Raw genomic sequence first — 57,671 nt, 5'->3', positions numbered from 1 at the left:
CTTGCGTTGATCGTGCTTCTCACCACAATGAATATGCAGGAAGCGCTTCAGTTTTCGATTTTTCCGTCACTGCTGCTGCTTTTAACCCTATTTCGTTTGGGCTTGAACGTCTCAACTACCCGTTCAATTCTTTCACACGGTGAGGGAGGAAAAGTCGTCGAGACATTCGGAAATTTCGTTGTCGGTGGAAATGTATTAGTTGGACTCGTTGTATTTATCATCTTGATTATTATTCAGTTCATCGTCATTACAAAAGGTGCTGAACGTGTTTCTGAGGTTGCAGCAAGGTTTACGCTGGACGCAATGCCCGGGAAGCAGATGAGTATTGATGCTGATTTAAACGCAGGGATGATTACCGAACAGGAAGCGAAGCATCGCCGCGAAAAAGTGGCAAGAGAAGCAGACTTTTATGGAGCAATGGACGGTGCCAGTAAATTTGTAAAAGGTGACGCCATTGCCGGAATCATCATTGTGATGATCAATATTATTTTCGGAATCGTGATCGGAATGCTTCAGCAGGGCATGTCCATTCAAGAGGCCGCTTCACACTTTACGATGCTGACTGTAGGGGATGGAATTGTTTCGCAAATCCCGGCACTGTTAATTTCTACAGCTACGGGTATTGTGGTTACAAGAGCTGCCTCTGAAGGAAACTTAGGGCATGACATTACAGGCCAGCTGTTTGCGTATCCAAAGCTTTTATACGTCGCCGCAGCTACGATCATGCTTTTAGGTATTTTCACTCCGATCGGCATTTTTCTGACGGGGCCGCTTGCGGGGTTGCTTGCTTTTGGCGCTTATACGCTATCTAAATCTGGTAAGGAAAAAGAAGAAGTGGATGAGATTCTTGAGGAAGAGGCTGAGGTTGATGAGCTTAAAAGTCCTGAAAGCGTTGTTCAGCTTCTGCATATAGATCCGATAGAATTTGAGTTTGGCTATGGACTGATACCGCTTGCTGATGCCAATCAAGGCGGTGATTTATTAGACCGCATTGTTATGATACGCCGTCAGTTGGCTTTGGAACTCGGGCTTGTCATTCCTGTCGTGCGGATCAGAGATAATATAGCGTTGCAGCCTAATGAATACCGATTGAAAATTAAAGGAAACGAAGTAGCAAAAGGTGAGCTGTTGCTTGATCATTATTTAGCAATGTCGCCTACACCTGAAGACGATCTGATTGAAGGGATAGAAACAGTGGAACCTTCATTCGGACTGCCGGCCAAATGGATTAGCGAAGCGGTAAAGGATGAAGCCGACATGCTTGGTTATACAGTAGTTGATCCTGCATCAGTCGTTTCAACGCATATTACGGAGAAAATAAAGCAGTATGCTCACGAATTGATCGGAAGGCAGGAGACAAAGCAGCTGATTGATCACTTGAAAGAATCGTATCCAGTCCTGGTTGAAGAGGTTACGCCAAATCCATTGTCTGTCGGTGATATTCAGAAGGTGCTTGCTAAGCTTTTAAAAGAAAAAGTTTCAATTCGAAACTTAGTAACGATCTTTGAAACACTTGCTGACTATGGGAAATTAACAACAGATTCTGATCTTTTGACAGAGTATACAAGACAAGCACTTGCTAAACAAATTACAGCCCAATTTGCCAAAGATAATGAAGTGTTGAAAGTTGTTACTTGCTCGGGCCGGGTAGAGAAGGCTATAGCAGACGGTGTGCAGCAAACGGAACATGGGAATTATTTATCGCTCGAACCAGATATTTCAGAAAGCATTGTGCGTTCTGTCGCTAAAGAAGCTGAACAGCTGTCATTACGTCAGGAAACCGCGATTCTTCTATGCTCGCCGCCTGTCAGAATGTATGTGAAACAGCTTCTGGAACGATACTTCCCTGATCTTCCGGTACTCTCTTATAACGAACTTGAGGCGAATGTTGAGGTACAAAGCATTGGAGTGGTGGATATTTAATGAAAATAAAAAAATTTACTGCTGCTTCAATGCAAGAAGCGGCACTTCTCATCAGAAAAGAATTGGGCAATGAAGCGGTCATATTAAATTCGAAAAAAATTAAAAAGCGAAAATGGTTTGGCCTCATCAACAAGCCTGCTGTTGAAGTGATCGCCGTATTGGATCAGGACTTTCTTGAGAAAAAAACGTCTCAGAAGGCAACTGAACCGAAACAAACATTAAAAACTCCGGTCAGCAGTACGAAAATAGAGGAGAGGACATCCCCTCAAATTTCGGTGCAACAGGAGCAAGGTGATTTTTCAGCATATCAATCTGTACTTCCTGAGCCACTGCGAAAAGCAGAGAAGCTTTTGCAAGAAACGGGAATTAAAGAGTCAACGAAAACGAGCACTCTGAAAAAATTGCTTCGCTTCTCTGTGGAATCAGGCGGCCTTAATGAAGAAAATGTGGTCGGCAAACTTCAGGAATTACTATGCAATACGCTGCCCTCAGCAGACAAGTGGCAGGAACCAATCCATTCAAAGTATATCGTTCTCTTTGGTTCAACAGGGGCTGGTAAAACAACTACACTGGCTAAACTCGCAGCCATATCTATGCTTGAAAAACAGAAAAAAATCGCTTTTATTACTACAGATACGTATCGAATTGCAGCTGTTGAACAGTTGAAAACATACGCTGAGCTGCTGCAGGCTCCTCTGGAAGTTTGTTATACAAAAGAAGAATTTGAGCAGGCGAAGGAGTTATTTTCTGAGTATGATCATGTGTTTGTTGATACAGCAGGAAGAAACTTCAAGGACCAGCAATACATTGATGAACTGAAAGAAACGATTCCTTTTGAGAGCAGCATTCAGTCATTTCTTGTTTTATCCGCGACTGCAAAATATGAAGATATAAAACATATTGTCAAACGGTTTTCATCCGTCCCTGTCAATCAGTTTATTTTTACGAAAATAGATGAAACGACTTCCTTAGGTTCTGTGTTTAATATACTGGCAGAATCAAAAATAGGTGTCGGATTTATGACAAACGGCCAGAATGTGCCTGAGGATATACAGACTGTATCTCCACTTGATTTTGTAAGGATGCTGTGCAGATGAACCGATATGATCAAGCAGCAACTTTACGGGCGAAAATGGAAAAGCGTCAGCGCGTTCTGCCAATGGTTTATTCACAAAAAGCGAAGACACTTGCTGTCATCAGCGGCAAGGGCGGTGTCGGAAAATCTAATATTACCTTAAATATGGCACTTGCGTTACAGGATAAAGGTAAAAAGGTGCTTCTCATCGACCTTGATATTGGGATGGGGAACATTGATATATTAATGGGAAATTCATCGTCTGCCACGATAATCGATGTTTTAACCGATCAGAAGCCGTTGTTACAGTCATTATCCGTTGGCCCAAAGGGTTTGCGGTATATATCAGGTGGAACCGGCCTGGATGTGATGTTTCAACTGGATCAGAGAAAATGGACGTTTTTTGCCAATGAACTTTCTCATGCATTAAGCCAGTTCGATTATGTGCTGTTTGACATGGGAGCAGGATTATCAAAAGATCAACTGCCCTTTATTTTATCAGCAGAAGATATTTTGATCATAACAACTCCCGAGCCGACGGCCATCATGGACGCATACAGTGCTGTCAAGCACTTGGTTTTGACAGGAAATAAGCTTTCGATGAAGGTGGCTGTCAATCGGTGCCGTGACCAAAAAGAAGGGCTTGACGCTTTTGCCCGCCTTTCTCGCACAATTCAAATGTTTTTGGATGTTCAGGTTCAGTTTGCCGGTTCCGTTTCTGACGATGTGATCGTGAGCAAAGCGGTTGTCGAACAGGTTCCTTTTTTCATAAAAAGCCCTCAGGCAAAAGCCAGCCGGTCAGTCCGCCTTTTAGCGGACGCCTTGTTTGAAAGAGAAGAAACGAGACACAAAGAAGACAAACAGACATTTATTGAGAAGTTATCTTCTTTTTTAATGAGGAGGGCTTAATTTGATTCGTGTGCTTGTAGTTGATGATTCAGCTTTCATGAGAAAAATGATAAGTGATTTTCTGACCGAGGAAAAGCAGATAGAAGTAATCGGAACTGCCAGAAACGGAGAAGAAGCGCTTAAGAAGATTGAATTATTAAAACCGGATGTTATTACTCTTGATGTTGAAATGCCGGTCATGAATGGAACAGATACGCTTCGCAAAATTATTGAGATTTATAACTTGCCGGTCATCATGGTATCGAGCCAGACCGAAAAAGGTAAAGAGTGCACAATTAATTGTTTGGAGATCGGTGCCTTTGATTTTATCACAAAGCCATCAGGCTCAATATCTTTAGATTTGTACAAAATTAAAGAACAATTAGTTGAGCGTGTTGTCGCGGCAGGACTTTCCGGCAAGCGGAACCGTCCTGTTTCCCAAACGGTTCGGCCCGAACCTATTGTGCGAGCTGTTAAACCTGAATTGAGCAAACCGAAACCCGGCACAGGCAGACAAATTGTGTGTATCGGCACATCAACAGGCGGTCCAAGGGCGTTACAAAAGGTGATACCGAAGCTTCCTAAGGACTTGAACGCACCAGTGGTTGTCGTTCAGCACATGCCTGAAGGATTTACTGCTTCTTTGGCTGATCGGCTGAATCATTTATCTGACATTCAGGTGAAAGAAGCAAAAGATGGTGAAGCAGCTCTTAACGGCTGTGTTTACATAGCACCGGGCGGAAAAAACATTTCCGTTATTAAAAGCAGCGGAGGACTCCAGATTGTGCTCGATAATCTCGATACCCCGAGCCGTCATAAACCATCTGCTGATTATTTATTCCGTTCTGTCGGTAAACTGACAGATTATGGAAAAGTAGCGGTTATCATGACCGGAATGGGCAGTGACGGCACTGCAGGGCTAAAGGACATGCTAACAGCCGGCAATGTGAAAACCATTGCTGAGTCTGAAGAATCTTGTGTCGTATACGGGATGCCAAAAGCTGCTGTTAAAGCGGGTCTCATTCATGAGATTAAACATGTAGAAGATATCGCAGCATCCATCACAAGCTGTGTGAAAAAAGAGAGGGTGTGATTCAAATGGATATGAATCAGTATTTAGATGTCTTTATTGATGAGAGTAAAGAACATTTACAAACATGTAATGAAAAGCTTCTCCTTTTAGAGAAAGACCCGACCGACCTTCAGCTCGTACATGATATATTCAGGGCTGCCCATACATTAAAAGGAATGAGCGCAACGATGGGCTACACGGATTTAGCGCATCTTACCCACCTGCTTGAAAACGTGCTGGATGCAATCCGAAACGGAGACATGGCAGTTACCTCAGAATGGCTGGATATTTTGTTTGAAGCTCTGGATCACCTGGAAGCTATGGTTCAGTCTATTATTGATGGCGGGGATGGTAAAAGAGATATCTCAGAAGTGAGTGCCAAGCTTGATGTAAATGGTGCACACACTGAATCTGCTGCATCTGCGGAACCTGCAGAAGCACCGAGTTCAGCATCTGATTGGGAATATGATGAATTTGAACGTACAGTTATACAAGAAGCGGAGGAGCAAGGCTTCAAACGATATGAAATCAAGATTTCTCTGAACGAAAACTGTATGTTAAAAGCAGTTCGTGTCTATATGGTGTTTGAAAAACTAAATGAAGTCGGAGAAGTAGCCAAAACAATTCCAAGTGCTGAAGTGCTTGAAACAGAAGATTTTGGAACTGACTTTCAAGTTTGTTTCTTAACACATCAATCAGCAGAAGACATTGAACAATTAATCAATGGCGTGTCGGAAATTGAGCATGTTGAAGTCAGTCAAGGGGCTCCTTTAACATCAGCTGAAAAGCCTGAGGAATCTAAGCCTGTGGATTCGCCGGCAGCTGTACCTGAGAAGCAGGAGAAACAAAAACAGCCTGCTAAAAACGATGAACAGGCGAAGCACTCAGCCGGCGGATCCAAAACAATTCGTGTCAACATTGACAGGCTTGATTCTTTAATGAACTTATTTGAAGAGCTTGTCATTGACCGCGGACGTCTTGAGCAGATTGCGAAAGAGCTTGAGCACAATGAACTGACTGAAACGGTTGAACGGATGACGAGAATTTCCGGAGATTTGCAATCGATTATTCTGAATATGAGAATGGTCCCGGTTGAAACCGTTTTTAACAGATTCCCGAGAATGATTCGCCAGCTTCAGAAAGAGCTGAATAAAAAAATTGAACTCTCGATCATCGGCGCGGAAACTGAGCTGGATCGTACAGTGATTGATGAAATCGGAGATCCTCTCGTTCATTTGATCAGGAACAGCATTGACCATGGTATCGAGGCGCCGGAAACGCGTTTGCAAAAGGGAAAACCGGAATCAGGAAAAGTTGTGCTTAAAGCTTATCACAGCGGTAACCATGTCTTTATCGAAGTAGAAGATGACGGTGCAGGCCTTAATCGCAAGAAAATCATGGAAAAAGCGCTTGAGCGCGGGGTCATAACGGAAAAAGAAGCTGAAACCTTAGAAGACAACGAAATTTACGAATTGATTTTTGCTCCGGGGTTCTCAACCGCTGACCAAATTTCTGATATCTCCGGCCGCGGCGTCGGACTTGACGTTGTAAAAAACAAACTGGAGTCTCTAGGCGGTTCAGTCAGTGTGAAATCAGCCGAAGGTCAGGGCTCTCTATTCAGTATACAGCTGCCGCTTACCTTATCTATTATTTCAGTCCTGCTGATTAAGTTGGAAGAAGAGACATTTGCCATTCCGATTTCTTCAATCATTGAAACAGCAGTCATTGACAGAAAAGACATTTTGCAAACGCATGACCGTGAAGTGATTGACTTTAGAGGGCATATTGTCCCTGTCGTTTATTTAAAAGAAGAGTTTAAAATAGAAGATACAAGAAAAGATGCGGAACAGCTCCATATCATTGTCGTGAAAAAAGGCGACAAACCTACTGCATTTGTGGTGGACTCCTTTATTGGCCAGCAGGAAGTTGTGCTTAAATCACTCGGAGATTATTTAACAAACGTCTTTGCAATTTCCGGAGCTACTATTTTAGGAGACGGAGAAGTAGCGCTCATTATTGATTGTAATGCACTGATTATTTAACCATTCGAGGAGGTGTCTCACATGACTGCAGAAATTAAAACAGGCGAAAAAATGATTGTCTTTATGGTAAATGGAAAAGAATATGCCATTTCCGTCACTCAGGTGAAATCAATTGAAAAATGGCAAAAGCCAACGAGGGTACCTGGCGTCGAACCATATATTTGCGGGGTAATCAATTTGCGCGGGGTGGTGACTCCGGTTATTGATTTAAGAAAGCGCCTGAATTTGCCAGAGTATGAAATTACCGATGAAACACGAATTATCATTATTGCTTATCGTGATATTGAAGTCGGCTGGATTGTGGATGAAGCGAATGATGTGATAACCGTACACGAAAGTGAAATAGAATCCGCTCCAGAAGGCGTTCAGAAAGATACTGATGTGTCGATCGAACAGATTGTGAAACAAGAGAACAGACTCTTAAATATTATTGATGCGAACGCGGTTTTGGATAAAGAATCATCTCAGTCCGCTGTGCCCGATCAAGCTTAATCTTAAAGGGGTTATGACATGAGTATTTTTAATGGAATCAAAGAAGAGCAGATGGACATTTTGCGGGAAGTCGGCAATATAGGCGCCGGCCACTCCGCCTCTGCAATGGCCCAGCTGTTAAATAGAAAGATAGATATGGAAGTCCCATTTGCAAAGTTGCTGTCTTTTGATGAGCTTGTCGATTTTTTCGGCGGTGCTGATGTCCCGGTTGCCAGCATCTTTTTAAGAATGGAAGGCGATTTAACGGGTTCGATGTTCTTTATAATGCCTTTTTTTCAGGCGGAGCAATTTATCAGAGAGCTGATTGGAAACCCTGATTTTGATATAGAGGACTTAGGTGAAGATCATATGAGCTCATCCGCTTTGCATGAACTGGGCAATATTTTAGCGGGATCATATTTAACAGCTTTGGCAGATTTGACGAAACTCCAGCTTTATCCAAGTGTTCCTGAAGTTTCATTGGACATGTTCGGAGCTGTGATCAGCGAAGGGCTGATGGAGCTCAGTCAGGTTGGAGAACACGCCATTGTGGTCGACACGTCAATTTTTGACCAGAGCCATCAGCAAGAGCTGAAAGCGCATATGTTTATGCTGCCGGACTATGATTCATTTGAAAAGCTCTTTGTCGCTTTAGGTGCATCATTATGAGTACAACTGAGGCTGTTGTTATAAAGGTTGGGATTGCTGATGTGAAGATCGCCCGCTTCCCGGATACCATTCGGACCTCTGGTTTAGGGTCATGTGTGGGGCTGGTGCTTTATGATAAAGAAAAGCAAACGGCGGGTCTTGTTCATGTCATGCTGCCGGATTCGACGTTATCGAAAACTGCAGAGCTTAACCGGGCTAAGTACGCTGACACTGCCGTAAAGACCACGATTGATATGCTGATAGGAGCGGGATGTAGGAAATTTGCATTAAAAGCAAAGCTGGCCGGCGGATCAGAGATGTTTAAATTTAAATCGACAAATGATTTGATGAAGATCGGACCGAGAAATGTATTAGCGATAAAAGAACAGCTGTCTTTATTTAATATTCCTATTATTAGTGAAGATACGGGCGGCTCAAGCGGCCGGACGATAGAATTTGAACCGAAGTCCTGCATGCTGCATATTCGAACTGTTAAACAAGGTGAAAAAACGATTTAATTAAGGTATTAGGGGGATAACAATGCAATCCTTGAATTATGAAGATCAGGTGCTTTGGACGCGCTGGAAAGAGTGGAAAGATCCTAAAGCCGGTGACGACTTAATGCGCCGTTACATGCCGCTTGTCACATATCATGTAGGCAGAATTTCTGTCGGACTGCCGAAATCAGTGCATAAAGACGATCTAATGAGCCTTGGTATGCTTGGTTTATATGATGCCCTTGAAAAATTTGACCCTAGCCGGGACTTAAAATTTGATACCTACGCCTCGTTTAGAATTCGCGGCGCAATCATAGACGGGCTTCGTAAAGAAGATTGGCTGCCCAGAACCTCACGCGAAAAAACAAAGAAGGTTGAAGCAGCAATTGAAAAGCTTGAACAGCGTTATCTTCGGAATGTATCGCCCGCGGAAATTGCAGAGGAACTCGGAATGACGGTACAGGATGTCGTGTCAACAATGAATGAAGGTTTTTTTGCAAATCTGCTGTCAATTGATGAAAAGCTCCATGATCAAGATGACGGGGAAAACATTCAAGTCATGATCAGAGATGACAAAAATGTTCCGCCTGAAGAAAAGATTATGAAGGATGAACTGATTGCACAGCTTGCTGAAAAAATTCACGAACTCTCTGAAAAAGAACAGCTGGTTGTCAGTTTGTTCTACAAAGAAGAGCTGACACTGACAGAAATCGGACAAGTATTAAATCTTTCTACGTCCCGCATATCACAGATCCATTCAAAGGCATTATTTAAACTAAAGAATCTGCTGGAAAAAGTGATTCAATAATGAATTTCATGGTTAGCGAGTGAAAAACATGTCAACACTATTATGGCTTTTAAGCTTTACGCTCCACGGCGTTCTTCTGTACGCTGTCATTATCCTGTATACGAGGCTCGCTGCAGTGAAAGAAACAGAAAAACAGCAAAAGCAGATACTTGAAGAGACGGAAAACACCTTGGCCGCCTTTCTCCTTGAATTAAAAGAAGAAAATGAGAAACTGATAGAAAACGCCGCTCCATCTTCAAGTCAATCTGACGCAGAATCTCAAAAGACAGATCTTCAGCACTTTGAAAAACATCCAGAGCGGGATGAAGTTCAAGAAATAGAGAACCTTCCTGAACATATTGAAGGTCTGATTACTGAGGTTGACCGTCGGGAAGAGATCGTAAACAGTGATGTCCCATCATTTGAAGACCAGGTCATAGAATTATATGAACAGGGGTATTCGGCAAGTCAAATTGCTCAGAAACTGAAGAGCGGAAAGACAGAAATCGAGCTATTTTTAAAATTTCGCTCCAAAGGTGTAAAGGATTCTTGATTGTCGGATAAAGCTGTGTTATATTATGTCTTGGTGTTAAATACACACGCTTAACGATTTATGCAGAGGGTGCTGCAGGCGGCAGTTCTGCACAAAAATGACCTAAGCGGAGGAAAAAAACCATTATACTAGGAGGAAATAACATGTCAGTCATTTCTATGAAGCAATTGCTTGAAGCTGGTGTTCACTTCGGTCACCAAACACGCCGTTGGAACCCAAAAATGAAGCGTTACATTTTCACGGAGCGTAACGGAATCTACATCATTGACCTTCAAAAAACAGTCAAAAAAGTAGAGGAAGCTTACAACTTCACTAAAAATCTTGCTGCTGAAGGCGGAAAAATCCTTTTCGTTGGAACAAAAAAACAAGCTCAAGATTCTGTTAAAGAAGAAGCTCAACGCTCTGGCATGTACTATGTCAACCAACGCTGGTTGGGCGGTACATTAACAAACTTTGAAACAATCCAAAAACGTATTAAACGTCTTAAAGACATTGAAAAAATGCAAGAAAACGGTACGTTTGATGTACTTCCTAAAAAAGAAGTCGTTCAATTGAAAAAAGAATTAGAGCGTCTTGAAAAATTCCTAGGCGGAATTAAAGATATGAAGGATCTTCCTGATGCATTATTCATCATCGATCCTCGCAAAGAGCGCATCGCTGTTGCGGAAGCTCGCACATTAAACATCCCTATCATCGGTATCGTAGATACTAACTGTGATCCAGATGAAATCGATGTTGTAATCCCAGCGAACGATGACGCTATCCGCGCTGTTAAACTTCTAACTTCTAAAATGGCAGATGCAATCTTAGAAGCGAAGCAAGGCGAAGAAGAAGCGGAAGTTGCTGAAGAAACTGCACCAGAAACAGAAACAACAACTGCGTAACCTATTCAAAAGGTGATAAGAGGGACTGCCTTTTATCACCTTTTTTCAAGAAAAATGTGTAATATACATACTCTTGTTTAAACATATAAGGAGGAATACAAATGGCAATTACTGCACAGCAAGTAAAAGAACTGCGTGAAAAAACTGGCGCGGGCATGATGGATTGTAAAAAAGCGTTAACTGAAACTGACGGAGATATGGACAAAGCAATTGACCTTTTAAGAGAAAAAGGGATTGCAAAAGCAGCGAAAAAAGCTGACCGTATCGCAGCAGAAGGTTCTACTCTTATTAAAACTGACGGCAACAAAGGTGTTATCCTAGAAGTAAACTCTGAAACTGACTTCGTTGCGAAAAACGAAGGCTTCAAAGAGCTTCTTAACACTTTAGCTGACCACCTTCTTGCAAATGCACCTGCAGATGTTGAAGAAGCAATGGGTCAAAAAATGGAAAATGGCTCTACTGTTGAAGAGTACATCACAAGCGCAGTTGCTAAAATCGGTGAGAAAATCACTCTTCGCCGCTTTACAGTTCTTACAAAAGACGACAGCTCTGCATTCGGTGCTTACCTTCACATGGGCGGCCGCATCGGTGTATTAACTGTTCTTAACGGTACAACTGACGAAGAAATTGCGAAAGATATCGCAATGCACGTTGCTGCGGTTAACCCTCGTTACATTTCTCGTGATCAAGTTTCTGAAGAAGAAGCTAACCATGAGCGTCAAATCCTAACTCAGCAAGCCCTTCAAGAAGGCAAACCTGAAAACATCGTAGCGAAAATGGTTGAAGGCCGTCTGAACAAATTCTTCGAAGAAATTTGTCTTTTAGACCAAGCGTTCGTTAAAAACCCAGATGAAAAAGTGAAACAAGTTGTTGCAGCGAAAAACGCAACTGTTCAAACTTATGTCCGCTATGAAGTTGGAGAAGGCATCGAAAAACGTCAAGAAAACTTTGCTGAAGAAGTAATGAACCAAGTGAAAAAATAATGGCGAAAAGATTTCGCGGCCAAGTCGCGACTTTTCAGGCAGTATAGGGGACACAATTTGTGTTCCCTATTTTTAAAACTATATTTACAAACCTTTTTTTCTCTTGCATAATAGAAAACGGCAATGTTTACACTTGGAGGTTATCATGGAAAAACCAAAATACAAACGTATCGTATTAAAGCTTAGCGGGGAAGCATTGGCAGGAAAACAGGGAAACGGAATTAACCCAACTGTCATTCAATCCATTGCAAAGCAAGTGAAAGAAATCGCTGAGCTTGAAGTCGAAGTGGCTGTTGTAGTAGGCGGCGGCAACCTATGGCGCGGAAAAACAGGAAGTGACCTGGGCATGGACCGTGCGACTGCTGACTATATGGGGATGCTGGCGACAGTTATGAATTCGCTTGCTCTTCAAGACAGCTTGGAAACACTCGGAATCCAGTCCAGAGTGCAAACATCCATTGAAATGAGACAAGTTGCTGAACCGTACATAAGAAGAAAAGCGATACGCCACTTAGAGAAAAAACGTGTTGTTATTTTCGCTGCGGGCACAGGAAACCCATATTTCTCAACTGATACAACAGCTGCACTGCGGGCTGCTGAAATTGAGGCAGACGTTATTTTGATGGCTAAAAATAATGTTGACGGTGTGTATAATGCTGATCCTAGAAAAGATGAATCAGCTGTTAAGTATGAATCACTTTCTTATCTTGACGTTCTTAAAGACGGCCTGGAAGTCATGGATTCAACAGCATCATCTTTATGCATGGATAATGACATTCCGCTTATCGTCTTTTCTATTATGGAAGAAGGAAATATCAAACGTGCCGTTATCGGTGAATCAATCGGAACGATCGTGAGGGGGAAATAACGTGTCAAAAGAAGTATTAACTCAAACAAAAGAAAAAATGGAAAAAGCAATTGCTGCTTATCAGCGCGAATTGGCTACTGTACGCGCAGGCCGTGCAAATCCATCTTTATTAGATAAAGTAACGGTTGAATATTACGGGGCACAGACACCTTTAAATCAGTTGTCTTCTATTAATGTGCCTGAAGCTCGTATGCTCGTTATCACGCCATACGACAAAACAGCAATCGGCGATATCGAAAAAGCGATTTTAAAAGCTGATTTAGGTCTTACACCGACAAGTGACGGCAATATGATTCGAATTGCAATTCCGGCACTAACGGAAGAGAGACGGAAAGAATTAGTGAAAGTTGTAAAAAAATATGCTGAAGAAGCAAAAGTAGCTGTCCGTAACGTTCGTCGTGATGCTAACGATGATCTCAAAAAACTTGAGAAAAACGGAGACATTACTGAGGATGAATTGCGTGCTTCCACTGAAGACGTTCAAAAACTGACAGATGAATATGTGTCAAAAATTGACAGTGTCACAAAAGACAAAGAAAAAGAAATCATGGAAGTTTAATGAAAAACTATGTACAATAGATAATAGTGAAAAGACCCTCTCATGTTTACAGGGGGTTTTTTTGTTAATACTGTTGATTACATTGATGATCAGCAGGGAATGTAACCTTTTTGGGTGACGGAGGAATCTCATGCTCAACATACTCAAAAATTGGAAGAATCAGCAAACTGCGGCTTCCAACTTAGAACGCTATACAAAAGAAGACATACTTAAGGGAGAAATTCCCGAACACATCGCCATTATCATGGATGGAAATGGCCGTTGGGCTAAAAAACGCTCTCTTCCCAGAATTGCAGGCCACCATGAAGGGATGAAGGTGGTAAAAAGGACAACGAAGCTCGCAAACGAATTAGGTGTCAAAGTGCTGACTTTGTATGCATTTTCAACAGAAAACTGGAAAAGACCGAAAATGGAAGTCGATTTTTTAATGAAGCTTCCGGAAGAATTTTTGAATACGTATCTTCCAGAGCTTGTTGAGGAAAATGTACAGGTTCGGATCATTGGGGATGAAACGGCTTTGCCGGCGCACACATTGCGTGCGATTGAAAAGGCTGTTCAGGATACGGCGCAAAATGATGGAATGATCCTTAATTTTGCCCTTAACTATGGAGGCCGTACTGAAATTGTCACTGCTGCAAAATCACTCGCGGAAAAAGTGAAGGAAGGCTCTTTGAATATTGAAGACATTGATGAATCGCTTTTTTCTACTTATTTAATGACTGAATCTTTGCAGGATCCTGAACTTTTAATTCGAACGAGCGGCGAGATAAGACTGAGTAACTTTATGCTATGGCAGGTGGCCTACAGTGAATTTGTCTTTACTGACGTCTTGTGGCCTGATTTCAAAGAAGATCACTTCTTACAGGCGTTAGGAGAGTTTCAGCAGAGAGGCCGGAGGTTTGGCGGAATTTAGAGGATGGTGGACATGAAACAAAGAATTTTGACAGGTGTTCTGGCAGCAATTGTATTTTTATTTTTGGTTATTGTCGGGAAATTGCCGTTCACCATATTAATTTATGCTATGGGCAGTGTGGCGCTCTTTGAACTTTTACGGATGAAAAAGCTGAAGATGATTTCACTGCCGGGTTTGATCGGTCTTTTATTATTGTGGATGTTCTTATTGCCAAGCCAGTATTCGTTTTTCGAAGCGGATGGAATTTCCAAAATGGAAATCGCTTTGTTTGCGGTATTGCTATTGCTGACTTACACAGTGTTGGTCAAGAACACCTTTACTTTTGATGAAGTCGGATTTATTACGCTTGCCGCAATCTACATCGGAATGTGTTTTCATTATTTTATCGAAATTAGAAATCTTGACCAATACGGATTAACATACATTTTTTATGCATGTGTTGTCATTTGGTCCACTGATTCCGGTGCATATTTTGTCGGTAAAGCGCTTGGGAAGCGAAAACTGTGGCCTGAAATCAGTCCGAATAAAACAGTGGAGGGTTTTGTAGGCGGAATTGTCATCGCACTTGTATTGGCGACGATTTTTCAGCTTGTGGCACAACTTCCGATCCCGTATATCTATCTGCTGTTGATCACGCTGTTTTTGTCTGTTTTCGGACAACTTGGAGATTTAGTGGAATCCGCCTTGAAAAGACATTACGATGTAAAGGATTCTGGGAATATTCTTCCCGGGCATGGCGGTATATTAGACCGTTTTGACAGTTTCTTGTTTGTCATGCCTTTCTTGTACTTTCTGCTTGCCCTTTTTTCATAAAAAAGTCTAATATGAATATGAGACTGATCATGCAGCAATAAGAATAGGAGTAGTGGCAACTTTGAAAAATATTTGTCTTTTAGGAGCAACAGGATCAATCGGCGAACAGACTCTTGACGTACTGCGTGCGCATCAAGATCAATTTCAGCTGGTATCTATGTCGTTTGGCAGAAATATTGATAAGGCCGTTCCGATGATTGAGGCCTTTCAGCCGAAATTTGTCTCTGTCGGTGATCTGGATACATATCATAAACTAAAACAAATGTCTTTTTCTTTTGAATGCCAAATCGGGCTGGGAGAAGAAGGACTGATAGAAGCAGCAGCAATGGAGGAGGTTGACATTGTTGTCAACGCTTTGCTCGGCAGCGTTGGCCTAATCCCGACATTAAAGGCGATTGAACAGAAAAAAACAATTGCGCTTGCAAATAAGGAAACTCTTGTCACTGCAGGGCATATAGTAAAAGAACATGCTAAGAAATATGATGTTCCGCTGCTGCCTGTTGACAGTGAGCATTCAGCCATTTTTCAAGCCCTCCAAGGCGAACAGGCCAAAAACATTGAACGCCTCATCATTACGGCATCAGGCGGAAGCTTTCGGGACAAGACGCGGGAGGAGCTCGAATCAGTAACTGTTGAGGATGCATTAAAACATCCGAATTGGTCAATGGGTGCAAAAATTACAATTGATTCGGCTACAATGATGAATAAGGGATTAGAGGTGATCGAGGCACATTGGCTTTTCGATATACCTTATGAACAAATTGATGTGGTTTTACATAAGGAGAGCATCATCCATTCAATGGTTGAGTTTCATGATAAAAGTGTGATTGCGCAGCTTGGAACTCCGGATATGAGAGTCCCAATTCAATATGCGCTCACATATCCTGACCGGTTGCCATTACCAGATGCGAAAAGGCTTGAATTATGGGAAATCGGCAGCCTTCATTTTGAGAAAGCTGATTTTGACAGGTTCCGATGCTTACAATTTGCATTTGAATCAGGTAAAATAGGAGGAACAATGCCGACAGTGCTAAATGCGGCAAATGAAGTAGCTGTCGCTGCCTTTTTAGCCGGCAAGATACCGTTTTTGGCTATTGAAGACTGTATCGAAAAGGCACTAACCCGCCATCAATTACTGAAAAAACCGAGCCTGGCGGACATTCAAGAAGTGGACAAAGATACCCGGGGATACGTCAATTCAATACTCACATAAGGTGGTATGTTCGTGAATACAGTTATAGCGTTTATCATTATTTTCGGAACGCTCGTTTTCTTCCATGAACTGGGCCATTTATTGCTAGCCCAAAGAGCGGGAATTCTCTGCCGTGAATTTGCGATCGGCTTCGGTCCAAAGATTTTTTCTTTCAAAAAAAATGAAACAGTTTATACGATCAGGCTGCTTCCGGTCGGCGGATTTGTTCGTATGGCCGGCGAAGATCCGGAAATGATTGAGGTGAAACCCGGTTACACGGTTGGGCTTCTGTTTAATAAAGAAGATCAAGTTGAGAAAGTCATCATCAATCAAAAGGAAAAATATCCGGATGCTTTAGTCATTGAAGTGGAAACAGCGGATTTAGAGCATGACATGAAGATTACCGGTTATGAACAAGGGAAAGAGGACGAACTTTCCAGCTTTACGGTCAGCGAAACATCCTTTTTCATTGTAGACGGAGAAGAAGTGCAGATTGCGCCGTATAATCGCCAATTTGGTTCCAAACCTGTGTGGAAGCGGATCAAAGCCATTGCTGCAGGACCGATTATGAACTTTATTTTAGCTTACGTCATTTTAGTGATGCTTGGGCTGATTCAAGGTGTACCGTCAAATGAGCCTATGCTCGGACAGCTGACAGACAATGGACGGGCGGCCGAAGCAGGGCTAAAAGAAGGGGATTACATCCAAAGCATCAACGGAGAAAAAATGAGGTCTTGGACTGACATTGTCTCCGCTGTAAAAGAAAACCCGGAAAAAGAAATGGACGTTGCAGTAAAAAGAGATAACAAAACGCTTCATATTTCAGTGACTCCGGAAGCTGTTAAAGATGAGAATAAAAAAACAATCGGACGTTTCGGCTCCTATGCGCCGACTGAAAAAGGCGTTCTTTCAGCGGTGGCTTATGGCGCGACATCAACCGTTGATGTCACCAAAGCCATTTTAACCAATCTGAGCAAATTAGTAACAGGCCAATTTAAACTTGATATGCTGTCAGGTCCTGTCGGCATATATGACATGACAGACCAAGTGGCGAAAACAGGGATAGTGAACTTATTTCAGTTTGCAGCGTTTTTAAGCATTAACCTTGGGATTGTCAACTTGCTTCCGATTCCGGCACTTGACGGGGGAAGACTGTTATTTCTATTTATTGAAGCGATTCGGGGCAAACCGATTAACAGGGAAAAAGAAGCATTTGTTGTGTTTATCGGAGTAGCCTTCTTAATGCTTCTTATGCTGGTCGTCACATGGAACGATATCCAGCGGCTGTTTTTGTAAACGAAAAGTAAATCAATCAGAGGTGCGAAGAAATGAGACAAAGCTTGACGCTTATTCCTACGCTCCGTGAAGTTCCAGCTGATGCCGAAGCAAAAAGTCATCAGCTTCTTCTGAGAGCAGGATTTATCAGACAGAATACGAGCGGGGTATACAGCTATATGCCTCTTGCGTATAAGGTGATTCAAAACATTCAGCAGATTGTTCGAGAAGAAATGGAGAAAGTTGATGCCGTAGAAATGCTCATGCCCGCATTGCAGCAGGCTGAGACATGGCAGGAATCAGGCAGATGGTATACGTATGGTCCCGAACTGATGAGACTAAAAGACCGTCATGGCCGTGAATTTGCTTTAGGGGCAACGCATGAAGAAGTTATCACTTCGCTTGTTCGCGATGAGGTTAAATCTTATAAGCGTCTCCCTCTGACTCTGTATCAAATTCAGTCTAAGTTCAGAGATGAAAAACGTCCTCGCTTCGGTTTGTTAAGAGGCCGCGAATTTATTATGAAGGATGCGTACTCATTCCATGCATCTGCAGAGAGCCTGGATGAAACGTATCAAAAAATGTATGAGGCTTATTCAAATATTTTTGCCCGCTGCGGCATTAATGTAAGACCTGTTATTGCTGATTCAGGCGCAATGGGAGGAAAGGATACGCACGAATTTATGGCGCTTTCTGCGATCGGAGAGGATACGATTGCGTATTCTGATGAATCACAGTACGCGGCTAATATCGAAATGGCTGAAGTTCTTTACCAGGAAGTCCCTTCAAATGAAGAACCAAAAGCTCTAGAGAAGGTTCATACGCCTAACGTGAAAACAATTGAAGAACTGACTGCGTTCCTACAGGTTTCTGCTGAAGCATGCATTAAGTCAGTATTGTTTAAAGCCGATGACCGTTTTGTCCTAGTGCTTGTTAGAGGGGACCATGAAGTGAACGATATTAAAGTGAAAAATTTGCTTCATGCAGAGGTTGTAGAGCTTGCCACACATGAAGAGGTCATTCAGCAGCTCGGAACAGAACCAGGGTTTATAGGCCCTATCGGTATTCATCAGGATGTGGAAGTATATGCCGATCAAGCTGTGAAGACAATGGTCAATGCTGTTGCCGGAGCAAATGAAGGAGATCATCATTATCAAAATGTCAATGTGAACCGTGACGCCCAAATTAAAGAGTTTGCAGATCTTCGTTTTATTAAGGAAGGCGATCCTTCACCAGACGGCAAGGGAACGATCCGTTTTGCTGAGGGGATCGAGGTCGGACAAGTCTTTAAGCTTGGAACACGCTATTCAGAAGCGATGAATGCGACATATCTAGATGAAAATGGACGCGCGCAGCCAATGATGATGGGCTGTTACGGAATCGGCGTGTCAAGAACGCTTTCTGCTATTGCTGAACAGCATCACGATGAAAAAGGCTTAATATGGCCAAAAAGCGTTGCACCGTACGATCTTCATATTCTTGCTTTGAACATGAAAAACGATGGGCAAAGAGAGCTTGCTGAAAAGCTGTATGCCGATTTAAAAGCTGAAGGCTATGAGGTGCTCTATGACGACCGTGCTGAGCGTCGGCGTAAAATTCGCTGATTCAGATCTAATCGGCCTTCCAATTCGCATCACTGTTGGAAAACGGGCTGACGAAGGCATTGTCGAAGTGAAAATCCGCCAAACAGGTGAGTCAACTGAGATTTCAGTAGACGAATTATCCGCATTTATCAGCAAGCAGTAATCACCATAACGATTTATCAAAAAAACATGTTAAAATAGAAATAATAGAAGGTACCTCATTGCCTGAGGTACCTTCACTTATGATGTTTTTAGGGAGGGATACTGTCTTAATGGAACAGTTATCAGTAAACAGAAGGCAGTTTCAAATTCTTCTGCAGCAGATTAATATGACAGATGATACCTTCATGACATACTTTGAAGATGGCGAGATTAAAAAGCTGACAATACACAAAGCTTCTAAATCTTGGCATTTTCATTTTCAATTTAAATCTTTGCTGCCTTTTCAAATATATGAAACATTAACAACGAGGCTGACCCAATCGTTTGCCCACATAGCAAAAGTGACATCTTCAATTGAAGTTCAGGATAACGAGGTCAGTGAAAGTATTGTTCAAGACTACTGGTCACGCTGCATTGAAGAACTGCAGGGCATTTCGCCGCCGATTATCAGTCTTTTAAACCAGCAAAAACCGAAGCTGAAGGGCAATAAACTGATTGTCAAAACCAAAACGGATACAGAAGCGGCTGCGCTAAAGAACAAATACAGTTCCATGATTCAAGCAGGCTACCGTCAATTTGGCTTTCCGGATCTTCAGCTTGATGCTGAAATATTTGTATCCGAGCAGGAAGTTCAAAAGTTTCGGGAGCAAAAGCTTGCAGAAGACCAAGAGCGGGCTATGCAGGCCTTGATTGAAATGGAGAAGAAAGATAAAGAAAGTGATGAAGACCAAGCTCCATCTGGTCCTCTAGTCATCGGTTATCAGATTAAAGATAACGAGGAAATCCGGACACTTGACAGCATCATGGACGAGGAACGGAGAATTACGGTCCAAGGTTATGTGTTTGATGTGGAGACGCGCGAGCTGAAGAGCGGGCGCACGCTGTGCATCTTTAAAATTACAGACTATACAAATAGTATTTTAATCAAGATGTTTGCACGTGAAAAAGAAGATGCGGCACTGATGAAGTCTCTGAAAAAAGGAATGTGGGTAAAAGCACGCGGAAGCATTCAAAATGATACATTTGTCAGAGATCTTGTCATGATCGCAAATGACGTAAACGAAATAAAAGCAAAAACCCGTGAAGATTCAGCACCTGAAGGAGAAAAAAGAGTGGAATTGCATCTGCATTCCCCAATGAGCCAAATGGATGCTGTTACGGGGATTGGAAAGCTTGTCGAACAGGCGAAAAAATGGGGGCATGAGGCCATCGCTTTGACTGACCATGCTGTCGTTCAATCCTTCCCTGATGCGTATTCTGCGGCCAAAAAGCATGGAATTAAAATGATGTACGGGATGGAAGCGAATCTCGTGGATGATGGCGTGCCAATTGCTTATAATGCCGCACATCGTCTGCTCGAGGAAGAAACATATGTTGTTTTTGACGTTGAGACGACAGGATTGTCTGCTGTATACGATACCATTATTGAGCTGGCTGCAGTAAAAGTAAAAGGCGGAGAAATTATTGATAAATTTGAGGCGTTTGCGAACCCGCATCGTCCGCTTTCCGCCACAATTATAGAGCTGACAGGCATCACCGATGATATGCTGCGCGACGCTCCGGATGTCGTAGATGTCATAAGAGATTTTAGGGAATGGATTGGCGATGATATCCTTGTCGCTCATAATGCAAGCTTTGATATGGGGTTCTTAAATGTAGCCTACAAAAAGCTTCTTGAAGTCGATAAAGCTAAAAACCCGGTCATTGATACCCTTGAGCTTGGCCGTTTTCTCTATCCGGAATTTAAGAACCACCGGCTGAACACGCTTTGTAAAAAGTTCGATATCGAACTCACACAGCACCACCGTGCGATCTATGATACTGAGGCGACTGCTTATTTGCTTCTGAAAATGCTGAAAGACGCAGCTGAAAAAGGCATTCAGTACCATGATGAGCTGAATGAAAATATGGGTCAGTCCAATGCTTATCAAAGATCAAGACCGTATCATGCTACATTGCTTGCTGTGAACAGCACGGGACTCAAAAATTTATTTAAGCTTGTGTCACTTTCTCATATTCATTATTTTTACAGAGTGCCGCGTATTCCGAGATCTCAGCTTGAGAAATACAGGGAAGGGCTTCTGATCGGTTCAGCCTGTGACAGGGGAGAGGTTTTTGAAGGAATGATGCAAAAATCGCCTGAAGAGGTGGAAGACATCGCGTCATTCTATGATTATCTTGAGGTTCAGCCGCCTGAAGTGTACCGTCACTTGCTGGAGCTTGAATTGGTCCGTGATGAAAAAGCGCTGAAAGAAATCATCGCGAATATCACCAAACTGGGGGAAAAGCTTAATAAACCGGTTGTTGCTACGGGAAATGTTCATTACTTGAATGATGAGGATAAAATCTACAGAAAGATTTTAATATCCTCACAAGGCGGGGCAAATCCGCTGAACAGGCACGAGCTGCCAAAAGTGCATTTCAGAACGACAGACGAAATGCTTGAAGCTTTTTCTTTCTTAGGCGAAGAAAAAGCGAAGGAAATCGTAGTCACCAATACCCAAAAGGTTGCATCTTTAGTTGATGACATCAAGCCGATTAAAGATGATTTATATACGCCGAAAATCGAAGGCGCCGATGAAGAGATCAGAGAAATGAGCTATCAGCGTGCAAGAAGCATTTACGGGGAAGAGCTGCCTGAAATTGTCGAAGCACGGATTGAAAAAGAATTAAAGAGTATCATTGGCCACGGCTTTGCTGTTATTTACTTGATCTCTCACAAACTTGTAAAACGTTCACTAGATGACGGGTATCTCGTTGGTTCCCGTGGTTCCGTAGGATCTTCATTAGTTGCGACACTTACTGAGATTACCGAGGTAAACCCGCTGCCGCCGCACTATGTTTGTCCTGAGTGCCAGCATTCTGAGTTCTTTAATGACGGTTCTGTCGGTTCTGGTTTTGACCTGCCTGACAAAACATGTCCTCATTGCGGAACACCTTTGAAAAAAGACGGCCATGATATTCCATTTGAAACGTTCTTAGGATTTAAAGGGGACAAAGTACCTGATATCGATTTGAACTTCTCGGGAGAATATCAGCCGCAGGCACACAATTACACAAAAGTGCTGTTCGGAGAAGACAATGTATATCGTGCGGGTACAATAGGCACGGTGGCAGAAAAAACAGCCTACGGTTATGTAAAAGGCTATGCCGGAGACAATGATCTTCATATGCGCGGTGCCGAAATAGATAGGCTCGTACAGGGATGCACAGGTGTAAAACGTACAACTGGACAGCACCCCGGCGGTATTATCGTAGTTCCGGATTATATGGATATTTATGATTTTTCACCGATTCAGTTCCCGGCAGATGCCACAGGTTCAGAGTGGAAAACGACTCATTTTGATTTCCACTCCATCCATGACAACCTGTTAAAACTGGATATTCTCGGACACGATGATCCGACTGTCATTCGGATGCTTCAAGACTTAAGCGGAATAGATCCAAAAACAATCCCGACGGATGATCCTGAAGTGATGAAGATCTTCCAGGGAACCGAATCACTCGGTGTGACGGAAGAACAGATTGGCTGTAAAACGGGCACGCTTGGAATTCCTGAATTCGGAACCCGATTTGTCCGGCAGATGCTTGAAGATACTAAGCCGACAACTTTTTCAGAGCTCGTTCAGATTTCAGGCTTGTCTCATGGAACTGATGTATGGCTAGGCAATGCGCAGGAGCTCATCCACAATAATATTTGTGAGCTGAGTGAGGTTATCGGCTGCCGTGATGACATCATGGTGTATTTAATCTATCAAGGCCTTGAGCCGTCCCTTGCCTTTAAAATCATGGAATTTGTGCGTAAAGGAAAAGGATTGACGCCTGAATGGGAAGAAGAAATGAAAAATAACAATGTCCCAGACTGGTATATTGATTCTTGTAAAAAGATTAAATACATGTTCCCGAAAGCCCACGCCGCGGCATATGTCTTAATGGCAGTCCGAATTGCTTACTTTAAAGTGCACCATGCTCTTTTATATTATGCGGCTTATTTTACCGTTCGTGCGGACGACTTTGATATCGATACAATGATCAAGGGTTCTACAGCAATCAGAGCGGTTATGGAGGATATAAACGCTAAAGGACTGGATGCTTCACCGAAGGAAAAGAACCTTCTGACTGTTTTAGAATTAGCGCTTGAAATGTGTGAGAGAGGCTATTCATTCCAAAAAGTCGATTTATATCGCTCCAGCGCTACAGAGTTTATTATTGACGGCAACAGTCTTATCCCGCCGTTTAACTCTATCCCTGGATTAGGAACGAACGCTGCTTTGAACATTGTAAAAGCTCGCGAAGAAGGCGAATTCCTCTCAAAAGAAGATTTGCAAAAGAGAGGGAAAGTATCTAAAACGATTTTGGAGTATTTAGATCGCCATGGCTGTCTGGAATCACTGCCTGATCAAAACCAATTGTCACTGTTTTAACATGGAAAGCAGAATTTCTCGGAAATTCTGCTTCTATGCATACATATGCGCAAAAAGTGTCATCGTATTATTAGAGTTTCTGTCACTTGCTTAGGTATGAAGGTAAGCGTATATCCATTTGCAATAAAAATATGGTTATGGTATAGTTTTATTGGAAATGCTAACGATTACCGAGGCAAAGAGTGGGGAAACCCGCTCTTTTGTATTGAACAAGAGAATTTTGTCTCGACATGTTCATCGTTTACTTTTTAGCCCCTGCTCTTTTGAAGCAGGGTTTTTATGCAGAGTGACGAGACGAATATGAGATCGACAGCACAAGGAGGAAGAACATGAGCAAAAAAGTGACTGACACCGTTCAAGAAATGGCTCAGCCAATCGTAGACAGCCTTCAGCTGGAACTCGTTGACATTGAATTTGTCAAAGAGGGCCAAAGCTGGTTCCTTCGCGTGTTTATTGATTCCGATGACGGTGTGGATATTGAGGAATGTGCCAAAGTAAGCGAAGCTTTAAGCGAAAAGCTTGATGAGGCAGACCCAATTAGCCAAAATTACTTTCTTGAAGTCTCATCTCCAGGAGCTGAGCGTCCGCTAAAGAAAAAAGCCGATTTCGAAAAATCACTTGGAAAAAATGTATACATTAAGACGTACGAGCCTATTGAAGGCGTAAAAGTGTTTGAAGGTGAACTGGCTGAATTTGATGGACAAACAGTGACAGTTGAGATCACGATCAAAACAAGAAAGAAACGGGTCAATATTCCGTATGAAAAGATAGCTAATGCAAGATTAGCTGTTACATTCTAATGAATACAAATGTTTTAAGGGGGGAGACCGTTAAATGAGCAGTGAATTATTAGATGCTCTCACGATTCTTGAAAAAGAAAAAGGCATCAGTAAAGAAATTATCATTGAAGCAATCGAAGCTGCGTTAATTTCTGCTTATAAGCGGAATTTTAATCAAGCGCAAAATGTACGGGTGGATCTAAACCGTGAAACTGGCTCCATCCGTGTATTTGCAAGAAAAGATGTCGTTGACGAAGTATACGACCAGAGATTAGAGATCTCGATCGAAGAAGCGCAGGGCATCCATCCGGAATATATGGTCGGCGATGTCGTCGAAATCGAAGTAACTCCTAAGGATTTCGGGCGTATAGCTGCTCAAACAGCAAAGCAGGTCGTCACACAGCGTGTGCGCGAAGCTGAGCGCGGTGTGATTTATTCTGAATTTATCGACCGTGAAGAAGACATCATGACAGGTATCGTCCAGCGTCTGGACAATAAATTTATCTACGTGTCTTTAGGCAAAATAGAAGCCTTGCTGCCGGTTAATGAGCAAATGCCGAATGAAAGCTACAAGCCTCATGACCGCATTAAGGTATTTATCACAAAAGTAGAAAAAACAACGAAGGGCCCGCAGATCTATGTGTCAAGAACACATCCAGGCCTGTTAAAGCGTTTGTTTGAAATTGAAGTGCCTGAAATTTATGATGGAACTGTCGAGCTAAAATCTGTTGCCAGAGAAGCCGGCGACCGTTCAAAAATTTCTGTCCGCACAGATGATCCTGATGTGGATCCTGTCGGTTCATGCGTAGGCCCTAAAGGCCAGCGTGTGCAAGCAATCGTCAATGAATTAAAAGGTGAAAAAATTGACATTGTCAACTGGTCCAGTGATCCTGTAGAATTTGTCGCGAATGCGCTCAGCCCTTCCAAAGTGCTTGATGTCATCGTTAATGAAGAAGAAAAAGCGACAACTGTTATTGTTCCTGATTACCAGCTGTCTTTGGCGATTGGCAAAAGAGGACAAAACGCACGCTTAGCTGCTAAACTGACAGGCTGGAAGATTGATATTAAGAGCGAAACAGACGCAAGAGAACTTGGAATCTATCCGAGAGAACTTGAAGAAGACGATGAGCCGCTCTTTACAGAGCCTGAAACTGCTGAATCGGATGAATAAGAGGTGACTTTAGGTGAATAAACACAAAAAGATCCCATTACGCAAATGTGTAGTGACTGGTGAAATGAAGCCTAAAAAGGAACTGATCCGAGTTGTACGGTCGAAAGAAGGCGATATCTCAGTAGACCCGACCGGCAAAAAGAACGGGCGGGGTGCTTATTTAACGCTGGATAAAGAGTGCATCTTAGCAGCAAAAAAGAAAAACACTTTGCAAAATCAATTTCAATCACAAATCGATGACCAGATTTTCGATGAATTGCTGGAACTGGCGGAAAAGGTGAAAAAATAAAATGTCTGGAATGGAATGGTTTCCCTTGCTGGGTCTGGCCAATCGAGCTCGTAAGGTCGTGTCAGGCGAAGACTTGGTGATAAAAGAAATCAGGAATGCGCGTGCAAAGCTTGTCCTGCTTACAGAGGATGCATCATCTAACACAGCAAAAAAAGTAATCGACAAGTGCAATTATTATAAAGTCCCTTATAAAAAAGTCGAGAGTCGCGCGGTTCTTGGACGCTCTATCGGTAAAGAAGCCCGTGTCGTTGTCGCCGTCACTGACCAAGGTTTTGCGAATAAGCTGATCAGCTTGCTCGATTAATATTTTTGGGGGTGAACGAATGGCTAAAATGAGAGTATACGAATATGCAAAAGCGTTAAATGTTTCAAGTAAGGAAATTTTGACCGCACTGAAAAACATGGATTTAGAAGTGAATAATCACATGGCCATGCTAGAAGAAAAGGCCATTAAAAAGCTTGATGCCAAATATAAAAAAGGCGGCGCTGCCGCTAAATCTCAAAAGCCAGCAGAAACGAACAAAAACAAACAGCCACAAGGGGTTAATCAGCAATCAGCTGGAAATCAACCAAACAAAATTCGAGACGGAAAGAAGAATGACGTGCAGAATAATCAATTTAACAAAAACAAGAAGAATAACAACAACAAAAAAAATAAACGCAACCACAACAATAAAAACCAACATCAGCAAAAGCCTGTAAAACCGAAAAAAGAGCTTCCTGAGAAAATTACATTCTCTGGCACTTTAACAGTTGGCGCACTTGCTGAAGAGCTTGGCAAAGAGCCTTCAGAAATCATTAAAAAGCTGATGCTTCTTGGCGTAATGGCAACCATTAACCAAGAGCTTGATAAAGACACAATCGAACTCATTGCATCAGAATATGGTGTTGAAACAGAAGAGGTCATTGTGCTTGAAGAAACAGAGCTGGAAAAATACGAAGAGCCTGATAAAGAAGAGGATCTTGAAATTCGTCCACCTGTTGTAACAATCATGGGCCACGTTGACCATGGGAAAACGACGCTTCTTGACAGCATCCGTAAAACAAAGGTTGTTGAAGGAGAAGCTGGCGGAATCACTCAGCATATCGGCGCTTATCAAATTGAAGAGAACGGCAAGAAAATCACGTTCTTGGATACACCGGGCCACGCCGCATTTACAACGATGCGTGCACGCGGTGCAGAAGTAACGGATATTACGATTCTCGTCGTAGCTGCCGATGACGGTGTAATGCCGCAAACAGTAGAAGCGATTAACCATGCTAAAGCAGCAGAGGTTCCAATCATCGTTGCTGTGAATAAAATTGATAAAGAATCCGCAAACCCTGATCGTGTGATGCAAGAACTGACGGAATACGGACTTGTCCCTGAAGCATGGGGCGGAGAAACCATTTTTGTGCCGCTTTCCGCTTTAACTGGAAAAGGCATTGATGAGCTCATTGAAATGATCTTGCTTGTCAGTGAGGTAGAGGAATTGAAAGCGAACCCGAACCGTCAGGCAAAAGGAACGGTTATTGAAGCTGAACTCGATAAAGGCAGAGGGTCAGTCGCGACATTGCTCGTACAGACTGGAACACTGCATGTCGGTGATCCGATCGTAGTCGGCAATACATTTGGCCGTGTCCGTGCGATGGTCAACGACATTGGCCGCCGTGTAAAAACTGCCGGTCCGTCTACTCCGGTTGAAATTACCGGTTTGAATGATGTCCCTCAAGCGGGAGACCAATTCCTTGTCTTTAAGGATGAAAAAACAGCTCGTTCTGTCGGTGAAGCCCGTGCTTCGAAACAGCTTGAAGAGCAGCGCAGCGATAAAGCGAAGCTCAGTCTTGATGACTTATTCGAGCAAATTAAACAAGGTGATGTAAAAGACATCAATCTCATCGTAAAAGCTGACGTTCAAGGATCTGCAGAAGCTTTAACGGCTGCACTTCAAAAAATTGAAGTAGAAGGCGTTAAAGTGAAAATCATCCATACAGGCGTTGGTGCGATTACTGAATCTGACATTATCTTGGCATCTGCTTCCAATGCAATTGTTATCGGGTTTAATGTGAGACCGGACGGAAATGCTAAGAGTACGGCTGAAGCTGAAAATGTAGATATTCGACTTCACCGTATCATTTACAAAGTAATCGACGAGATTGAAGCTGCCATGAAAGGTATGCTTGATCCTGAATATGAAGAAAAAGTAATTGGTCAAGTAGAAGTGCGCCAAACATTCAAAGTATCTAAAATTGGTACAATTGCTGGCGGATATGTTACTGAAGGAACCATTACTCGCGACAGCGGCCTCCGTTTAATTCGTGACGGCGTCGTCATCTTCGAAGGCGAAGTAGATGTTCTGAAACGCTTTAAAGACGATGTGAAAGAAGTTTCACAAGGCTATGAATGTGGTATTACAATTAAGAAATACAATGACATTCGCGAAGGTGACATCCTTGAAGCGTTTGTCATGCAAGAAATTGAAAGAACGTGATCGGATTTGCGGAGTGTGAATGCATCATATATGATGCAGGATCGCTAAAAGAAAAGCGCGCCGTTCTGAAGCGAATTTTAACCAGGGTTCAAAACAAGTTCAATGTTTCGATTTCGGAGATTGGCTATCAGGACACCTGGCAAAGAACCAGCTTCGGAATCGCCGCTGTTTCTTCCTCTCGCGTTCAAACAGAAAAAGAACTGCAGCGCGTCCTAGCGTTTATCGATTCTTTTCCTGAAATTGAACGGACGATCACTAGGACAGAGTGGTTTTAACTTAGAGGTGATTGAATTGAGTATGAGAGCAAACCGTGTCGGCGAGCAAATGAAAAAAGAACTCGGTGATATTATCAGCCGCAAGCTGAAAGACCCGAGAATTGGTTTTCTGACAGTAACGGATGTACGTGTATCAGGTGATTTGCAAATTGCAAAGGTGTATATCTCGGTTCTCGGTGACGAGAAAAAACGGGAAGAAGCACTGAAAGGGCTGGCAAAAGCGAAAGGATTTATCCGATCCGAAATCGGCAGCCGCATCAGACTTCGTAAAACGCCTGAAATTGAATTTGAGTTCGATGAATCAATCGATTACGGAAATCGAATCGAAACATTGATTCACGAATTACATTCAGAGAAACCATCTGAATAAAAAATGAGAGGATAGGCGTATATCGTCTGTCCTCTTTCTTCGTTTTTAAGAAAAAAGCTAAAAAAGAAGGAGTGAAAGGCAAATGGTTAACGGAGTTCTCCTTTTACATAAACCTGTTGGCATGACATCGCACGACTGTGTCATGAAGATCCGAAAACTGTTGAAAACAAAAAAAGTAGGACATACGGGAACGCTCGATCCAGAAGTGTCAGGCGTGCTTCCGATTTGTGTGGGAAGAGCGACCAAAATAGTCGAATACTTAACTGAAAAATCTAAAACATATGATGCGGAAATAACGCTTGGCTTTTCAACGACAACAGAGGATCAAACCGGAGAAACGGTGGAAACAAAGCCTGTCAATCATGACATTGATAAAGCCGATGCAGAAAAGGTTTTAAACAGTTTAAAGGGCAAACAAGAACAAATTCCGCCCATGTATTCCGCTGTAAAAGTAAACGGCAAAAAATTATACGAATACGCAAGAGCGGGGATTGAAGTAGAACGTCCGAAACGTATGATTACCATTGAAGACATTGCCCTAACAACAGAAATTAAACATAATGGAGAAACCGCAAGCTTCCGGTTTACAGTGACATGCTCCAAAGGGACCTATGTAAGGACGCTGGCGGTCATGATCGGTGAAAAGCTCGGATATCCGGCTCATATGTCTCATTTAATCCGTACGGCATCCGGAGATTTTTCTCTCGACGAATGCTTTACTTTTGACGAACTGGAGGCACAGGTCCAATCCGGAACCGTGGAAGAGCATATAGTCCCTATTGAACGTGCGCTCAATCATTTGCCGAAATGGATCATAAGTGATACATTAGCTAAGAAAGTAGAAAATGGGGCTTTGCTTGAGACGCCCGAGCAGTTTTCTGAAATGACAAGTGAAGACCGAATTGCCGTCTTTACTGAATCCGGAAGCTGTTTGGCGATCTATCTCCCCCATCCTGCGAAAAAAGGGCTGTTAAAGCCGGCAAAAGTATTGATGCAAAAAAGCGAACAATAGAAAAAAGGTGACCGTTCTGTGAAGACGATACATATTACACATCCTCATCATTTAATAAAAGAGAAGCAGGCAAAATCAGTGATGGCGTTAGGTTATTTTGACGGCGTTCATCTTGGACATCAGAAGGTAATCGGCACAGCGAAGCAAATAGCCGAAGAAAAAGGCCTGACATTGGCTGTGATGACCTTTCATCCTCATCCTTCTCACGTTTTGGGCAGGGATAAGGAGCCAAAGGATCTAATTACGCCTCTTGAAGATAAAATAAACCAAATTGAACAATTAGGTACAGAAATTCTGTATGTCGTTAAATTTAACGAAGTGTTTGCTTCTCTTTCTCCCAAGCAGTTTATAGACCAGTATATTATCGGCCTTAATGTGCAGCACGCAGTGGCAGGCTTTGACTTTACGTACGGCAAATACGGCAAGGGTACAATGGAGACCATGCCGGCTGATTTAGACGGAAAAGCTGAGTGCACCATGGTAGAAAAATTAACGGAGCAGGATAAAAAAATCAGTTCTTCGTATATCCGTACCGCGCTTCAAAACGGAGATGTTGAATTGGCGAATGTCTTGCTTGGACAGCCTTATTTTATAAAAGGAATTGTAATTCATGGTGATAAAAGAGGGCGGACCATCGGGTTTCCGACAGCAAATGTCGGTTTAAATAACAGCTATATCGTTCCGCCAACGGGTGTATATGCCGTAAAAGCGGAAGTGAACGGCGAAGTCTACAATGGCGTTTGCAATATCGGCTATAAGCCGACGTTTTATGAAAAGCGCCCTGAACAGCCTTCCATTGAGGTCAATCTGTTTGATTTCGATCAAGAGGTATATGGAGCCGCTATAAAAATCGAATGGTACAAACGGATTCGGAGCGAGCGAAAATTCAATGGCATCAAAGAATTAACAGAGCAAATTGAGAAAGATAAGCAGGAAGCCATCCGTTATTTCAACAATTTGCGGAAATAACTTGCAACGCACGCAAATTTTATTCTAAAATATTTGCATATAGGCACGATTTTTAGTATGATAGTTTTCGTAGTCTTAAAACCATTGCTTGGCAATCCGAAGTCACCGACGGTTGCTAGGTAACTGGGGCTAAATATGATTTGGAGGTGAAACAGGATGGCAATTACTCAAGAGCGTAAAAACCAACTCATCAACGAGTTCAAAACACACGAATCTGATACTGGATCTCCAGAAGTTCAGATCGCTATCCTAACTGACTCAATTAACAACTTGAACGAGCATTTACGTACTCACAAGAAAGACCACCACTCACGTCGCGGTCTTCTTAAAATGGTAGGTAAGCGTCGTAATCTTCTTACGTATCTACGTAATAAAGACGTAACTCGTTACCGTGAGTTAATTAACAAACTAGGCTTACGTCGATAATCGTAAAAAGCGGGAGGATTCCCGCTTTTTTATCGTATTAAAGCGAAATTTCTTATAACAAATCATTGAAATCCTTTTACATACTACTTTGACATTGATATGTTCAATTCATTTCGTTCATAATAGGAGTAATTGATTATTTCACACAACGAAGAGAGGAGTTCGTAATCGTATGGGACAAGAAAAACACGTCTTTACCATAGATTGGGCCGGAAGAACGCTTACTGTTGAAACCGGCCAGCTTGCCAAACAGGCAAATGGTGCTGTGATGATCCGCTACGGTGATACAGCAGTACTTAGTACAGCAACCGCTTCAAAAGAACCAAAACCGCTTGATTTCTTCCCTCTTACTGTAAACTATGAAGAAAGATTATATGCGGTAGGGAAAATTCCGGGCGGCTTTATTAAAAGAGAAGGACGCCCGAGTGAAAAAGCGGTTCTTGCCAGCCGTTTAATTGACCGTCCGATCCGTCCTTTGTTTGCCGATGGATTCCGTAATGAAGTTCAAGTCATCAGCATTGTCATGAGTGTTGACCAAAACTGCTCTTCAGAAATGGCTGCCATGTTCGGTTCATCTCTTGCGCTTTCTGTATCGGATATTCCGTTTGAAGGACCAATTGCAGGGGTTACTGTCGGACGCATTGATGATCAATTTATCATTAACCCAACAGTTGATCAGCTTGAAAAAAGCGACATCAATCTTGTCGTTGCCGGCACGAAAGATGCCATTAACATGGTAGAAGCGGGAGCGGACGAAGTTCCTGAGGAAATCATGCTTGAAGGCATTATGTTCGGCCATGAAGAGATTAAACGCCTGATTGCATTCCAAGAAGAAATTGTTGCGGCAGTCGGCAAAGAGAAATCAGAAATTAAGCTCTTTGAAATTGATGAAGAGCTTAACGAAAAAGTAAAAGCTTTAGCAGAAGAGGATCTGCTGAAAGCTATCCAAGTTCATGAAAAGCATGCTCGTGAAGATGCCATTAACGAAGTGAAGAGCGCAGTTGTGGCAAAATTCGAGGATGAAGAGCATGATGAAGATACAATCAAACAAGTGAAGCAGATATTATCCAAGCTGGTGAAAAATGAAGTTCGCCGCCTGATTACTGAAGAGAAAGTAAGACCGGACGGCCGAGGTGTCGATCAAATCCGCCCGCTTTCTTCAGAGGTTGGCCTCTTGCCAAGAACGCACGGTTCAGGTCTATTTACAAGGGGACAAACTCAGGCCCTCAGCGTATGTACGCTAGGTGCTCTGGGAGATGTGCAAATCCTTGACGGCTTAGGTGTCGAAGAGTCGAAACGATTTATGCATCACTACAACTTCCCGCAATTTAGCGTTGGGGAAACAGGACCGATGCGCGGACCGGGACGTCGTGAAATCGGACATGGAGCACTGGGGGAGCGCGCGCTTGAGCCAGTTATTCCGTCTGAAAAAGACTTCCCTTATACTGTCCGTCTTGTTTCAGAAGTGCTTGAATCAAACGGTTCTACGTCTCAAGCAAGCATTTGCGCAAGCACACTTGCAATGATGGATGCAGGTGTACCGATTAAAGCGCCAGTTGCTGGTATTGCGATGGGTCTTGTCAAATCAGGCGAACATTACACTGTTTTGACTGACATCCAAGGCATGGAAGACGCGCTCGGAGATATGGACTTTAAAGTAGCGGGAACTGAAAAAGGCGTAACGGCCCTGCAAATGGACATTAAAATTGAAGGCCTTTCCAGGGAGATTCTTGAAGAAGCGCTTCAGCAGGCGAAAAAGGGCAGAATGGAAATCCTCAACAGCATGCTTGCAACATTAAGCGAATCAAGAAAAGAGCTTTCTCAATATGCGCCTAAGATCTTAACAATGGCCATTAATCCTGATAAAATCCGTGATGTCATCGGGCCAAGCGGAAAACAAATCAATAAGATCATCGAAGAAACCGGTGTTAAAATTGATATTGAGCAGGACGGCACAATCTTCATTTCTTCTACAGATGAAAGCGGCAACCAAAAAGCGAAAAAAATCATTGAAGACCTTGTCAGAGAGGTTGAAGTCGGCCAGCTTTACTTAGGTAAAGTGAAACGGATTGAAAAATTCGGGGCTTTCGTTGAAATTTTCAGCGGAAAAGACGGTTTGGTGCACATTTCAGAGCTTGCGCTTGAACGCGTAGGGAAAGTTGAAGATGTTGTGAAGATCGGAGACGAGATTCTTGTCAAAGTCACTGAAATTGATAAACAAGGACGAGTGAATTTATCCCGCAAAGCGGTGCTCCGTGAAGAGAAAGAAAAAGAAGAACAACAATCTTAAATGAAAACATAAAAGGAGCCTGGGAGACCCGGCTTCTTTATTTTGAAGCTTTTCAAAAGCAGGCGGGTTCTACCTTGTCCTTCTTCTTCATAATGTGAGGTGAGGGGGGACAGAACATGTACAAAAAATTTGTACCGTTTGCCGTTTTTTTATTTCTTTTTTTTGTCTCATTTGAGATGATGGAAAATCCGCATGCACTTGATTATATAGGGGCAATGAAAAAAGATACGGTGACTGTCACGGCGTCCAAAGACCCGTTATATGAAGAATTGCTTCAAAAAGCGCCGGAGTACGAAGTTAAGCCCCAGAATGCAAGAATTGATAAAGTGTGGAAAAGCATTCCTGGATACAATGGATTAAAGGTCAATATTGAGCAATCATATAAAAAAATGAAAAAGCATGGCGAGTTTCGGGAAAATGACCTGGTGTACAGCCAAGTAAAACCAAGCGTTCATCTTGAGTCACTTCAGCCTGAGCCTATTTATAAAGGAAATCCTGACAAACCGATGGTTGCTTTTTTAATCAATGTGGCATGGGGAAATGAGTATTTGGAAAAAATGCTTCCTATTCTGCAAAAGCACCATGTCAAAGCTACTTTCTTTTTAGAAGGCAATTGGGTGAGAAACAATGAACAGCTCGCTAAGAAGATTGCAAAAGACGGACATGAAATCGGAAATCATTCATACAATCATCCGGATATGAGCAAACTGACTACAGGAAGAATTTCCGAGCAGCTCGACAAGACAAATGAGCAAATAGAACAATCAATCGGCGTAAAGCCAAAGTGGTTCGCTCCGCCGAGCGGAAGTTTCAGAAAAGCGGTTATCGATATTGCAGCTGAGAAACAGATGGGAACAGTTATGTGGACAGTTGATACAATCGATTGGCAAAAGCCGGCTCCGTCTGTACTTCAGACAAGAGTGTTAAGCAAGATACATAATGGTGCCATGATTTTAATGCATCCGACTGACCCTACGGCGGAAAGTCTTGAAGCGCTGATTACAAAGATAAAAGACAAAGGATACGCACTTGGAACAGTCACTGAACTAATGGATGAAACAAGACTATTGAAGTAACAGATGAAGGCAGCTTGTCTTTGAATAGGAGGAACAAATTTGATTAAACGATATACGTGTCAAAATGGTGTAAGAGTTGTGCTGGAAAATAACCCGACAGTCCGTTCTGTTGCGATCGGCGTATGGATCGGCACAGGGTCGAGACATGAAACGCCGGAGATAAACGGAATTTCTCACTTTTTAGAGCACATGTTCTTTAAAGGGACGAGCACAAAATCTGCACGTGAGATAGCAGAATCTTTTGATCGTATTGGCGGTCAAGTCAATGCGTTTACTTCAAAGGAATATACCTGCTACTATGCAAAGGTGCTTGACGAGCATGCGAATTACGCGCTGGACGTATTAGCAGATATGTTCTTTCATTCAACGTTTGATGAAAACGAGCTGAAAAAAGAGAAAAATGTAGTATATGAAGAAATTAAAATGTACGAAGATGCGCCGGACGACATTGTGCATGATTTACTGAGCAAAGCCACTTACGGCAATCATTCTTTAGGCTACCCAATTCTTGGCACGGAAGAAACGCTTGCTTCCTTTAACGGTGACTCTCTCAGACAATACATGAATGATTATTATACGCCGGACCGAGTGGTGATTTCGGTAGCGGGCAATATATCTGACAGTTTTATCAAAGATGTGGAAAAATGGTTCGGGTCATACGAGGCGAAAGGCAAAGCGACAGGCCTTGAGAAGCCTGAGTTCCACACGGAAAAACTGACGAGAAAAAAAGAAACAGAGCAGGCTCATTTGTGCCTCGGATTTAAAGGCTTAGAGGTTGGCCATGAACGTATTTATGATTTAATCGTCCTCAACAATGTGCTCGGAGGCAGCATGAGCAGCCGGCTGTTCCAAGATGTCCGTGAAGATAAAGGACTTGCTTATTCTGTTTACAGCTATCACAGCTCGTATGAGGACAGCGGAATGCTAACGATTTACGGCGGAACGGGTGCAAATCAGCTTCAGCAGCTGTCAGAAACAATTCAAGAAACGCTTGCTACATTAAAACGTGACGGTGTTACTTCGAAAGAGCTGGAAAACAGCAAAGAGCAAATGAAGGGAAGCTTAATGCTGAGCTTAGAAAGCACAAACAGCAAAATGAGCCGAAACGGGAAAAATGAACTGCTTCTCGGCAAACATAAAACATTAGATGAGATCATCAATGAATTAAACGCCGTGAACTTAGAGCGTGTCAACGGCCTTGCCAGACAATTGTTCACAGAAGACTATGCATTAGCACTGATCAGCCCTTCCGGCAATATGCCATCTTAAAAAGGAAAGCCTGCCCCATAATGGGGCAGGCATTTTTTAATCCTTTCCATCATACATAGTACAAGGGGGTGACAGACATGCGGCTCAGTGAATTATCAGGAAAGGAAATCGTAGACATCAAAAGAGCTGAACGGCTCGGAGTGCTCGGCCAGACCGATTTAGAAATTAATGAACAGGATGGACAAATTACAGCACTCCTCATTCCCACAGTTAAGTGGTTTGGTTTAAGAAAACAAGGTCATGACATTCGCGTCCCATGGCATCATATTCAAAAGATCGGATCAGATATGATCATATTAGATGTACCTGAGGAAATGTCTCCTCGACAAGAGTAAATCGCCTAATTGTCTGTAATGCGGGTTCTAAAGAAGACATCTGAAACATCGGCTGCCAGAGCCGATGTTTTTTTATATAGAAAAAGCGCATCTTTTATATTCACCGGTATTTCCTTTTGATCATAAGATGAAGGGGAGCTTAACAACTAGAGATCCAGTATATACAAAGAAGGTGAACGTTTAGAATGTTAACCGGATTGAAAATTGCAGTTATCGGCGGTGACGCAAGACAGCTCGAAATTATAAGAAAGCTCACTGAACAGCAGGCTGACATCTATCTTGTCGGGTTTGACCAATTGGATCACGGTTTTACCGGAGCAGTAAAATGCAATATTGATGAAATTCCTTTTCAACAAATAGATAGCATCATTCTCCCAGTATCCGCAACAACAGGAGAAGGTGTCGTATCGACTGTATTTTCGAATGAAGAGGTTGTGTTAAAACAGGAGCATCTCAACAAAACGCCTGCACATTGTGTCATTTTCTCAGGTATTTCTAATGCCTATTTAGAAAACATTGCAGCTCAGGCAAAAAGAAAACTTGTTAAGCTGTTTGAGCGGGATGACATTGCGATATACAACTCTATTCCGACAGTAGAAGGAACGATTATGCTGGCTATTCAGCACACGGATTATACGATACACGGATCTCAGGTGGCCGTTCTCGGTCTCGGGCGCACCGGGATGACGATTGCCCGGACATTTGCCGCGCTCGGGGCGAATGTAAAAGTGGGGGCAAGAAGTTCAGCGCATCTGGCACGTATCACTGAAATGGGGCTCGTTCCTTTTCATACCGATGAGCTGAAAGAGCATGTGAAAGATATAGATATTTGCATTAATACCATACCGAGTATGATTTTAAATCAAGCGGTACTTTCTTGTATGACACCGAAAACCTTAATATTGGATCTGGCCTCACGTCCCGGGGGAACGGATTTTAAATATGCCGAAAAACAGGGGATTAAAGCACTTCTTGCTCCCGGCCTTCCAGGAATTGTCGCTCCTAAAACGGCTGGGCAAATCCTTGCAAACGTCTTGAGCAAGCTTTTGGCTGAAATACAAGCTGAGGAGGGGAAATAAGGATGTCGTCATTAAAAGGAAAAAGAATCGGGTTTGGGCTGACCGGATCGCATTGCACATATGAAGCGGTTTTTCCGCAAATTGAGGCGTTGGTCAGCGAAGGAGCTGAAGTTCGTCCGGTTGTCACATTTAACGTAAAATCCACAAATACCCGATTTGGAGAGGGTGCAGAATGGGTTAAAAAAATTGAAGACCTGACTGGATATGAGGCCATTGATTCGATTGTAAAGGCAGAACCCCTTGGGCCGAAGCTGCCCCTTGACTGCATGGTCATTGCGCCTTTAACAGGCAATTCAATGAGCAAGCTGGCAAATGCCATGACGGACAGCCCGGTGCTGATGGCGGCAAAAGCGACAATCCGAAACAATCGGCCAGTCGTTCTAGGTATCTCAACAAATGATGCACTCGGTTTAAACGGAACAAATTTAATGAGGCTCATGTCAACAAAAAATATCTTTTTTATTCCATTCGGGCAAGACGATCCATTTAAAAAACCGAATTCAATGGTAGCCAAAATGGATCTGCTTCCGCAAACGATTGAAAAGGCGCTATTGCACCAGCAGCTTCAGCCGGTTCTCGTTGAGAATTATCAGGGAAATGACTAAATTTACAGAAAATCATTCCCAAACTAAAAAATTCGGTCATCACCCGCATATTCTATGGTAAAATAAAACGTAAAATCATAGTCAAATCAATTCAATGAAGCTGATTGGCGGAAGGAGTTTTACAGATGGGAAGAGGTTTACACGTAGCTGTTGTCGGAGCGACAGGGGCTGTGGGACAACAAATGCTTAAAACACTTGAAGACAGAAACTTTGAAATGGACACACTTACATTGCTATCTTCAAAACGCTCTGCGGGGACAAAAGTCACGTTTAAAGGCCAAGAGCTGACTGTTCAGGAAGCTTCTCCTGAGAGCTTTGAAGGGGTAAATATTGCTTTGTTCAGCGCCGGCGGAAGCGTATCACAAGCATTGGCACCAGAAGCTGTAAAACGCGGCGCTATTGTTATAGATAATACGAGCGCGTTCCGCATGGACGAAAATACACCGCTTGTTGTGCCAGAAGTGAATGAGGCAGACTTGCATGAACACAACGGCATTATTGCCAATCCAAACTGCTCTACAATCCAAATGGTTGCGGCTCTTGAGCCGATCCGTAAAACATACGGCTTAAACAAAGTCATCGTATCAACTTACCAGGCAGTATCAGGAGCGGGTAATGAAGCTGTAAAAGAGCTTTACAGCCAAACACAGGCAATTTTAAATAAAGAAGAAATAGAGCCTGAGATCATGCCTGTAAAAGGTGACAAAAAACACTATCAAATCGCCTTCAACGCGATTCCGCAAATTGATAAATTCCAGGATAACGGCTATACGTTTGAAGAAATGAAAATGATCAATGAAACGAAAAAAATCATGCACATGCCTGACCTTCAAGTAGCGGCTACATGTGTGAGACTGCCAATTCAAACTGGGCACTCAGAGTCTGTCTACATCGAAATAGACCGTGATGACGCTACAGTTGAAGATATTAAAAATCTATTAAAAGAAGCTCCGGGCGTGACACTTCAGGATGACCCGAGCCAGCAGCTTTATCCGATGCCTGCCGATGCTGTCGGCAAAAACGATGTGTTTGTAGGCCGCATCCGCAAAGACTTGGACAGAGCAAACGGTTTTCATTTATGGGTTGTTTCTGATAACCTATTAAAAGGCGCAGCATGGAACTCTGTTCAAATTGCAGAAAGCCTGAAAAAACTAAACCTCGTATAAAAGAGAGAATTTCCTAAAGACGAATAGAAGAGAGTAAGGCACTATCAGCCTGCTCTCTTCTGTTACGTCCGAATAATTTGGAGTGAAAACAGTGAAGATAATTGTTCAAAAGTTCGGCGGAACATCAGTAAAAGATGATAAAGGCCGCAAACTGGCTTTAGAGCATATTAAAGAAGCAATCAGTGAAGGATATAAGGTTGTCGTTGTCGTTTCAGCGATGGGCCGAAAAGGAGACCCGTATGCAACAGATTCTTTGCTGGGGCTGCTTTACGGCGATCAGTCAGCGATTTCTCCAAGGGAGCAGGATTTGCTTTTATCTTGCGGAGAGACCATTTCCTCTGTCGTATTTACAAGCATGCTGCTTGATAACGGAGTGAAAGCAGCTGCGCTGACAGGGGCTCAGGCTGGCTTTTTAACGAATGATCAGCATTCCAATGCGAAAATCATTGAAATGAGACCGGAGCGTTTATTCGGTGTGCTCGCCAATCATGATGCGGTGGTCGTCGCAGGCTTCCAGGGCGCAACTGAAAAAGGTGATACAACAACAATCGGCAGAGGGGGCAGTGATACGTCTGCAGCCGCACTCGGAGCAGCTGTTGATGCAGAATACATCGATATTTTCACCGATGTAGAAGGTGTAATGACTGCAGACCCAAGAGTTGTGGAAAATGCGAAACCGCTTCCTGTCGTGACGTATACGGAAATCTGCAACCTGGCGTATCAGGGAGCTAAGGTCATTCATCCGCGTGCTGTGGAAATCGCGATGCAGGCCAAGGTTCCGATCCGCGTCCGTTCGACTTATTCGAAGGATAAAGGTACATTGGTGACATCACATCACTCTTCCAAGGTCGGCAGTGATGTTTTTGAAAGGCTGATTACGGGAATCGCTCATGTCAAAGATGTCACGCAGTTCAAGGTGCCTTCAAAAATCGGCCAGTATAATGTTCAGACTGAAGTGTTCAAGGCAATGGCGAACGCTGGAATCAGTGTCGATTTCTTTAACATTACACCTAGTGAAATCGTTTATACGGTAGCCGGAAATAAAACAGAAACAGCTCAGCGTATTTTAATGGATATGGGCTATGATCCAATGGTAACAAGAAACTGCGCGAAGGTATCGGCGGTCGGTGCGGGCATTATGGGTGTTCCCGGTGTTACGTCCAAAATTGTGTCAGCTCTTTCAGAAAAAGAAATTCCGATTCTTCAGTCGGCTGACAGCCATACGACGATATGGGTGCTCGTCCATGAAGCGGATATGGTTCCTGCTGTAAACGCTTTGCATGAAGTGTTTGAACTTTCCAAGTAAATGTGATTGAATCATGATGAGGTGAATAAAATGAATTTCGGAAATGTGTCTACAGCGATGATTACACCCTTTGACAATAAAGGGAACGTAGACTTTCAAAAACTGTCTACACTGATTGACTACTTGTTGAAAAACGGAACGGATTCTTTAGTAGTAGCGGGAACAACTGGAGAATCTCCAACCCTTTCAACTGAAGAAAAAATTGCGCTTTTTGAATATACGGTAAAAGAAGTAAACGGACGGGTTCCGGTTATCGCCGGTACTGGAAGCAACAATACGAAAGATTCCATTAAGCTGACAAAAAAAGCTGAGGAAGCAGGCGTGGACGCTGTTATGCTTGTTACGCCGTATTACAATAAACCTTCCCAAGAAGGAATGTACCAGCATTTTAAAGCAATTGCGGCAGAGACATCACTTCCGGTTATGCTTTATAATGTTCCGGGCCGTACGGTTGCTTCTCTGGCTCCTGAAACGACGATCCGTTTGGCGGCAGACATTCCGAATGTTGTTGCGATTAAAGAAGCGAGCGGCAACCTCGAAGCGATTACAAAAATTATTGCTGAAACGCCTGAAGACTTCTATGTCTATTCAGGGGATGACGCTCTGACGCTTCCAATTCTTTCAGTTGGAGGAAGAGGAGTTGTGTCAGTGGCGAGCCATATCGCAGGCACTGATATGCAGCAAATGATCAAAAATTATACGAATGGGCAAACAGCTAATGCGGCACTGATTCATCAGAAACTGCTGCCGATTATGAAGGAACTGTTTAAAGCGCCTAACCCTGCTCCAGTCAAAACAGCGCTTCAGCTGAGAGGTCTTGATGTCGGTTCTGTGCGTCTGCCTCTTGTCCCGTTAACCGAGGATGAACGTCTGAGCTTAAGCAGCACGATCAGCGAACTGTAAGAAAATTTCATACAGTGAAACAAACGCGGTCATTCTCACATTCAGCTGAGTTTGACCGTTTCTTTTACATATTGGTTTTCCCTAAACCTTCTGCTTTATCTTGTTTTCTAAATTTACTTTCAGTTATAATAGGAACAAGTGATGATGGACGGGTATGAGACTAGGAGGATATAGATTTTGAAAAAGAAAAATACAGAAAACGTTAGAATTATCGCCCTTGGCGGTGTCGGAGAGATTGGGAAGAACCTTTATGTCATTGAAATTGACTCAGACATATTTGTCGTTGATGCCGGCCTTATGCATCCAGAAAATGAAATGCTCGGTATTGATGTGGTGATTCCTGACATATCATATTTGATTGAACGGGCTGATCGCGTCAAGGCAATCTTTTTAACGCACGGGCACGATGAAAATATCGGCGGTGTTTTTTACTTATTAAACAAGCTGTCAGTTCCAGTGTACGGAACAAAGCTGACGCTTGCGCTGTTAAGAGAGAAATTAAAACAATACGGACATAACCGAAAAACTGATTTAAGAGAAATTCACTCCAAATCTGTCATTACATTTGAATCGACAAAAGTATCGTTCTTTAGAACGATTCACAGCATCCCTGATTCTGTAGGTGTGAGCTTTAAAACATCACTTGGATCTATTGTATGCACGGGAGACTTCAAATTTGACCAAACACCTGCACTTAATCAGACGTGCGACATTGGCGAAATCGCCAAGATCGGAAATAGCGGCGTGCTTGCCCTGCTTTCTGACAGTGCAAATGCGGAACGGCCGGGTTATACTCCTTCGGAATCGGCTGTCAGCGGAGAAATCTCGGATGCGCTGTATAATTCAGAGAACCGGGTGATTATTGCTGTTTTCGCATCCAATATTAACCGGATTCAGCAAGTGATTCATGCAGCGGCTCAAAATGGCAGAAAGATTGCCGTAGCCGGAAAAAATCTTCAATCTGTCCTGCAGCTGGCAAGAAAGTTAGGATACATTGAAGCAGATGATGAATTATTTATTTCTGTACAGGATGTGAAGAAATATCCGAAGCGTGAAGTGGCCATTATTACAGCCGGAAGCCAAGGTGAACCATTAGCTGCCCTTACAAGAATGGCAAACAAAGCTCACAAACAGCTGAACATTGAAGAAGGGGATACGGTTGTCATTGCGTCAACTCCAATTCCCGGGCAGGAACTCATTTATTCTAAAACAGTGGACCTACTTGCGAGAGCCGGTGCACAAGTCATCTTTGCCCAAAAGCGTGTTCATGTATCAGGCCACGGCTCACAAGAAGAGTTAAAGCTGATGATCAATCTGCTTAAACCAAAATATTTAATTCCTGTAAACGGCGAATACAGAATGCAAAAAGCCCATTCAAAAATCGCTGAAGAAACCGGCATGAAGCGCAGTGACATCTTCTTAATTGAAAAAGGAGACGTCGTTGAGTTCCGCGGCCAAAACGTAAAAATCGGGGATAAAGTTCCTTACGGCAATATTTTAATTGATGGGCTAGGTGTCGGTGATATCGGCAATATCGTATTGAGAGACCGCCGCTTGCTTTCACAGGACGGAATCTTAATCGTTGTCATTACACTTGATAAACAAAAGAAACATCTTGTATCAGGACCAGAAATTATCACTCGCGGTTTTGTTTATGTAAGAGAGTCTGAAGGTCTTATCGTACAGGCTACTGAGCTTGTTCGTTCCATCGTGACAGAAGCGACTGAAACATCAAATGTTGAATGGTCAACGCTGAAGCAGGCAATGCGGGATGCTTTGAACCAATTCCTTTATGAAAAAACGAAACGTAAACCGATGATCATCCCAATTATTATGGAAGTATAATGACTGACTAAAGACCGGAGCAGCTCCGGTCTTTATTTTTTTGCCCTTTAAGCCGGGATTGAATTGAGTATCTTTGTTCATAATACAAAGAGAAACTCGGAAAGGGTGAAAGCGAGATGGATCATCGTATGGAAAATACAGAAGAAGAGCGTTCTGAAAAAAATGATGCGAAAGACAGCATTATGAATAAAATACAGCAGCTTGGTGAAACGTCACTTCCACAGCTGCCCCAAGATACAAATATTCATTGTCTGACTATAATCGGACAAATAGAAGGCCATGTTCAGCTCCCTCCGCAAAACAAAACAACAAAATATGAGCATGTCATCCCACAGATTGTGGCAATTGAACAAAATCCTAAAATTGAAGGCCTGCTGATTATATTAAATACTGTGGGAGGAGATGTTGAAGCTGGTCTAGCAATTGCGGAAATGCTGGCATCTTTATCGAAACCGACCGTTTCTATCGTGCTTGGCGGGGGTCATTCCATCGGCGTTCCGATTGCTGTATCCTGTGACTATAGCTATATCGCCGAAACAGCAACGATGACGATTCACCCCGTTAGGCTCACCGGTCTGGTCATCGGGGTGCCGCAAACGTTTGAATACCTGGATAAAATGCAAGAAAGAGTTGTTAAATTTGTCACAAGCCATTCCAATATAACTGAAGAGAAATTTAAAGAGCTAATGTTCTCAAAAGGAAACTTAACACGCGACATCGGAACAAATGTAGTTGGTAAGGATGCAGTTGAATATGGATTGATTGACCACGCAGGCGGTGTCGGACAGGCAATCAATAAACTGAATGAGCTCATAGAGGCAGCAAGGAAAGAAGAAGGACGGATGATTCAATGATTCTGTATACCGTGATGCCGCAGGAAATTGTGTTTGCAGAACAGAACCAAGAAACGAGCGCACATGAGCAAATTGAATATAAAGGTGTACCGCTTCTTGTCGAAATGAAAGGAAATGAAGCGGAAGTCATTCAAATTATGAGCACAAACCCAATGCATTTTCTGCATCCGGACATTTCACCGGGACAAAAGCTGAAATTAAACGTATAAGAATCCAATCCTTTTTTAAGGGCAAAATATGCTATAATAGGGGAATCCTACAGAAAAAATGCAGCCTGTAAACGGCTGCTTTCTTCATTATGTATGAACTTACATTTTTTAACGCAGTAAGGTGATGAGTGTGGCAAAGAAAAAACGAAAATCAAGAAAAAAACAGGCGAAACAGCTCAATATAAAATACGAACTCAACGGACTGCTGTGTATAGCCATTTCAATTATCGCAATCTTGCAGCTGGGGGTAGTCGGGCAAACATTTATCTATTTGTTCCGCTTTTTTGCTGGAGAGTGGTTTATTTTATGCTTGTTAGGTTTATTGGTGTTAGGAGTCTCGCTATTTTGGAAGAAGAAAACCCCAAGCCTATTAACGAGACGAAAGGCCGGGTTGTACTGTATCATCGCAAGCATATTGCTGCTTTCTCACGTGCAGCTGTTTAAAAATTTGACGCACAAAGGGACTATTGAGTCCGCAAGCGTGGTCCGCAATACGTGGGAATTGTTTTTGATGGACATGAATGGCAGCTCTGCTTCTCCTGATTTAGGCGGAGGGATGATCGGTGCGCTGCTGTTTGCAGCTTCACACTTCTTGTTTGCGTCAACTGGTTCTCAGATCATGGCGATTGTCATGATTTTGATCGGCATGATTTTAGTCACAGGACGATCACTGCAAGAAACGCTGAAAAAGTGGATGAGCCCGATTGGACGCTTTATAAAAGAACAATGGTTGGCATTTATTGATGATATGAAATCCGTCAAATCAAATATGCAGTCATCGAAAAAAACAAAAGCGCCTAGCAAAAAACAAAAACCGGTCCGCAAAAAACAGCAAATGGAACCGGAGCCTTCTGATGAAGAGGGGGATTCTGAGACAGAATCGCCTCTTGTCCATTCAGAACCAATTATCTCAAGCTTTTCTGATCGTAACGAAGAGGATGAGTCTCCAGTTATAGAAAAGCGCACCGAACCTGTATCGGAGCCGCTTCAAGACATCCAACCGGAGACAGGTGATCAGGAAACTGTTTCTGCTCCTCCTATGACCTTTACGGAGCTTGAAAATAAGGATTACGAGATGCCGTCACTGGATTTACTGGCAGATCCAAAGCATACCGGCCAGCAGGCTGATAAAAAGAATATTTATGAAAATGCGAGAAAGCTTGAACGGACCTTCCAAAGCTTTGGCGTAAAGGCGAAAGTCACACAGGTTCATCTCGGGCCGGCCGTAACAAAATACGAAGTGTATCCTGATGTCGGAGTGAAGGTTAGCAAAATTGTCAATTTAAGCGATGATTTAGCGCTGGCGCTTGCTGCGAAGGATATCAGGATCGAAGCGCCTATACCAGGCAAATCGGCAATCGGAATTGAGGTTCCAAACGCAGAAGTGGCAATGGTTTCGCTGAAGGAAGTGCTGGAGTCTAAATTAAATGACAGGCCGGATGCGAAGCTGTTAATTGGACTTGGCCGCAATATTTCAGGTGAAGCTGTATTGGCTGAGTTAAACAAAATGCCCCACCTTTTGGTCGCAGGCGCAACCGGAAGCGGAAAAAGTGTCTGTGTCAACGGCATTATTACAAGTATTTTAATGCGCGCAAAACCGCATGAAGTGAAAATGATGATGATCGATCCTAAAATGGTAGAGCTGAATGTCTATAACGGGATTCCGCACCTGCTTGCTCCGGTTGTAACCGATCCGAAAAAAGCATCGCAGGCTTTGAAAAAGGTTGTCAATGAAATGGAGCGGCGGTATGAATTATTTTCTCATACGGGCACACGAAATATTGAAGGATACAATGATTATATAAAACGCGCCAACAATGAAGAAGGAGCGAAACAGCCGGAGCTTCCTTATATTGTTGTCATTGTGGACGAGCTTGCCGATCTCATGATGGTCGCTTCGTCTGATGTGGAAGATTCGATTACGAGATTGTCCCAAATGGCGCGGGCTGCCGGCATCCATCTCATTATTGCGACGCAGCGGCCTTCGGTGGACGTTATCACAGGGGTGATCAAAGCGAACATTCCTTCACGAATCGCGTTCAGCGTATCTTCACAGACGGATTCAAGGACCATTCTTGACATGGGCGGCGCAGAGAAGCTTCTCGGCCGCGGCGATATGCTGTTTTTACCTGTAGGGGCTAACAAGCCTGTCCGTGTGCAAGGAGCATTTTTGTCGGATGACGAAGTGGAGAAGGTCGTCGACCATGTGATTACACAGCAGAAAGCGCAATATCAAGAAGAAATGATTCCTGAGGAGACAACGGAAACTCATTCAGAGGTTACTGATGAACTTTATGATGAAGCTGTTGAATTAATCGTCGGCATGCAGACGGCATCTGTTTCAATGCTGCAAAGAAGATTCAGAATCGGTTATACGAGAGCGGCGCGCCTGATTGACGCAATGGAGGAACGCGGCGTTGTCGGGCCGTATGAAGGCAGCAAACCTAGGGAAGTCTTATTATCAAAAGAGAAATATGATGAGCTCTCTTCTTAATGAAGGGAGTTCCATTTTCCTTTAGTTATCAATAACAACATTATGTAAACTGATAAGCTTTCTATTTATTTTTTCGACAAAACATGATATAGTTGTCCCAATTGTTCAATAATTTTTATCGAAAGTGGTTTACGGAGGGGAAACATGTCTACAAAAGCTGATAATCGGCACTTGTATTTGAAAGTAATTGAACGAATTAAAGAGGATATAAAAAATGGGATCTACACTGAGAAGGAAAAGCTGCCTTCTGAATTTGAGCTTTCCAAAAAGCTAGGTGTGAGCAGAGCGACGCTAAGAGAAGCCTTGCGGATATTGGAAGAAGAACATGTGATTATCAGAAGGCATGGTGTAGGCACTTTTGTCCATTCTAAGCCGTTATTTCTTTCGGGCATTGAACAGCTGAACAGTGTAACGAAGATGATAGAACAGGCAAATATGACCCCTGGCACGATTTTTCTGTCATCACAAGTGCTTATGCCGTCTGAGGATGATACGAAGAGGTTTCATTTGGCAGAAGGGCAAGAACTTTTTTACCTTGAACGTGTTAGAACAGCTGACGGACAGCCGATTGTATATTGTATAGACAAAATTCCGATGAATATTTTGCCGAATTCTTTTTCTCATCAGCAAGAATCTATGTTTGACCTGCTTGAGAAAAATTCAGGCTCCGTAATCAGTTATGCAGTAACTGATATAGAACCGATCGGCTATCACGATACCATTTCTCCAGTGCTGGAATGCGATCCGGAAACAGCACTTTTACTGTTAAAACAAACCCATTACGATCAGCACGATAAACCGGTGCTTTACTCGTTAAATTATTTCAGAGCCGATAAATTCAGATTTCATGTTTTGCGTAAACGATTCTAAAAACGGACGCTTGTGTGTCTGTTTTTTTATTTGCACTGATTCATGTTTCTTTGTACATACTTTCATTCCGGTTAACGCAATATATAAGAGATGACAAGAAAGTGAATGGGTGAAAATGTTGAGAAAGAAAAATGGAATGAAAAATATTATTGCATTGTCTTCCGTCCCGCTTGTGATGACACTCGGGAACTCCATGCTGATTCCTGTTCTTCCGATGATGGAAAAAAAGCTGTCGGTGACTTCATTTCAAGTGTCGTTAATCATTACTGTATATTCAGTAGTGGCAATTATTTGCATTCCGATTGCCGGATATTTGTCGGATCGTTTCGGGAGGAAAAAAATATTGCTTCCATGTCTCCTCATTGCAGGATTAGGTGGAGTGGTAGCTGCTTTTGCCTCAACCTACATGAAAAATCCTTATGCTATGATCTTGGCGGGGCGTGTTCTTCAAGGCATCGGTTCTGCGGGTGCCGCTCCTATCGTCATGCCGTTTATCGGTGACCTGTTTGAAGGAGACGATGAAAAGGTCAGCGCTGGACTTGGAGATATTGAAACCGCTAACACGTCAGGGAAGGTACTGAGTCCCATACTTGGCGCATTACTCGCTTCCTGGTACTGGTTTGTACCGTTTTGGTTTATTCCGTTTTTCTGTTTGATCAGCTTTTTGCTCGTATTGTTTTTAGTGGCCAAGCCTGAAGAAGATGAAGATGCGCCTGCGGTTTCTGAGTTTATCAAGAGCGTGAAGAAAATCTTTAAGCAGGATGGGCGCTGGCTTTATACGGTCTTCATTATCGGGTGTGTCATTATGTTTTTGTTATTTGGCGTATTATTTTATTTGTCAGATACGCTGGAGAACAAGTATGCCATTGACGGAGTAGCTAAAGGCGGATTACTGGCAATCCCACTTTTGTTTTTGTCAACCAGTTCTTTTATAGCTGGCAAAAAGATCGGTAAAGATAAAGGCCGAATGAAATTTTGCGTTGTGACAGGAATGATTCTGTTAACCCTGTCGTTTATTGCCTTGTGGTGGAACCACAGTTTTTATTTTTTATTTATCTTTTTAAGCTTTGGCGGAATTGGGATCGGCATGGCTCTTCCTGCTTTAGATGCATTGATAACCGAAGGAATTGAAAGTGAGCAATGCGGAACCATATCCTCCTTCTACAATAGCATGCGCTTTATAGGAGTGGCTCTTGGCCCGCCTGTTTTTGCTGCATTAATGTCAAATGCAAACTGGATTATTTTCATACTCTCGGCGTTTTGCAGCATTGTTTCTTTATTTTTAGTGCTCTTTACTATAGATGCTAAAAAAAGTGAAGAAGAAGAAAAAAACTTAGGGACGGTCTAGCCAACCGTCTTTTTTTGCGCGCCCTTGCAGGTTCCAACCATCGCCGAGATTGGAAAAGAACTTACTATACCGTATGTGGAGGTTATTGTTTCCTTATAAATCCTACAGTTGCTATAATTACATGAAAGAGTGTTTCTGCGTATGCTTAAAATTGGTCATAATACATACTAATGAAGAAATGAACGAAGGAGGTTCCATATGTCATATGTTAATGAATTCAAAACAAAGCACGGCGGTTTAACCGCACACATTGTAGAAACAGAAAAATTTAAAACCGTCTCGCTTATTTTTAAGATGCTTGCGCCGCTGACAAAGGATCAAGTCACCAAAAGAGCGCTTCTCCCGCATGTGCTTCTTCGCGGAACGAAAAGCCATCCGAAAACCTCAGAATTGCGTTCCTATTTGGATGAGCTGTACGGCACATCAGTATCGGCGGACCTTACGAAAAAAGGAGAGCGGCATGTCATTACGTTCAGGCTTGAAATCCCGAATGAAAAATATTTAAAAGACCAAACACCGCTTCTTGAGAAAGGGCTTCAGCTTCTCGCAGAAATCGTCTTTTCACCTGCTTTAGAGGGGGGCGCTTTTCAGCCACAATATGTGGCTCAAGAAAAACGGACGCTTAAGCAAAGAATCCAAGCCGTCTATGATGATAAAATGCGCTACTCGAATTTAAGACTGATACAGGAAATGTGCCAAAATGAGCCTTACGCGCTCCATGTCAATGGTGAAATCGACGATGTCGATGACATTACGGCCGAGCAATTATACGAAACATACCAAAGCGCTATCCAAAAAGACCAGCTTGATCTTTATGTTGTCGGTGATGTGGACAGTAAGCAGGTGCAAACGGCGATTGATAAGTATTTCCAAACCGAAGAGCGCACTCTTGGCATGATTGAAAACAATCGGGCTGATGAAAAAGTTCAGGCAAATGAAGTGATTGATGAGGAAGATGTCAAACAAGGAAAGTTGAATATCGGCTACCGCACCGGCATCACTTATACAGATCAGGACTATCCGGCTTTACAAGTGTTTAACGGATTGTTCGGCGGATTCTCTCACTCTAAACTTTTCATTAACGTTCGGGAAAAAGCCAGCCTTGCTTACTACGCTGCTTCACGTATAGAAAGTTTTAAAGGCTTGTTAATGGTGATGTCAGGCATTGAAGTGAAAAATTACGACCAGGCTGTTTCAATTATTGCGGAGCAATTTCAGGCAATGAAAAACGGCGATTTCAGTGAGCAGGACATCGAACAGACAAAAGCCGTCATTCGCAACCAAGTGCTGGAAACAATTGATACTGCATACGGTTTAACTGAATTTTTATATCAGCAGGCCGCTGCTCAAGTCGAGATTCCTATCGAAGACTTTCTTGCCAATATTGAGAATGTCACAAAAGAGGATATCATGAAAGCCGGCGAAAAGATTCAGCTTGATACGACTTATTTCTTAAAAGGGACGGAGGGAGCATCTTGATCAAACCAATCGAATATGAACAGCTTCAGGAGACACTGTATCATGAAAAAATGTCCAACGGCCTTGACGTATACGTTTTGCCGAAAAAAGGTTTCAACAAGACATATGCGGTCTTTACAACAAAGTACGGCTCAATAGATAACCGGTTTGTCCCTTTAGATAAAAATGAGATGGTTCACGTGCCGGACGGGATCGCCCATTTTCTTGAGCATAAGCTGTTTGAAAAAGCGGACGGAGACGTTTTTCAAGATTTTAGCAAACAGGGTGCTTCTGCCAATGCGTTTACGTCATTTACGAGAACGGCTTATCTTTTCTCAAGCACATCAAATGTTGAACGCAATTTAGAGACGCTCATCGATTTCGTGCAGGACCCATATTTCACTGAAAAAACGGTTGAAAAAGAAAAAGGGATTATTGGGCAGGAGATTAACATGTACGATGATAATCCTGATTGGAGGCTTTACTTCGGAGTCATTGAAAACATGTACAAAGAGCATCCTGTCAGAATTGACATAGCGGGAACAGTGGAAAGCATTTCACATATTACAAAAGATCTTCTTTATGAATGCTATGAAACGTTTTATCACCCGAGCAACATGCTCCTATTCATTGTCGGCCCGGTAGATCCTGAAGCGATCATTTCGCAGGTCAGAGAAAATCAGGAGAAAAAGCCGTATACCGATCAGCCGGAAATCAAACGTGAAGAAGTGAAAGAGCAAGAAGCGGTTTTCCGAAAAGAAAAAGAGATCAAAATGAACGTGCAGGGACCGAAATGCCTTGTCGGGCTAAAATCAAAGAACCCGTTTAGATTAGGCAAAGAGCTGTTAAAGCATGAACTTTCTATGAACTTATTGCTTGAAGCTCTTTTCGGCAAAAGCTCTGCCCAGTATGAATCACTTTATGAAAAAGGATATATTGACGAAACGTTCAGCTTTGATTTTACTGCTGAATATGGGTTCGGTTTTGCAGCGATCGGCGGAGATACGCCTGATCCTGATCAATTGGCTGAAGACGTTTCAAGCATGCTTTTGCGCGCGGGCGAATTGATTACCGCTGAAAAGATTGAACTGGCCAGAAAGAAAAAGATCGGTACATTCTTAAAAGCGCTGAATTCCCCTGAATACATCGCCAATCAATTTACTCGTTACGCATTCTTGGATATGAGCCTGTTTGACGTCGTAACGGTACTCGAGCAGATTACTATCGAAGATGTGCAGAAAGTCATACAAGAGGAAATTGCTGCAGACAGACTGACTGTATGCAAGGTTGTTCCTAAATCATAAACAAAACATCCCTCCAGTGTGAGGGGTGTTTTTGTGCGGAAAGAGGGAAAGAGGATGAACAAAACAGCACTAATCACCGGAGCAAGCGGCGGCATTGGCAAAAGCATCAGCGAAACCCTTGCGGCTAAGGGATACAATCTGCTGCTCCATTACAATACAAATCAAAATGCGGCAGCGGAGCTTGCTGAAAAACTAAGAGAGAAGTTTGGCGTGTACGCGGAGATATTGCAAGCCGATCTGTCCTCGCCAGAAGGGGCAGATAAGCTGACAAGTTCAATTGTTCAGCCGATTGATGCGATTGTTTTAAACAGCGGAAGAAGCCATTTTGGGCTGATTACGGATGTGGATAACGTAACAGTCCAGGAAATGGTTCAGCTCCATGTGGCGAGTCCGTATATGCTGACAAGAAACCTTCTTCCAGGAATGATTCGGAATAAATCGGGAGCAATTGTGGCTGTCAGCTCGATTTGGGGAGAGACTGGAGCATCCTGTGAAGTGCTGTACAGCATGGCAAAGGGAGCTCAGCATTCGTTTGTAAAAGGACTGGCTAAGGAGCTGGCGCCAAGCGGAATCAGGGTAAACGCGGTAGCGCCGGGCGCGGTGGATACAAATATGATGAATCAATTCACCCCGTCTGAAAAAGAAGAGATCGCTGATGAGATCCCGATCGGCCGGCTGGCCCGGCCGCAGGAAATTGCGGATGCAACAGCTTTTCTCCTGTCTGACAAAGCATCATATATCACCGGCCAAATTCTGTCGGTGAATGGCGGCTGGCACTGCTGATCCGAAAATATTCGGTGTATAGTTTCTTTTACGAAGGACACAATAATCTTGTAACTTCACATGAAATGGAGGAAACAAGCATGTCAGTATTAGAAAACTGGGATAGCTGGAAAAACTTCCTTGGCGACCGTCTGAACTATGCGCAAGATAAAGGTATGAGCCAGGATACGATTACAGATCTTGCGACAGAAATCGGCAGCTACTTGGCTAATGAAGTGGAATCTAAGAACGAGCAGGAGAAAGTGCTGGCAGATCTTTGGAGTGTAGCATCAAAAGATGAACAGCACGCCATTGCCAATATGATGGTTAAGCTTGTTGAAAATAACAGCACTCACTAGGAAGAGAGGGGATTTTTCCTCTCTTTTTTATGTTTTCCTCATCACAGCAACATTCTTCTTTCTAATTAGAGAAAAATGCTTTATGATAAAGGAAGGTAAAATTTTGCCACAATGAAGGGGGTATATCATTTGGCAAAGCTCGAATGGTATTTTGAATATGAAATTCAAGTGAACCGCCCCGGACTGCTCGGGGATATCTCATCTCTTCTTGGGATGCTTTCTATTAACATCGTAACGATAAACGGCGTCGATCTTTCCAGAAGGGGAATGCTCCTCAGGTGCCGCCATATAGATCAAATTAAACGATTAGAATCAATCTTAAAAACGATGGAAACAATTAAAGTAACGAAGCTCAGAGAACCGAGGCTTCGCGATCGTCTTGCCGTACGCCACGGCCGCTATATTCAACGGGATGCCGATGATAAGAAAACGTTCCGCTTTGAACGGGACGAGCTTGGCTTATTAGTCGATTTTATGGCCGAATTGTTCAAAAAAGAAGGCCATAAATTAATCGGAATCAGAGGAATGCCGCGTGTCGGAAAAACGGAATCGATTGTGGCCTCCAGTGTGTGTGCAAGCAAAAGGTGGCTGTTTGTGTCCTCAACCTTGCTGAAGCAGACGATAAGAAGCCAGCTGATTGCCGAAGAATACAGCACTGAAAATGTCTTTATCGTTGACGGAATTGTGTCAACACGAAGAGGATCGGAACGCCATCTCCAGCTGGTCCGAGAAATAATGCGGCTTCCGGCAACAAAAGTGGTGGAGCATCCGGACATATTCGTTCAAAATACAGAGTATACACTAGATGACTTTGATTATATTATTGAACTGAGAAATGACCCTGATGAGGTTATTACATATGAACATGCCGAGGAACCCCAAATGTTTGATCAACCCGGGTTTTCAAGCTTTGATTTTTAAAATTGGAAGGTGTTTGTTGTGACTGAACTAGGAATCCGGCTCAAAGAAGCCAGAGAGGAAAAAGCAATGTCATTGGATGATCTCCAAGCGGCAACAAAGATTCAAAAAAGGTATTTAACTGCCTTGGAGGAAGGGAACTATGACATTATTCCGGGGAAGTTTTATGTTCGGGCATTCATCAAGCAATATGCAGAAGCCGTTGGGCTTGATGCGGATCAGCTGTTTGAGGAGCATAAAAAAGATATCCCGAATACGTATCATGACGACGTGTCTGAAAAGATCTCCGGCATGAATCTTCAAAAGGAAATGCCAAAGCCAGCATCTAAGGCGCTGGAGCTGCTGCCAACGATACTTGTCATTCTCGGCGTGATTGTCGTGATTGCCATTGTGTACGCGATCATTCAATTTGCGAACCACAAAAACAGTGATGATCACAATGCGGCATCAGAAAAAGCAATTACGCAAAGTGAGAGCAAGTACGAAATCCCTAAAGATTCAACGCTGAAAGAGAATCAAAATAACAGCTCTGAAAAAGAGACAGACACTAAAAAAGAAACGAAAGAAAATGAAGATAAGAAAAAAGAAAATGACAGTGATAAGCTGGAGATTAAAGCTGCTGGCACTGAAGGATCGTTAACGACTTATGAAGTGTCCGGCGCTGATAAAATCGAGCTTGAATTGAAGGCAGCGGACAGCTCTTGGATTCGGGTACGCGATGAAAACAGCAGCTCTTTAAAAGAAGGAACGCTGAAAAAAGACGAAACCTATAAAAAAGATATAACTGATCAGAAACAGGTTGAAATCCGCACAGGATATGCACCTAATCTGAAAATAAAAATCAACGGCAAGGTTCTTTCATATGAACTTGATCCGAAAAAAGTGATGGCACAAACCATAAAGATTGTAAATAAAAAGGAAGAAAAGTCATCTTAATTACCAGATGACTTTTCTTCACGTCCGAGTATGAAATTGGAGGGGCTTTATGTTTAACTTACCAAATAAAATCACACTAGCTAGAATCGCATTAATCCCAATCTTCATGATTATCATGCTGGCGCCGTTTGACTGGGGCAGGCTCGAAGTTGGAGACGAATCGATCCCGATCGCACATTTGGCGGGGGCCATTCTATTTATTATTGCATCTACAACAGATTGGGTTGACGGATATTATGCCCGAAAACTGAATCTCGTAACAAACTTCGGGAAATTTCTTGATCCGCTTGCGGACAAGCTGCTTGTATCCGCAGCGTTAATTATCCTTGTTCAATTTGATCTCGCGCCAGCTTGGATGGTCATTGTGATTATCAGCAGGGAGTTTGCTGTAACAGGTTTAAGGCTTGTTTTGGCCGGAACAGGAGAAGTCGTAGCTGCTAACATGCTTGGTAAAATCAAAACGTGGGCACAGATTATTGCGGTATCCGCATTGCTTCTTCACAATCTTCCATTTGAACTTGTGTCATTCCCGTTTGCTGACTTGGCGCTGTGGGTAGCCGTCTTCTTTACTGTCGTCTCAGGCTGGGAATATTTCTCTAAAAACTGGGAAGCGTTAAAAACATCTAACTAAGAAAGAAGGACTTCGTCATGGAATTTCCAAAAAAAGCAGAAATAATTGCAGTCGGTTCAGAGCTGCTGCTTGGCCAAATCGCCAATACAAATGCTCAATTTATCAGCAAACAGCTCGCTGAAATCGGGGTCAACGTATTTTATCATACAGCGGTCGGAGACAATCCGGAGCGGCTGAAGCAGGTCATCCGCATTGCTGAAGAACGCTCTGATTTCATTATTTTTTCAGGAGGTCTTGGACCCACAAAGGATGACCTGACGAAAGAAACGATTGCAAATACGCTGGGGCGTCCGCTTGTGTTAAATGATGAGGCATTCCAATCCATTGAGGACTATTTCAAGCGAACAAAACGCACGATGTCACCTAATAACCGAAAACAGGCGCTTGTGATCGAAGGATCTGACGTGCTGGCGAATCACTTTGGAATGGCCCCGGGAATGCTCATAGAGCATGAATCGCGCTTCTATATGCTTCTTCCTGGGCCGCCGAGCGAATTGCGTCCAATGTTTGAAAACGAGGCAAAGCCTCTTCTGCTCAAAAAGATGGGTTCAAATGAAAAAATCGTGTCCACCGTTCTTCGCTTTTTCGGTATCGGCGAATCTCAGCTTGAAGCCGATTTGGAAGACATTATTGATGCACAAACCAACCCGACAATCGCTCCTTTGGCTGCTGATGGAGAGGTGACGCTGCGTCTGACAGCCAAACACGCCGATGAAAAGGAAACAGAACGTCTGCTAAAAGAAACAGAGGCCGTTATCTTAGAGCGTGTCGGTGAATTTTTCTATGGGTACGATGATACTTCTCTTGTAAAAGAGCTATCTAAAGCATGTAAGGAAAAAGGCATTACAATTTCTGCGGCAGAAAGCTTTACCGGCGGGCTTTTTTCTGAATGGCTGACGGATCTTAGCGGTGCTTCAACATTATTTGCCGGCGGTGTTGTTTGCTATACAAACGACGTGAAGCAGAATGTGCTTGGTGTGAAGAAGGACACATTAGATCGTTTTGGAGCGGTCAGCAAGGAATGCGCAGCCGAACTGGCTAAGGGTGTTCAAAAACTCACTGGCAGCGATATCGGCATTAGCTTTACTGGTGTAGCAGGACCTGATGCTCAAGAAGGGCATGAGCCTGGACATGTGTTTATCGGTATTTCCGCAAATGGGAAAGAAGAGGTTCATGAGTTTCACTTTGCGGGCTCCAGAACGGGAATCAGAAAACGCGGCGCCAAATATGGCTGCCATTTAATCTTAAAGCTTTTAGAACAAAAATAATATTATCAGCACATTATCCTCCTAAGAAAACATGATTTCTCTGATACATTATGATATTTTGATAGGAATCACGCCAAGAAAAAATCCGAATATGCGTTCGCTTTTTTCTTGGCAAAACCCTTCAAACAGGGTATAGTATATGTAGTGGTAACATAAAGGAGGAAAAAATAGAATGAGTGATCGTCAGGCAGCCTTAGATATGGCTCTTAAACAAATAGAAAAACAGTTCGGCAAAGGTTCCATTATGAAACTGGGAGAAAAGACAGATACAAGAATTTCTACTGTCCCAAGCGGCTCCCTCGCTCTTGATACGGCATTGGGAATTGGCGGATATCCGCGCGGACGGATTATTGAAGTATACGGTCCTGAAAGCTCAGGTAAAACAACTGTGGCGCTTCATGCAATTGCTGAAGTACAGCAGCAAGGCGGACAAGCCGCGTTTATCGATGCGGAGCATGCGTTAGATCCGGTATACGCGCAAAAGCTTGGTGTTAACATCGAAGAGCTTTTACTGTCTCAGCCTGACACAGGCGAGCAGGCGCTTGAAATTGCGGAAGCATTGGTTCGAAGCGGGGCAGTTGACATTGTTGTTGTCGACTCTGTAGCTGCTCTCGTTCCAAAAGCGGAAATTGAAGGCGACATGGGAGATTCGCATGTCGGTCTACAAGCACGCTTAATGTCTCAAGCGCTTCGTAAGCTTTCAGGGGCCATTAACAAATCGAAGACAATCGCGATTTTCATTAACCAAATTCGTGAAAAAGTCGGCGTTATGTTCGGGAACCCGGAAACAACTCCTGGCGGCCGTGCACTGAAATTCTATTCTTCCGTGCGTCTTGAAGTGCGCCGTGCTGAACAGCTGAAACAAGGCAATGACGTAATGGGGAACAAAACGAAAATCAAAGTCGTGAAAAACAAGGTGGCTCCGCCGTTCCGTACAGCCGAGGTTGACATTATGTACGGAGAAGGCATTTCAAAAGAAGGAGAAATCATTGATCTAGGAACTGAACTTGAT

General features: G+C 43.0%; 53 protein-coding genes and 1 pseudogene (2 of these 54 only partly in view). All 54 read left to right on the top strand.

Going from position 1 to position 57,671, the window contains the following annotated elements; all coding sequences use genetic code 11:
- Positions 1–1,923: the 3' portion of a flagellar biosynthesis protein FlhA gene (gene flhA, locus QA442_RS13690; RefSeq protein ID WP_095431303.1), read on the top strand. It extends 111 nt beyond the left edge of the window; 1,923 of the gene's 2,034 nt are visible here — the last part of the coding sequence; the start codon falls outside the window, past its left edge; it ends in the stop codon at positions 1,921–1,923.
- Positions 1,923–3,020, top strand: a complete 1,098-nt coding sequence (gene flhF, locus QA442_RS13685; protein ID WP_095431304.1) for a flagellar biosynthesis GTPase FlhF — start codon at positions 1,923–1,925, stop codon at positions 3,018–3,020. The genes flhA and flhF overlap by 1 nt, the downstream gene beginning before the upstream one ends.
- On the top strand, positions 3,011–3,907 hold the full coding sequence (gene flhG / locus QA442_RS13680; protein ID WP_082033009.1) for a flagellum location/number ATPase FlhG: 897 nt from the start codon (positions 3,011–3,013) through the stop codon (positions 3,905–3,907). The genes flhF and flhG overlap by 10 nt, the downstream gene beginning before the upstream one ends.
- A 1-nt stretch (position 3,908) precedes the next feature.
- On the top strand, positions 3,909–4,979 hold the full coding sequence (gene cheB, locus QA442_RS13675; RefSeq protein WP_095431305.1) for a protein-glutamate O-methylesterase CheB: 1,071 nt from the start codon (positions 3,909–3,911) through the stop codon (positions 4,977–4,979).
- Between the two features lie 5 nt (positions 4,980–4,984).
- The gene (gene cheA / locus QA442_RS13670; protein ID WP_095431306.1) at positions 4,985–7,000 is read left to right on the top strand and encodes a chemotaxis protein CheA; all 2,016 of its coding nucleotides are present in this window, start codon (positions 4,985–4,987) and stop codon (positions 6,998–7,000) included.
- A 21-nt stretch (positions 7,001–7,021) separates the two neighbouring features.
- Positions 7,022–7,492, top strand: a complete 471-nt coding sequence (gene cheW, locus QA442_RS13665; RefSeq protein WP_003231938.1) for a chemotaxis protein CheW — start codon at positions 7,022–7,024, stop codon at positions 7,490–7,492.
- 18 nt (positions 7,493–7,510) lie between these two features.
- The gene (gene cheC, locus QA442_RS13660; protein ID WP_003231935.1) at positions 7,511–8,140 is read left to right on the top strand and encodes a CheY-P phosphatase CheC; all 630 of its coding nucleotides are present in this window, start codon (positions 7,511–7,513) and stop codon (positions 8,138–8,140) included.
- Entirely contained in the window at positions 8,137–8,637 is a 501-nt protein-coding gene (cheD, locus tag QA442_RS13655; RefSeq protein ID WP_095431307.1) for a chemoreceptor glutamine deamidase CheD, read from the top strand. Before cheC ends, cheD begins: the two co-directional genes overlap by 4 nt.
- A 22-nt stretch (positions 8,638–8,659) precedes the next feature.
- Positions 8,660–9,424: an RNA polymerase sigma-28 factor SigD gene (gene sigD / locus QA442_RS13650; RefSeq protein ID WP_003220911.1), complete on the top strand. Its 765-nt coding sequence runs from the start codon at positions 8,660–8,662 to the stop codon at positions 9,422–9,424.
- 28 nt (positions 9,425–9,452) lie between these two features.
- The gene (locus QA442_RS13645; protein ID WP_069840317.1) at positions 9,453–9,956 is read left to right on the top strand and encodes a Swarming motility protein SwrB; all 504 of its coding nucleotides are present in this window, start codon (positions 9,453–9,455) and stop codon (positions 9,954–9,956) included.
- A gap of 143 nt (positions 9,957–10,099) precedes the next feature.
- On the top strand, positions 10,100–10,840 hold the full coding sequence (gene rpsB / locus QA442_RS13640; protein WP_279473264.1) for a 30S ribosomal protein S2: 741 nt from the start codon (positions 10,100–10,102) through the stop codon (positions 10,838–10,840).
- A 101-nt stretch (positions 10,841–10,941) separates the two neighbouring features.
- Entirely contained in the window at positions 10,942–11,823 is an 882-nt protein-coding gene (tsf, locus tag QA442_RS13635) for a translation elongation factor Ts (RefSeq protein ID WP_014663986.1), read from the top strand.
- A gap of 145 nt (positions 11,824–11,968) precedes the next feature.
- Positions 11,969–12,691: a UMP kinase gene (pyrH, locus tag QA442_RS13630; RefSeq protein WP_095431308.1), complete on the top strand. Its 723-nt coding sequence runs from the start codon at positions 11,969–11,971 to the stop codon at positions 12,689–12,691.
- 1 nt (position 12,692) lies between these two features.
- Positions 12,693–13,250, top strand: a complete 558-nt coding sequence (gene frr / locus QA442_RS13625; RefSeq protein ID WP_003231927.1) for a ribosome recycling factor — start codon at positions 12,693–12,695, stop codon at positions 13,248–13,250.
- Between the two features lie 130 nt (positions 13,251–13,380).
- Positions 13,381–14,163 (top strand): undecaprenyl pyrophosphate synthase, encoded by a 783-nt coding sequence (locus QA442_RS13620; RefSeq protein WP_040083163.1) that lies wholly within the window; start codon positions 13,381–13,383, stop codon positions 14,161–14,163.
- A 3-nt stretch (positions 14,164–14,166) separates the two neighbouring features.
- Positions 14,167–14,976: a phosphatidate cytidylyltransferase gene (gene cdsA, locus QA442_RS13615; RefSeq protein ID WP_082033008.1), complete on the top strand. Its 810-nt coding sequence runs from the start codon at positions 14,167–14,169 to the stop codon at positions 14,974–14,976.
- A 61-nt stretch (positions 14,977–15,037) separates the two neighbouring features.
- A complete protein-coding gene (gene dxr / locus QA442_RS13610) occupies positions 15,038–16,189 on the top strand; it encodes a 1-deoxy-D-xylulose-5-phosphate reductoisomerase (RefSeq protein WP_014663990.1) in 1,152 nt (383 codons plus the stop codon).
- Between the two features lie 6 nt (positions 16,190–16,195).
- Positions 16,196–17,464, top strand: coding sequence for an RIP metalloprotease RseP (gene rseP / locus QA442_RS13605; RefSeq protein ID WP_014663991.1), 1,269 nt, complete (start codon positions 16,196–16,198; stop codon positions 17,462–17,464).
- A gap of 32 nt (positions 17,465–17,496) precedes the next feature.
- A pseudogene (gene proS / locus QA442_RS13600) lies at positions 17,497–19,189 on the top strand (proline--tRNA ligase).
- A gap of 109 nt (positions 19,190–19,298) precedes the next feature.
- Complete coding sequence (locus QA442_RS13595) at positions 19,299–23,612, top strand: PolC-type DNA polymerase III (RefSeq protein WP_095431310.1); 4,314 nt, start codon at positions 19,299–19,301, stop codon at positions 23,610–23,612.
- Positions 23,613–23,941: 329 nt separating this feature from the next.
- On the top strand, positions 23,942–24,412 hold the full coding sequence (gene rimP, locus QA442_RS13590) for a ribosome maturation factor RimP (RefSeq protein WP_014663994.1): 471 nt from the start codon (positions 23,942–23,944) through the stop codon (positions 24,410–24,412).
- A 34-nt stretch (positions 24,413–24,446) separates the two neighbouring features.
- The gene (gene nusA, locus QA442_RS13585; RefSeq protein ID WP_014663995.1) at positions 24,447–25,562 is read left to right on the top strand and encodes a transcription termination factor NusA; all 1,116 of its coding nucleotides are present in this window, start codon (positions 24,447–24,449) and stop codon (positions 25,560–25,562) included.
- 13 nt (positions 25,563–25,575) lie between these two features.
- Positions 25,576–25,851: an RNase P modulator RnpM gene (gene rulR / locus QA442_RS13580; protein ID WP_014663996.1), complete on the top strand. Its 276-nt coding sequence runs from the start codon at positions 25,576–25,578 to the stop codon at positions 25,849–25,851.
- A 1-nt stretch (position 25,852) separates the two neighbouring features.
- Positions 25,853–26,155, top strand: a complete 303-nt coding sequence (locus QA442_RS13575; RefSeq protein ID WP_095431311.1) for a YlxQ family RNA-binding protein — start codon at positions 25,853–25,855, stop codon at positions 26,153–26,155.
- 19 nt (positions 26,156–26,174) lie between these two features.
- Positions 26,175–28,322 (top strand): translation initiation factor IF-2, encoded by a 2,148-nt coding sequence (infB, locus tag QA442_RS13570; protein WP_014663997.1) that lies wholly within the window; start codon positions 26,175–26,177, stop codon positions 28,320–28,322.
- Entirely contained in the window at positions 28,319–28,597 is a 279-nt protein-coding gene (locus QA442_RS13565; protein WP_003220950.1) for a DUF503 domain-containing protein, read from the top strand. Before infB ends, QA442_RS13565 begins: the two co-directional genes overlap by 4 nt.
- Before the next feature lie 16 nt (positions 28,598–28,613).
- Entirely contained in the window at positions 28,614–28,967 is a 354-nt protein-coding gene (gene rbfA, locus QA442_RS13560) for a 30S ribosome-binding factor RbfA (protein WP_009967251.1), read from the top strand.
- Between the two features lie 82 nt (positions 28,968–29,049).
- A complete protein-coding gene (truB, locus tag QA442_RS13555; RefSeq protein WP_069149607.1) occupies positions 29,050–29,979 on the top strand; it encodes a tRNA pseudouridine(55) synthase TruB in 930 nt (309 codons plus the stop codon).
- 18 nt (positions 29,980–29,997) lie between these two features.
- Positions 29,998–30,948, top strand: a complete 951-nt coding sequence (ribF, locus tag QA442_RS13550; protein WP_095431312.1) for a bifunctional riboflavin kinase/FAD synthetase — start codon at positions 29,998–30,000, stop codon at positions 30,946–30,948.
- 156 nt (positions 30,949–31,104) lie between these two features.
- Positions 31,105–31,374 carry a 30S ribosomal protein S15 gene (gene rpsO / locus QA442_RS13545; protein WP_003220957.1) on the top strand — a complete coding sequence of 90 codons (270 nt, stop codon included), beginning with the start codon at positions 31,105–31,107 and terminating at the stop codon, positions 31,372–31,374.
- 172 nt (positions 31,375–31,546) lie between these two features.
- Positions 31,547–33,664, top strand: coding sequence for a polyribonucleotide nucleotidyltransferase (gene pnp / locus QA442_RS13540; RefSeq protein ID WP_095431313.1), 2,118 nt, complete (start codon positions 31,547–31,549; stop codon positions 33,662–33,664).
- A 116-nt stretch (positions 33,665–33,780) separates the two neighbouring features.
- Positions 33,781–34,740: a polysaccharide deacetylase family protein gene (locus tag QA442_RS13535; protein WP_095431314.1), complete on the top strand. Its 960-nt coding sequence runs from the start codon at positions 33,781–33,783 to the stop codon at positions 34,738–34,740.
- A gap of 39 nt (positions 34,741–34,779) precedes the next feature.
- Positions 34,780–36,009 carry a M16 family metallopeptidase gene (locus tag QA442_RS13530; protein ID WP_095431315.1) on the top strand — a complete coding sequence of 410 codons (1,230 nt, stop codon included), beginning with the start codon at positions 34,780–34,782 and terminating at the stop codon, positions 36,007–36,009.
- A 77-nt stretch (positions 36,010–36,086) separates the two neighbouring features.
- Positions 36,087–36,344 carry a YlmC/YmxH family sporulation protein gene (locus tag QA442_RS13525; RefSeq protein ID WP_014664003.1) on the top strand — a complete coding sequence of 86 codons (258 nt, stop codon included), beginning with the start codon at positions 36,087–36,089 and terminating at the stop codon, positions 36,342–36,344.
- 185 nt (positions 36,345–36,529) lie between these two features.
- Positions 36,530–37,423, top strand: coding sequence for a dipicolinic acid synthetase subunit A (gene dpaA / locus QA442_RS13520; RefSeq protein WP_095431316.1), 894 nt, complete (start codon positions 36,530–36,532; stop codon positions 37,421–37,423).
- 2 nt (positions 37,424–37,425) lie between these two features.
- Positions 37,426–38,028 (top strand): dipicolinate synthase subunit B, encoded by a 603-nt coding sequence (dpaB, locus tag QA442_RS13515; RefSeq protein WP_069149611.1) that lies wholly within the window; start codon positions 37,426–37,428, stop codon positions 38,026–38,028.
- Between the two features lie 125 nt (positions 38,029–38,153).
- Entirely contained in the window at positions 38,154–39,194 is a 1,041-nt protein-coding gene (gene asd, locus QA442_RS13510; protein WP_014664007.1) for an aspartate-semialdehyde dehydrogenase, read from the top strand.
- A gap of 91 nt (positions 39,195–39,285) precedes the next feature.
- Entirely contained in the window at positions 39,286–40,500 is a 1,215-nt protein-coding gene (dapG, locus tag QA442_RS13505; protein ID WP_095431317.1) for an aspartate kinase, read from the top strand.
- A 30-nt stretch (positions 40,501–40,530) separates the two neighbouring features.
- Positions 40,531–41,403, top strand: coding sequence for a 4-hydroxy-tetrahydrodipicolinate synthase (gene dapA / locus QA442_RS13500; protein ID WP_095431318.1), 873 nt, complete (start codon positions 40,531–40,533; stop codon positions 41,401–41,403).
- Between the two features lie 177 nt (positions 41,404–41,580).
- Complete coding sequence (rnjB, locus tag QA442_RS13495; protein WP_014664010.1) at positions 41,581–43,248, top strand: ribonuclease J2; 1,668 nt, start codon at positions 41,581–41,583, stop codon at positions 43,246–43,248.
- Between the two features lie 116 nt (positions 43,249–43,364).
- Complete coding sequence (gene tepA, locus QA442_RS13490) at positions 43,365–44,102, top strand: translocation-enhancing protein TepA (protein ID WP_014664011.1); 738 nt, start codon at positions 43,365–43,367, stop codon at positions 44,100–44,102.
- Positions 44,099–44,311, top strand: a complete 213-nt coding sequence (locus tag QA442_RS13485; protein WP_003231871.1) for a YlzJ-like family protein — start codon at positions 44,099–44,101, stop codon at positions 44,309–44,311. Before tepA ends, QA442_RS13485 begins: the two co-directional genes overlap by 4 nt.
- Positions 44,312–44,441: 130 nt before the next feature.
- Positions 44,442–46,805: a DNA translocase SpoIIIE gene (spoIIIE, locus tag QA442_RS13480; RefSeq protein WP_071576878.1), complete on the top strand. Its 2,364-nt coding sequence runs from the start codon at positions 44,442–44,444 to the stop codon at positions 46,803–46,805.
- Between the two features lie 144 nt (positions 46,806–46,949).
- Complete coding sequence (locus QA442_RS13475) at positions 46,950–47,675, top strand: GntR family transcriptional regulator (RefSeq protein ID WP_003245732.1); 726 nt, start codon at positions 46,950–46,952, stop codon at positions 47,673–47,675.
- 136 nt (positions 47,676–47,811) lie between these two features.
- Positions 47,812–49,023 (top strand): bacillibactin exporter BcbE, encoded by a 1,212-nt coding sequence (gene bcbE, locus QA442_RS13470; RefSeq protein ID WP_095431336.1) that lies wholly within the window; start codon positions 47,812–47,814, stop codon positions 49,021–49,023.
- 198 nt (positions 49,024–49,221) lie between these two features.
- On the top strand, positions 49,222–50,502 hold the full coding sequence (gene yfmF / locus QA442_RS13465) for an EF-P 5-aminopentanol modification-associated protein YfmF (RefSeq protein WP_095431319.1): 1,281 nt from the start codon (positions 49,222–49,224) through the stop codon (positions 50,500–50,502).
- A complete protein-coding gene (gene yfmH / locus QA442_RS13460; protein WP_040083147.1) occupies positions 50,499–51,785 on the top strand; it encodes an EF-P 5-aminopentanol modification-associated protein YfmH in 1,287 nt (428 codons plus the stop codon). The genes yfmF and yfmH overlap by 4 nt, the downstream gene beginning before the upstream one ends.
- A gap of 54 nt (positions 51,786–51,839) precedes the next feature.
- Positions 51,840–52,568 carry an elongation factor P 5-aminopentanone reductase gene (ymfI, locus tag QA442_RS13455; protein ID WP_071580729.1) on the top strand — a complete coding sequence of 243 codons (729 nt, stop codon included), beginning with the start codon at positions 51,840–51,842 and terminating at the stop codon, positions 52,566–52,568.
- 80 nt (positions 52,569–52,648) lie between these two features.
- On the top strand, positions 52,649–52,906 hold the full coding sequence (locus QA442_RS13450) for a DUF3243 domain-containing protein (RefSeq protein ID WP_003245199.1): 258 nt from the start codon (positions 52,649–52,651) through the stop codon (positions 52,904–52,906).
- A 129-nt stretch (positions 52,907–53,035) separates the two neighbouring features.
- Positions 53,036–53,827, top strand: a complete 792-nt coding sequence (locus QA442_RS13445; RefSeq protein WP_040083145.1) for a DUF3388 domain-containing protein — start codon at positions 53,036–53,038, stop codon at positions 53,825–53,827.
- A gap of 18 nt (positions 53,828–53,845) precedes the next feature.
- Positions 53,846–54,760 (top strand): cell shape determination protein RodZ, encoded by a 915-nt coding sequence (gene rodZ / locus QA442_RS13440; protein WP_069839434.1) that lies wholly within the window; start codon positions 53,846–53,848, stop codon positions 54,758–54,760.
- A 49-nt stretch (positions 54,761–54,809) separates the two neighbouring features.
- Entirely contained in the window at positions 54,810–55,391 is a 582-nt protein-coding gene (gene pgsA, locus QA442_RS13435; RefSeq protein WP_014664019.1) for a CDP-diacylglycerol--glycerol-3-phosphate 3-phosphatidyltransferase, read from the top strand.
- Positions 55,392–55,408: 17 nt separating this feature from the next.
- Positions 55,409–56,659, top strand: coding sequence for a competence/damage-inducible protein A (locus tag QA442_RS13430; RefSeq protein ID WP_069839433.1), 1,251 nt, complete (start codon positions 55,409–55,411; stop codon positions 56,657–56,659).
- Between the two features lie 172 nt (positions 56,660–56,831).
- Positions 56,832–57,671, top strand: the 5' portion of a protein-coding gene (gene recA, locus QA442_RS13425; RefSeq protein WP_003245789.1) for a recombinase RecA. Its footprint extends 207 nt past the window's final position; only the first 840 of its 1,047 coding nucleotides appear in the window; its start codon is at positions 56,832–56,834; its stop codon lies beyond the right edge, outside the window.

It is taken from the genome of Bacillus stercoris, from assembly GCF_029772985.1.
GTDB lineage: Bacteria > Bacillota > Bacilli > Bacillales > Bacillaceae > Bacillus > Bacillus stercoris.
Note: the sequence above shows the minus strand (reverse complement) of the source record. Positions and strands in the feature narration are given on the sequence as shown.

Excerpts from the sequence above, each read along its gene's own strand:
- flhF (WP_095431304.1), top strand. The coding sequence starts at position 1,923 with ATGAAAATAAAAAAATTTACTGCTGCTTCAATGCAAGAAGCGGCACTT.
- cheA (WP_095431306.1), top strand. The coding sequence starts at position 4,985 with ATGGATATGAATCAGTATTTAGATGTCTTTATTGATGAGAGTAAAGAA.
- cheW (WP_003231938.1), top strand. The coding sequence starts at position 7,022 with ATGACTGCAGAAATTAAAACAGGCGAAAAAATGATTGTCTTTATGGTA.
- cheC (WP_003231935.1), top strand. The coding sequence starts at position 7,511 with ATGAGTATTTTTAATGGAATCAAAGAAGAGCAGATGGACATTTTGCGG.
- cheD (WP_095431307.1), top strand. The coding sequence starts at position 8,137 with ATGAGTACAACTGAGGCTGTTGTTATAAAGGTTGGGATTGCTGATGTG.
- sigD (WP_003220911.1), top strand. The coding sequence starts at position 8,660 with ATGCAATCCTTGAATTATGAAGATCAGGTGCTTTGGACGCGCTGGAAA.
- QA442_RS13645 (WP_069840317.1), top strand. The coding sequence starts at position 9,453 with ATGTCAACACTATTATGGCTTTTAAGCTTTACGCTCCACGGCGTTCTT.
- rpsB (WP_279473264.1), top strand. The coding sequence starts at position 10,100 with ATGTCAGTCATTTCTATGAAGCAATTGCTTGAAGCTGGTGTTCACTTC.
- tsf (WP_014663986.1), top strand. The coding sequence starts at position 10,942 with ATGGCAATTACTGCACAGCAAGTAAAAGAACTGCGTGAAAAAACTGGC.
- pyrH (WP_095431308.1), top strand. The coding sequence starts at position 11,969 with ATGGAAAAACCAAAATACAAACGTATCGTATTAAAGCTTAGCGGGGAA.
- QA442_RS13620 (WP_040083163.1), top strand. The coding sequence starts at position 13,381 with ATGCTCAACATACTCAAAAATTGGAAGAATCAGCAAACTGCGGCTTCC.
- cdsA (WP_082033008.1), top strand. The coding sequence starts at position 14,167 with ATGGTGGACATGAAACAAAGAATTTTGACAGGTGTTCTGGCAGCAATT.
- rseP (WP_014663991.1), top strand. The coding sequence starts at position 16,196 with ATGTTCGTGAATACAGTTATAGCGTTTATCATTATTTTCGGAACGCTC.
- QA442_RS13595 (WP_095431310.1), top strand. The coding sequence starts at position 19,299 with ATGGAACAGTTATCAGTAAACAGAAGGCAGTTTCAAATTCTTCTGCAG.
- rimP (WP_014663994.1), top strand. The coding sequence starts at position 23,942 with ATGAGCAAAAAAGTGACTGACACCGTTCAAGAAATGGCTCAGCCAATC.
- nusA (WP_014663995.1), top strand. The coding sequence starts at position 24,447 with ATGAGCAGTGAATTATTAGATGCTCTCACGATTCTTGAAAAAGAAAAA.
- QA442_RS13575 (WP_095431311.1), top strand. The coding sequence starts at position 25,853 with ATGTCTGGAATGGAATGGTTTCCCTTGCTGGGTCTGGCCAATCGAGCT.
- infB (WP_014663997.1), top strand. The coding sequence starts at position 26,175 with ATGGCTAAAATGAGAGTATACGAATATGCAAAAGCGTTAAATGTTTCA.
- truB (WP_069149607.1), top strand. The coding sequence starts at position 29,050 with ATGGTTAACGGAGTTCTCCTTTTACATAAACCTGTTGGCATGACATCG.
- rpsO (WP_003220957.1), top strand. The coding sequence starts at position 31,105 with ATGGCAATTACTCAAGAGCGTAAAAACCAACTCATCAACGAGTTCAAA.
- pnp (WP_095431313.1), top strand. The coding sequence starts at position 31,547 with ATGGGACAAGAAAAACACGTCTTTACCATAGATTGGGCCGGAAGAACG.
- QA442_RS13535 (WP_095431314.1), top strand. The coding sequence starts at position 33,781 with ATGTACAAAAAATTTGTACCGTTTGCCGTTTTTTTATTTCTTTTTTTT.
- QA442_RS13525 (WP_014664003.1), top strand. The coding sequence starts at position 36,087 with ATGCGGCTCAGTGAATTATCAGGAAAGGAAATCGTAGACATCAAAAGA.
- dpaA (WP_095431316.1), top strand. The coding sequence starts at position 36,530 with ATGTTAACCGGATTGAAAATTGCAGTTATCGGCGGTGACGCAAGACAG.
- dpaB (WP_069149611.1), top strand. The coding sequence starts at position 37,426 with ATGTCGTCATTAAAAGGAAAAAGAATCGGGTTTGGGCTGACCGGATCG.
- asd (WP_014664007.1), top strand. The coding sequence starts at position 38,154 with ATGGGAAGAGGTTTACACGTAGCTGTTGTCGGAGCGACAGGGGCTGTG.
- dapA (WP_095431318.1), top strand. The coding sequence starts at position 40,531 with ATGAATTTCGGAAATGTGTCTACAGCGATGATTACACCCTTTGACAAT.
- tepA (WP_014664011.1), top strand. The coding sequence starts at position 43,365 with ATGGATCATCGTATGGAAAATACAGAAGAAGAGCGTTCTGAAAAAAAT.
- QA442_RS13485 (WP_003231871.1), top strand. The coding sequence starts at position 44,099 with ATGATTCTGTATACCGTGATGCCGCAGGAAATTGTGTTTGCAGAACAG.
- QA442_RS13475 (WP_003245732.1), top strand. The coding sequence starts at position 46,950 with ATGTCTACAAAAGCTGATAATCGGCACTTGTATTTGAAAGTAATTGAA.
- bcbE (WP_095431336.1), top strand. The coding sequence starts at position 47,812 with ATGAAAAATATTATTGCATTGTCTTCCGTCCCGCTTGTGATGACACTC.
- yfmF (WP_095431319.1), top strand. The coding sequence starts at position 49,222 with ATGTCATATGTTAATGAATTCAAAACAAAGCACGGCGGTTTAACCGCA.
- ymfI (WP_071580729.1), top strand. The coding sequence starts at position 51,840 with ATGAACAAAACAGCACTAATCACCGGAGCAAGCGGCGGCATTGGCAAA.
- QA442_RS13450 (WP_003245199.1), top strand. The coding sequence starts at position 52,649 with ATGTCAGTATTAGAAAACTGGGATAGCTGGAAAAACTTCCTTGGCGAC.
- pgsA (WP_014664019.1), top strand. The coding sequence starts at position 54,810 with ATGTTTAACTTACCAAATAAAATCACACTAGCTAGAATCGCATTAATC.
- QA442_RS13430 (WP_069839433.1), top strand. The coding sequence starts at position 55,409 with ATGGAATTTCCAAAAAAAGCAGAAATAATTGCAGTCGGTTCAGAGCTG.